A 57,671-nucleotide genomic window follows, 5' to 3' on the forward strand; every position below is an offset into this window, starting at 1 on the left:
AGCTCCATTCCAGCATCCACCATTGCACACAGCTCATTCATATACCCACGCAGTCGAAATTGAAAAAAGCCTTTTAATTGCAGCACATGTTCATGCTCCAAAAAATGCATGACTTCCTTTTGTACCCGATGAATACGCCCTCCTCCATACTCCATCTCTCCGACTTCCTGCTCCCGTATATGCTCCTTAACATAATGTATCAATCTGGCCTTGTCCATGACCCGGTCATAATAGTTATGGCCGATAATATGCCCATATATTCTCTCTTCCTCTTTGGCAGATATGTATGTGTGAATCGCACGAGCCAATGCAAAAAGCCAGGTTTCCTGTACGAGAATAGTCTGCTCCCAGCGCGGCCATCCCACACAATGAAAATGCCAGCCCGCTCCATCCCTCTCTTCCCGTATCTCGAATTGAAGTTCATTTTCTGCCTTCTCTAACTCATGATACAATGCCGAACGAAATTCCGGCAGAAGGTGTTCATCCGTGTATGGCAAAGATAATTGTACCCATCTCACACTCGCACCTGCTTTCCGGCTTTTTCCTTAACTATATGTATAAAATAGAAAAGTATTTCCATTTCTTATATTTCAAAAAAGATAATTTTTTTTAAAAAATACTATTGATAACGCTTACAAAAGCCGCTATAATAAAAACAACCCCCTTAATTGGGTTGACACCTCCTGGAATTGAATTAATCTCTCCACTCCTACCTTGGACCCGTTGACTATGTCAATGGGTCACTTTTTTATGTTGTGACCGCTATCATGTTTCATCTCCCACATATATTGGCTACAATAATACCAAAAGAAATACCATATTTACGTATAGAGGTGTTTATGACTCAATCGATCTTGCTTTATCAGCGGCTTATTTTTTATTTGTTTCTCCTTAATATTGCAGATTGGTATTTTACCTGTTATGGCATTGAACAGCGCTATATAGTGGAAGCCAATCCGGTCCTCTCCTCAATGATCACGACAGATCCTCTTCTCGTCCTGCTATGGAAATGTACGGGACCACTTCTTTTGTTCTGTCTGCTTCCTTATTGCCAAAGCAGGTTGGTACAGCATGCGCTCTTATTCACCTTATGTCTGTATATTGCTGTTAATGTTTATCATCTTCTCTTTTTTGTTCTCCATATTGCCTAGTTATGCACAAAACTGATGCTTCATCTCCCTGAATTGGTGGTAATCATCCTTACCTGATACATTCATGAATCTACAAAAGGGAGATGATCGGATGAAACGAGTATCCTTACACATACTGTCGTTTTGTATTGGTATGATGATCGTCCCGGCGGCTGCCCATGCTACGGTCTCAGACACATATACAGTGCAGGCTGGCGAGACACTGTATAGCATTGCCGTAAAGAATGGCACAACCGTTCAACAATTGCTGCATTATAATCCAGATATTTCTAGCAAAGATACGCTTCTAGTAGGCCAATTCCTCAACCTTCCCCACATGCTCAGGCAGGATATCGTTCTTAACACGATCCAGACGGCAGAAGCACTGATTGGCAAGACCTCCTTTACCGATGCATCTTTTCTCCATTATATTCTCAAGCAAAATGGCATCTATGTGAATACGACAAACACCGATACGCTTCTCATGAAGGGTGAACCTGTAGCCCAAGATGACATCCAGCAGGGCGATATTATCTTCTATCGTTCTACACCGGAGGCATCTTCTTCCCTTCACACTGTACTTTATATCGGGGACGGAAAAATTATCCACGCCAAAGAAGGCTATGTACGCATAGATACGATAGCCTTGGCGGATGAGGTATATTATGCGCCCCGACGCGTTATCCAATAAGATGAAGCAAGCGGTAGCCGAGATAATTCAATGTCTCCTTGCTTAAGAAAGAAAGTTGGCTTTCTACTCCAATATATCTCGATGTTGTAGTAGGTGAAGGAAGGGCCTGCATGCCTAAATCTTCTGCCATCTGGACAGCCCGCTTCATATGCAGCGGGTCACTCACAATCAGAAAGGTATGCAGCCCTTCTCTTTGAGCTACCTGCTTGGCATACTGTAGATTCTCCTGCGTAATACGTGATTTTTCCTCTGTTAAAATCGCTTCAGCCGGAACTCCGTGCTTTATCGCATAATCCTTAGCTACATCTGATTCTGGGCGCGCATTCGGGAGCCCAATTCCTCCGGTAAATATAATATGTTCGATCTTCCCCTGCTCATACAAAGTAATCGCATGACGAATCCGCTCACGAAAGACAGGCGAAGGACGGTCTCCCCAAACAGCAGCACCCAATACAATGGCCGCATCAGCGGGCATGGATTCGCTTTTCTTGCTGTATGTGTAAATACCAGCGGCAGTATACATGAGGAAACCAAGCAATACGAGCAGCAATGTGAGGCTTCCCTTCACAATACGCTTCCATTGCTTCATAAGGTTCCTCCCTTTCCTTCAACTAAATAGCCGCTTACTCTGCCTTTGATACATTCAAGAGGTAGCGCATCAAACTGTCTGCTATCCACCCCTATTATCCAATCGTCATCCATAACAAAGACACGGCCGGACGGCACAATCATTTCCCTCATATTGGCTTCAGGGAGCTTCTTCGCCCTTTTCAGCGTGGAGTCAACCTTATTCCAATTATTTTTATGTGTTTCAAGATATCGTTCAATATCCATACCTTTATGCTGAAAGCGACCATAGAAAGTTTCCAATGTTTTTCCATTCACATAAATTTGTCCTCTTTTCATGCGCACACGCTCTCCTCCGAACGCGATAACCCTCGATAGACTGTATCCATCCCCTCTATGATGCGGGTTTCTTACATACGTCTGATCCGGAAACGCATGATAAATAATATCTCCTCTTGAGATATCTTTGTCTCCATAATTAGTGTCAATCACAAGATCTCTAAGATAGAAGGTGCGGCATTTATGATTTTTGCATGTACGCCAATTCTCCATATCCTTCTGACCATACCGTCTAACAATCCATTGGCCTTCAGCCTCTTTCGGTGAGAGCGCGCGGATGTTCTCACGTGTATGCCAATCCTTTATCATTTCTTCGTCTTCTCCAAAGGAACACGCGACCATTCCTAATAAAAACATATAGACCATCCATAATCCAATAAGCTTTCTCACACTCTTCTCCCTTGTCCTTTATTCTCTATATGTATTAACGATAAAAAAGAGAAAAAAGTTACTACATTATTATAAAAAGAAACTACCGCACATTCAAACTGAACTGTGCGGTAGTTTCTTTATTATTTATTACTGTTCTGGATTTTTATCATCTTTCTCATCTTTTTGTTGGCCGTCACTTACACCATTATCTTGATCTACTCCATCACCGCATCCAGCCAATCCTCCGAGACTTACCATCGCGGCCATTCCACCAATCAGTATTTTTTTCTTCCATGTTGCTTTCATTAACAGCTCCTCCTCCTACAATGAAGTAACTATCCTTCTTAAGGAACTATTACCCATTGGCACCTATTCTCCAAACAAGAAGGAGCTTGAAAGACCTGAAGCTAACAAAGGTTAAAGATATAGAATTAAATTAATACATCAATACACATTATTGATATAAATCCCATGTTCTCTTATGAGTAAATCCTGATACGTTTCTCTTTCTACAACAAGTGTTGATTTTTCATCTTTAACAAAAATAATAGGAGGGCGGAGGATTCGATTATAATTGCTTGCCATTGAATAACCATAAGCACCTGTACAGAACATAGCTAATAAATCGCCAGATTGTACTTTGGGAACACATACATCTTTTATTAAGATATCACCTGATTCACAACACTTCCCTGCTATCGTAACAGTTTCTTCATCTGGACAAAGAGCCTTATTAACTATCATGGCTTCATATTTGGCTTGGTAAAGAGCAGGACGCAAATTATCTGTCATTCCACCGTCTACAGAAACATATTTACAAATTCCTGGTACTTCTTTGATGGCTCCTACTTTATATAGCGTGGTACCAGCTTCCCCTACAATACTTCTTCCCGGCTCAATCCAGATTTCCGGTACTGGATAGTTAATGGTTTGAAAGGATTCTTTTACTGTATCCATGATTGCTTGAATATACTCTTCTTCGGAAAGTGGCGTATCCTCTTGATGGTATCGTATGCCCAAACCGCCACCTACATTAAGAACTTCCGCAGTAAAAGAAAGTGATAAACGTATAGTATCAAGGAACTTAGCCATAATTACTATCACAGATTCAAACCTTTTTTTATCAAATATTTGCGAGCCAATGTGTGAATGAAGGCCCAGCAAATGAAGCGATGATAATTTTAATGCTGTATTAACCGCTTCATATGCTTGATTTGTAGCTACATCAAATCCGAACTTTGAATCCTGACGTCCGGTGGATATATACTCATGGGTGCCGGATTCGACTCCTGGAGCAATCCTTAGTAAAATTGGGACGATTTTTTGATGCTTTTTCGCCAGTCTATCTAGCATAGTTAATTCGTAAAAGTTATCTACAACAAAACATCCAATATCAGCCGTTAGCGCAAATTCAATCTCTTCTTCTGATTTATTACTTCCATGAAAGTGAATGCGGCTTGGAGGGAAACCAACGGAAAGGGCTGTATAAAGCTCACCACCAGAAACAACGTCTATATGCAGTCCTTCTTCTTGAACGATTTGGCAGATTGCCTTGATACTTAAAGCTTTGCTCGCATACGCTATCTTAAAAGGTATTGCACTTTTTTTACATGCACGTACATATCGCCGACACTTCTCACGGATCAGCCATTCATCGTACACATATAATGGTGTACCATACTGTTCTGCTAGCTGTGTGCAATCACATCCGCCAATTTCTAAGTGTCCCAAAGAATTAACACGTGCTGTTCCATGTAGATACAATACATTTCCCTCTCTTCCATTCTTCCATTATAGAAACATCGTATTGATTACAAAACTTTACTTAAAAAGTGTTGTGTTCTTTCATGTGAAGGTCGTTGAAATATTTGATCCGGTACTCCTTCTTCGATAATACTTCCATTATGCATAACAACAACGCGATCTGCCATCTCTCTAGCAAATCCTATTTCATGTGTAACTACAACCATTGTCATTCCTTCTACAGCTAAATTCTTCATAACAGATAGTACTTCTCCAACCAATTCAGGATCTAATGCTGATGTCGGTTCATCGAATAGCATAATATCCGGCTTCATAGCTAAGGATCTTGCAATCGCCACTCTTTGTTTTTGTCCTCCAGATAAATGTTCAGGATAAGCATTTTCCTTATCAGATAGTCCAACTTTCATGAGCAGCTGCCGAGCATACTCTATTACGAGTCTTGCATTAAGTTTTTTCACATGGATGGGTGCTTCAATAATGTTTTCAAGCACTGTCATGTGAGGAAATAGATTAAAATGCTGAAAGACCATGCCTACCCGTTCCCGAATGTGATTTATATTTTGGTTTTTTGGATCAATCTGCTTTCCTGCAATCATAATACTGCCATCATCAATTTTTTCAAGAAAATTCAGACATCTAAGGAGTGTACTTTTCCCTGATCCACTAGCACCTATAAGAACCACTACTTCACTTTTTGCCACTGCTATACTACAGTTCTTTAGTACATGCAGACTGCCAAAGGATTTATTTACATTCTTTGCTTCAATTATCGTTTCATTCATGAACTAACAGCCCCCTTTCCTACATCTAATCGATGTTCTACCTTATAAAGAATAAAGGTAAAGAACAATACCAATATCAAATAGTAGAGGCCCGCAATACTATAAGCTTCAAACTGTAAAAATGTTCGTGCTGCTGTAGATTGAGAAGCCAAATATAGTTCGTTGTAGCCGATCAATCCTACAAGCGAAGAATCTTTAAGGCCAATAATAAATTGATTTCCTAAAGGAGGGATAGCCCTCTTAAATGCCTGTGGCATAATAATTCTTCGCATTGCTAAAGAATACTTCATACCAAGTGAGCGCGCTGCTTCCATTTGCCCCCTATCAATCGACTGAATTGTGCCACGAAATATCTCTGCAATATATGCTCCATTATGAATAGCAAGCGCTAATGCTCCGGCCCAAAAATCACTTAGCATAATAATTTTTGTAATACCAAAATACAGAACCATTATTTGCAAAATCAGTGGAGTCCCACGAATTAAAATAATATAAACCCTTGCGATATTAACTAATATTTTTGATTGAGAAATGCGAAAAAAAGCAAACATTAATCCAATTACGATCGCGATAACCAAAGAAGTTGCTGTCATCTGAACAGTAAACCAGGCCGCCTTAAAAAAACCAAACCATGTTTCTGAAAGCAATTGTAAAAAGGACTCCATGACTCTATTCCCCTCCTTACTTGATTAGTTTGAAGCGGCTAACATATCCCGATTAAACCACTTTTTACTAATCTTTAAGTATGTTCCGTCTGCTTCCATCTCCCTGAGCGCCTTATTAACTGCTTCTAATAATTCTTTGTTTCCTTTTTGCACAGGTATTCCACACTTATCCACATACACGGGCTGGCCTACTGCTTTTACAGGAATATTGCTTTCCTGGATTGCATGTTGCCCTACACCAAGATCTGTAATAACAGCATCTACCCGTCCTTCATTTTTTAGCTCTTGTAATGCAAAAATATCGGTTTCATATTCTCTTACTTTTCCATTAGGCCCCACTAGTTCCTGAGCAAAATCTTTGTACGTAGAAGCTGTTACAACTCCAACTACTCTGCCTTGTAAATCTTCTTTTGTATTTATACCGGATGAATTTTTTTCATTTACAAATATGGCTGCTTGGGAAAGAAAATATGGCTGTGAAAAATCAACCTGCTTTGCGCGCTCTTCAGTTATAGACATTCCGCCAATGATCGCATCGTATTTTCCTGCTTTAAGTCCCTGTAAAATTGAACCCCATGTGGTCTGAACAGGCATAGGCTCAAGTCCAAGCCTTTTAGCAACCTCGTTTGCAATATCTACATCGAAACCAACCAGAGTGTTATCCTTGTCAGTATAATTATAAGGCTTTGCCATGCCACTAAGAGCAAAGGTTAATTTTCCTTCTGTGATTGTCTTGTATTTATTCGCTTGTGTTGAGTTCTCTTCCGCTTTAGAATTTACCTTTTCTGTTGAAGTAGTTGAACTACATCCAAATAAAAACATAATGAAAAGCATGCATAAGCCGATTATTATTACTTGCTTCTTTTGCATCATTAGTCCTCCTATTTTTTCAAATTCGCATACTCAAAGACCGCCAATCCAATTTTGCCTAATGCCTGTTTAGCTCGCAAAGCATCGCTTCCCTTTGATAAAACCGAAATCGTAAATGTTCTTTGTCCTATATACAAGATTCCTATATCGTGCTGTCTGTCGTCATCCCATCCTGATTTACTTGCGAATTTCCATTTTGGAATTCCCCCTATCAAATTTGTGTACTGCACGGGCAGCATGGATGGTAATCCATCACAAAATTGCTGTTTTTTTAAAATTTGAACCATCTGACCGCAAACATGGCGGGAGAGAAAGGTCCCTGTAGCAATTTTCTTTAATAAAATAGACGCATCATGAGCATTGATTACATTTTTACTCTCTATATGAGCAGGATAAATCATCATTTTACGGTGAAACTGACTTGCTTTCATCTCTAGTTCCATCAGGGTTTTTCTAATGTTTTCCAAACCGATAAGTTCAATTATTATATTGGTTGCCGTATTATCACTTTGTATAATCATTAAAGTAAGTAAATCATATATAGTCATTTGAATACCTGGAGTCAAATGTTGCAGAATACCTGTTCCTCCTACTATCTCTTCTTTTTGTACACATACATATTCATGTAAGTGAATCCTTTTTTCTTCTATAGCTGCAAAGACAGCAGCCATAATGGGTACTTTTATGAGGCTTTCAGCAAGGAAGAGTTCTCCTGCATTCCATCTCCATTGCTTATCCTCATCTAGATCCTCAATCACAATTCCCCATGTTCCCCCTGCTTCCTTTATAAGCTGTAAAATACAAGCCTCTAGTGCTTCCACATCCTTTCCCTCCTTTCTTTTCTTTACTTAAATTAACTGTCTGCGTATCACCCGTCCTGCTGTAGCACCTGTAAAACATCCATCTCTCACGGTCCATTCTCCATTAATTAAAACATGTTCAATACCAATACATTCCTGGAGCGGATCATCATAGGTCGCTTGATCCATAACAGTATTTGGATTAAATACAACAATATCCGCTTGGTATCCCTCACGGATCATTCCACGATCTTGCAGACGCAAAAGCTGTGCCGGAGCATGGGTCATTCTGCGAATAGCTTCCCAAATCGGAAAAACCTTCCTATCCCTAGCGTAATATCCCAACACCCTCGGAAAGGAACCATAAAGGCGAGGATGCGGTTTGCCTCCAAAAACTCCATCAGACCCCACCATTTGTAAAGGGTGCTGCATAGCATTGATCACATCCTCATCTTCTCCCCAATGAATAATCATCGTGACAGCCGCCTCTTCTTCAATCAATAAATCCATTGCTGCCTCATCGGGACTCTTTCCCCACAACTTCGCAATTTCCATTACACTTTTTCCCAGTATTTCTTTATTTTTTTCTGATGCTACCGAAGCGATAACGATATTTTCCCACCCATTATTTTTTACGGTGTTATCGTATTCCCCATTATTCGCCATATCCCATTTAATTTTTTCGCGTGTGGAAGAATCCTGAAGTCGCGTCAGCATATCTTCCGTACCTCCATCATGCATCCATGGAGGAAGAACTGCATGAAAAACAGTAGAAGCAGCTGTATAAGGATATTGATCAAATGTAACTTCGATTCCTTCTGCACGAGCAGCATCTAACTTTTCTAACGCTATCTCAAATTTATTGCGGTTCACATTCCCACAAACTTTGAAATGGGAGACATGAAGCCGTACTCCTGAAATTCGTGCTACATCAATTACTTCATCCAATGCTTCAAGCGAGAGATTACTTTCATTTCGAATATGTACCATAAAACAACCATCATATTTTGCTGTGCTCTTACAAATCTCACTTAATTCTTCTTTATTTGCATACACACAAGGCGGATATTGAATGCCCGAGGAAATGCCAAACGCCCCTTGTCTCATTCCTTCTTCAACAAGTTCGCCCATCAGGCGTATTTCTTCATCCCTTGCCGCATGTCCCTCAAATCCCATTACTAATGTACGAACAGCTCCATGAGGAATTAGATACGTAGCATTTCCGACAATCTTCATTTGGTCTAGATAACTTAAATATTCTTCTACGGTATTCCACGGCCAGCTCCCTATGTCACCATTTAGCCCTTTTAACTGCTTCTGCCATAATGATTTTGTTTTCTCAGAAACAGGTGCAACAGAAATACCATCTTGGCCAAATACTTCTGTTGTAATGCCTTGTAAAGCACGGATATAGTGCACTTTTGGTGTCATACACCATAAGTCGGAATGAGAATGTGGATCGATAAACCCTGGTGAGACCACTAAGCCATCAGCATTTATTTCATGCCTCCCTCTATCCTCCATTTTTTTCGCTATTTTTCTTATCTTTCCATCAGAGACTCCAATATCTATCTTTGTCCATGGACTTCCGCTGCCATCACATAACATACCGTTTCTAATCACAAAATCAAACACCGTTATTTTTCCTCTCCTTCAGCATAATAATCTTATTATTCTGTAAATTTTAGGTATTACCTGATAGTAAACCAATATTTATGCTGTATAATTGCCTAGGTCTTCCTCTGCTTATAGGCTGTTCTTCGCCTACTATTTCAGCTAAGTTTCCTTGTTCTAATTTGCTTAAAATTCTCCGTGCACTCCTCAATGTAACTCCGAATGCATACGATAAATCTAAAGCTGATATTGCACAACTTCCATAGCTTTGGCAAAAAGAGATAACTTTATTTAATGTTCCTACACTCAATCCAACCTCGTGAGCTAACTTTATTAAATCCGGATCATCTGAACGAATCGAATAACGTATTTGATAATTATTACCTATCGGTCCTGAAACATCTCCATCCTGCATCATAACGTAACAACTTCCAGCACCTTGAGACTTAGCTTTAGATAAAGCTTCTCGGGCTTTACTCTCAGCTTCGTTAGCAGATTTTCCAAATCCGATTCCAATATTCGCCTTTAAACCTAGACGATTAACAATCTCATCTAAGAATGGATATGCCCTAAAGTTATGAGTTGATTTTTCAATAACACCATGTGTAGTAACAAAAGTGATTTCATCTCTGTTTGACCAATTGAGAAGCGCTTGGATCTCTTCGCTATAGTCAATTAAAACCTGCTGCAGAGCAAGTTTTTTACGTTGGATTTCATACTCAGCAGAACTGCGTCTCATGGAAAAATCATCAACCCATATAATACCAATAGCGAGCTGGGTTTCACTTAATTGGGAACTTCTACCCTCTAATTCAACTCTTTGTAGACAATCTCTAATCGTGGATTTAGTCGGTATAATCCTATAACAAGGTACTCCTTGAGATACTAATTCATTGTACACAGATGCTACACATGTAAGTACAACGTCGACTTCTCGCTTTTTCCACAAATCATAATGAAACGCCATAATATCACTGGATGTAAGGTTGACTTGATATTCTTTGATAAATAACTGGTCAACTGATATTTCTAATTCATCAAGCCTATCTAAAATTTCTTCTTTTTTCAAAATATCAATACTGAGTCTGATGCTATGGTCTTTTCCTTTGTATCTGTTATCACGAAACATTTGAAAAAAGACACGATATAGGCTGGTCCCCGTATGAGGGAGATAAATCATAGGCTTTCTTACTTCTACTTGTTGGCGAGTTATCTCATATGGGATAGGTCCAGCAAATAGAAATACATCCGTTGTTTCGATATTTTGTTGTACAAGTTCTAATGTTTGACTTATATCTTGGTAACTGCATGCCTTTACATGTAACTCAGGAAAATTTTGAGATTCACCTATAATTTCTGAAATAAAGTCAAAAGGTGCGAGTAAAGTAACTTGAATTTTCATGTATCCTCCTTCCCGCTATAATTAACTGATTATTCATACTTTCATATTATGCTTATGAATAAATAAGGTCAATTTCCGTTAATAGACCTTATTTATTCATAATCTAATCAAAAAAAACGCTTATCTAGATCCACACAAGAAACTATGTGAATTAGATAAGCGTAGATTTGTATCATTAGTTCTGCATTACAAAATCAGTCTCCATCTTCTCGCCTTCTTCGAACACGCGCAAAATGTCATAATTCGTATTGCGCTGGGCGGGGATCTTGCCGGCTTCACGGATCAGGTCAAGAATATGGTTTGTGTTCACTTTGTACGTACAAGCTGCGGCCGAGACCACATTTTCTTCCATCATGGTCGAACCGAAGTCATTGCATCCGTACTGTAGGGAAAGCTTGCCGATATCCGGTCCCATCGTTACCCAGGAAGACTGAAAGTTCGGGATGTTATCGATCATCAAGCGGGAGATGGCAACATTTTTCAAATACTGCTCCGGCGTTTGCCGCTCGCCCTTCATGTTCGTATTATCCGGTTGGAACGTCCATGAAATAAATGCCAGGAAGCCAGGACCGCCGACAGCTTTCATCTCATCCTGCGCGTCACGTACGCGCAGCAGATGCAGGACACGTTCTTCCATCGATTCACCGAATCCGATAACCATTGTGGCGGTTGAAGACATGCCTACGCGATTCGCTGTTTTCATTACATCGATCCATTCCTGCCAAGATCCCTTCAGGCGGCTGATTTTTCTCCGTGTACGATCATCAAGAATCTCCGCCCCTGCTCCCGGCAATGAATCAAGTCCTGCTTCATGCAGAAGACGAATTGTCTCTTCTACTGATTTATTCGACACTTCAGCAATCTTAACGATTTCGGCTACAGACAACGAGTGCATCTGAATGGATGGAAAGCGCTGCTTAATTCCGCGCAGTAGATCTGTATAGTACGATAACGGCAGATTCGGATTGGTACCGCCCTGCATCAGAATCTCCGTTCCCTGCACATCAATTGTCTCCTGGATCTTTTGGTACACCTCTTCATTAGATAGAACATAGCCTTCCTTCGAGCCCGGTGCACGATAAAATGCGCAGAAGCGGCAATATGTGTCACACACGTTCGTATAATTAATGTTGCGTCCGATCACAAATGTCGTAATGGGCTCCGGATGCCACTTTTCCATTATTTTGTTTGCGTAATGGCCTAATTTCTCTATTTCATCGCTTTCATACAAACGAAGGCCATCTTCCAGTCCTAGCCGTTCACCCGCTAACGCCCGTTCTACTATTTGGTCAATCGCCACGGTATATCCCTCCAAACGTTACATTCACTCTCTCATGGTAACACAAAGCCCCCTGCTTGCCTACCATGCAGGGGGCGTACAAACGTATGGGTGATTATTCCGCAAAGCCAATTTCTTCATATACTTCCGGCTGCCAATGAATGACACAACGATCAAGCGGCAGATTAATCTCACGCATCCCGTTTGGCTTTCCATTGAAGTAAATCACTTCCGATAAGATCACACGGTTATCCTTGAGCTGCACTTCTCCCTGCATCCGCTGTACCGTTTGATCCATTCCATAAAATACAACTTCGCCTGTCCCAATTGTTTTCATTTCTTTATCCTCCCTGTAGGTACATATCTTCTCTATCTATTTGCTATTCTGGGATGCTTCGACGAAAGCCCGAATTTCTTCAGGTGAGAAGCGGGATAATACATCCTGCTTCAACTTTTGTTTTTCTTCCGCTGTTAATCCATCTGATACCATAGAACGGTACTGATTCATCTCAGAGACAGAAAAACGCTTCATCGCATAGCGTGCTGCTTCGCTGTTGTTTTCGAATTTTATACTTTTTTCTGCACTCTCGCCCTTTGCTTGGCCGCTTTCACTCTTATTTCCGGATGCTTCAGAGGAACCAGTCGCTTTTGCAATTTCAGCTTGAACAGCAGGATCTTTCGCAGCTTGCTCTACCTTAGCTTGGAAATCCTTATCTTCAATCATCTTTTTTATGGTTGGATCTTTCATGACCTCATCGGTTACTTTCTTCATCGTCTTATCCGCCGCGTAATCGAACGCGAATTTCGCGCCGACACCGAGCAGAACAAGGAGGGAGAGGCCTATGATCAGCAATTTCTTCATGTTCCATTCACCATACCTTCCTTATCGATTACATCTGTTAGCCGATTCTTCGATTCATGCCATTTACTTCATACGCCTGTGTATAATAACGAATACGCTCCATGACGCGCATCGCTTTTAGCTGCTCAATACCTGCCTTTTGTGAATAAGCCAAGTGTTCCTGTAATTCCTCATACGTATAATTCGATGTATACAGTACAGGCAAATTCTCACTGACACGGTATTGCAGGATGGCACCCAGAATTTCATCTCTGGCCCAGGGTGATAATGACTCTGCACCAATATCATCAAGAATAAGGACCGGCACCTCTTTGAGCACATTAATCTTCTCTTGTACTGTATTGTCGCCCAAAGCATCTTTAATTTCACGAAAAAAGTCAGGGGTATAGACCATCAGCGAGGCAATCCCCCGCTCCGCCAGTTTTTTGGCGGCAGCCCCCATTAAATAGCTTTTGCCAACACCAAATGGCCCGTAGAGATACAGCCCCTTTGTCCCTGGCTCCCCTGGATTCACATCCTTACAAAACTGAAGCAGACCCCGAATTGACTTAACCCGCTCCGCATCCATATCCAAGTCCGCAAACGAAGCGGATAAAATTTCTTTCGGAATGTGATGGGTACGAATCAACTTCTCCCGTTCTTTCTGCTGGCGGTCTAATACATACAGTCGACAGGGGGCATGTCGTACCTCAATGGATACTCCTGTCCAATCCATCATCGCCTGATGACCCTTCAATAAGTTCGGACAAGCATCCAAACCTGGACAGCGATTGCAGTGCTCCGCTTCCTCAATCGTTTGATTAATGCGTGATAACGAGCGGGCAATATGAGCGGTAGTAATTTCTGGATGCTGCTTACGCAGCTCGATTACCTCCGGCCTGCGGGCGATATCATCAACAATTTCATCAAATGAATATTTCCCGTTCAGCTTATATGAAGCAAGCAATTTATTCATCCGCTGCATACTCTCTCTCCCCCCTCTCTACTGCTTATTTTCTCCCATTGCTTCTAATAGCTCTTGAATTCGCCGTTTCTCCTCCTCATATTCAGGATTTGTCGACGAATCAGCTTTTCCTTGTCCACTCTTTTTCTCCTGCTGTTTGCGCTGACGTTCGAGCTGCGCAAGAATCAATGGCGGTATTTCATCTTTTCTTTTGCTTTTTACAGCAGATGTACGCTTTGAAGCGGTCTTCTTCTGCTCGCTTTCAGTCTTTTTATCAAAAAATAGCGTTTTTCCACTTTTACGTTCCAAATAAAACTGGCGTGCCTGACGCTTCGCTTCCTGAACGGTCTGGATATTATGCCGCTTCCAATGACCGGCAATTTTGTAGATAATGTCTTTAGGAAGCTGTCTGTCATATGCAAGCATCACATACTCAAGCAGCACGTTTACTACACCAGGCGGCAATTGATACTGCTCAAGCAGCTCCTCTACGATTTTCTGATCAGCAGGTGCAATCTTGCCCCCGCGCTGATAATATTCCATTAACTGCAGCGGTGAAAGGGACGCCAGCAGACGCGCATGATTTTCGGCTTCCGTGAGAAGATGCTCCTGTTCCTTCGCTTCCGTATCCGATTGGAACACAATCTCATCCCGTGCAGCAATCTTTGGTACTCGTCCATTTTCCCTGCTGTACCAATCCTTAACCCTGCGCCGCAATGCATTCAAATCCACTTCATCTTCCGGGATTACAACAGGCTCTTGCAGCAGACGTGCCATTGTTTCATTATCAAGCCCATACGTAAACGCAAGATTATCAAGTTCTGCCTGTACCGTCTTGGTCAGCACATTCTGCCGCTTCACCATTTTAGGAAGCGAAGCCACAAGAAACTCAAAATCAAGGCGCGAATCTGAATAACTCCGCACCGTCTTCTCATGCGGGTCAAACGATGGTAGAGACCCCTCTTCTTCCGTTGCCTGTAAAAACTGGTATGTCTCCGTTCCTTTCTCCACCTTCATCTCGCTTGGAGAAAGGTGATAAAACACCTCATCGAATGCTTTCGTAATCTTTGTGCGATTACCGGTTTGTATGCGTTGCTCTTCCCCTGCAAAGCGGCGTCTAAGCTTACGATAGAACTCCTTGCCAACCCGGTTGAGCAGCATGATACTCAGCGTATCATCCCGGAAGAATACATCTGGGGAATGCGGAGGCTGTAGCACATATTCCAACAAGCGCTCCTCCTCCGCATCAACCTGATACGCCTCCAATAGACCAATGGCTTCTAGCTGATGACGCGCTTTCATAATAACATCAAGCGGAGCTGCCATCGTCACCATCAATCCATAATGAAGCCCTTGAACAGGCGAAAAGTTGGCCAGCGAAAGGTTGTAAAACAGCGTCTGATAAAGTGCTATCGGCATCGTGCCGATAAGCGGTTGGTATAAGTGCAGTAAATATCCGATCTCCGCCTGGCTAATAGGCCGCTTCACACGGATAAGGTAAGGATCATTGGGTACGGTTTCTTGCCATCTCACCCGTATCACTTCCTATGCTCATCTTTCATTCATATCTATTATAGCATCGAGAATGCTACTCTTCACAATCCTGTGCTGTCTGCTCTAACGTCTCTATGCAAGCCGCAAGCTGCTCAAGCACCTCTTGCTTCTGCACAGAAGACAATGCTTGTGATTTCATAGAATGTCCCAGTCGTTCAGAGACCTGCAGCAGCTCAGCAAGCATGTCGTCTAAATCTCCCGGCAGCGCCTCATCCATCTTCGGCTGACTTAGAGCAGTCTGCGCAAGCGGCTCACCTAAGACGACCGTCTCCAAACGGTGCGGAACATAAGCGGAGCAGCCAAGGGCTGTCTCGACCGTTTCTGCAAAGCGTAGCGAAACTTCCTCTTCTCCATGCACAATGAAGATCTGCTTTGGCTTGCGGATAAATCCGGAAAGCCACTCCAGTAATCCTGCCAGATCTGCATGAGCTGAGAAACCTTCGATATTATGGATGTGGGCCGCTACATGAATATCTTCACCAAAAATCCGAACCCGCTTCGCTCCATCGACAATACGGCGACCAAGCGTTCCCTGTGCCTGATAGCCGACGAATACAATATGTGATTTGGTTCGCCATAGATGATGTTTCAGATGATGCTTGATTCTCCCGGCTTCACACATACCGCTTGAAGAGATGATGATTGAGCCGCTGACAACGCGATTAAGACGCTGTGACTCTTCGACGGATTCCACAAATTGCAGCCCTGGAAAAGACAGCGGATCTATTCCCTTACGCAAATATGCCTGGCTCTCTTCATCAAATACTTGTTGGTTGCGGCGGAATATACGCGTAGCTTCCACAGCAAGCGGGCTATCAATGAATACCGGCAGAGGTGCAATTTTTCCGTTATGCAGCATCTCTGATAGCTCATAAATAATCTCCTGCGTGCGGCCTACCGAAAAGGAAGGAATGATAATATTCCCTCCTTGCTTCTGAATTGTACGAACAATATCACCAAGCATCTCTGCTCGATCAATCCGCTCTCCGTGCATCCGATCTCCATAGGTCGATTCGACAAAAACATAATCCGCCTCTGCAACCAAAGCCGGATCTTTTACGATAGCCTGCTGCTTGCTTCCAAGATCTCCTGAGAAGACAAGCTTGCATGCTTCTTCGGTCGGAGATTTTACCCACATCTCAACAATTGCTGAGCCTAGGATATGGCCTGCATCCCGCATACGAATTTTCACACCCGGTACCACATCAACAATCTCGTCATATGGAACTCCATAAAATTGATGCAGTGTATTGCGGGCATCCTCTTCCGTATAGAGAGGCTTTATCTGCTGCCGCCCACGGCGACGACGTTTTCGATTATACCATTCAGCTTCTGTCTCTTGAATATGCCCGCTGTCCGGAAGCATAATCGAACAGAGATCAGCGGTGGAGTGCGTAGCAATGATCCGTCCTGTAAAACCTAATTTGCACAGCTTGGGCAGCAAGCCGCTATGATCAATGTGTGCATGCGTAAGCACAACCGCAGCTATTTCCGCCGGATTAAATATGAAATCTTGTTCATTCCACTCGATACGTTCATCATTACCCTGAAACATTCCACAATCGATTAGAATTTTATGCTGTTCTGTATCAAGCATATAGCAGGACCCAGTAACCGTTCTGGCGCCCCCAAGAAATTGTACCTTCATATTGTTGTGTCGCCTTCCTCTATATACTTCGGCTCTATTCTTTCTTTTTACTGTGCCGAATGAGATCTTCAAGTTCTTTTACAAATACGTTAATGTCCTTAAACTGGCGGTATACAGACGCAAAGCGAACATATGCCACCTCATCGACATCGTATAAGGCATTCATCACCAGCTCGCCTACATCCTTGCTCTGTACCTCAGCCTGACCGCTGTTGCGCAGATCACGCTCAATCTGATCAACAATGGTCTCTAACGTATCAAGAGCAACCGGCCTTTTTTCACAGGCGCGGATAATACCGCGCAGAATTTTATCACGGCTGAATTCCTCACGGGTACCGTCTTTTTTCACAACAAGCAGCGGCGTCTCCTCCACCATCTCAAATGTGGTGAATCTGCGGCCGCACTCTTCACACTCCCGGCGTCGCCGGATGGACTTGCTATCATTTACAGGACGCGAATCAAGCACCCGCGTTCCATTATGCGCACAATATGGACAACGCATCTCATCAACCCCACTCCATTGCGTACTTTTCCCTAGTTTGTCCCAGAAAAGAGCGAACGTCAAGTAGCAAAAGAAAGAGAGAAGCAGCATGCTGTTTCTTTTCTCTTCCATGCGATTTCATAAAGAAACGAGACAGCCCATTCTCAGGCTGTCTCGCTCTTCATTCGTTATGTCTAAACGGTTACACGGTTACTTCTACTTTTTTTTTCGCCTGGGCGGCAGCAGATACGTGCTTAGCAAGGTCAAGGACACGGCAGGAGTAGCCCCACTCGTTATCATACCAAGCAAGAACCTTCACTTGCTTCTCACCCATTACCATTGTAGACAGACCGTCTACGATAGAAGAATTCTCATCTCCGTTGAAGTCTGAGGAAACAAGTGGCTCGTCCGTATAGCCAAGAATACCTTTCATACTGCCTTCGCTCGCTTCACGCAGCGCGCGATTTACTTCTTCTACGGTTACGTTCTTCTTAAGATTTACAACCAGATCGACTACCGATACATTCGGCGTTGGTACGCGAAGGGAGAAGCCGTTCAGCTTGCCCTGCAGTTGTGGAAGCACGCGGGCTACCGCACGTGCAGCACCTGTTGTTGTCGGGATAATCGCTTGTGCACATGCACGCGCTCTGCGCAGATCTTTGTGCGGGTTATCCAGGTTCTTCTGATCATTTGTATAAGAATGCACGGTCGTCATCATGCCGTACTCGATACCAAATACTTCATCTAGCACTTTAGCTACTGGAGCCAAGCAATTTGTTGTGCAAGATGCATTGGAGATAATATTGTGTGCATTATAATCATACGTTTCGTCGTTAACGCCCATGACGATCGTTACGTCTTCATCTTTACCTGGAGCTGTAATCACAACTTTTTTCGCACCGGCTTTAATATGTTTACCTGCGCCTTCTTGATCGCGGAACTTGCCTGTTGCTTCGATTACGATTTCTACATCAAGTTCCTTCCAAGGAAGATTTGCCGGATCACGGTCAGACACTACCTTTGTAGCCTTGCCGTTTACGATGATCAAGTCCTCTTTTGTTTCTACTTTATCTGAAATGTTCCCATGAATTGTGTCATACTTAATGAGATGTGCAAGTGTCTCAACAGGATAGCTGGCGTTAATCGCCACCACTTCCACTTCCGGATCGTTCATTGCTTTGCGGAATACCATCCGTCCAATTCGTCCAAATCCATTAATGGCAATTCGTGTCGTCATTAATATGTTCTCCTCCCCGGATATGTTCCATACTATTACATACACTTATTATAATAAGTATGACACTTTTTTCAATAGACTAATGTGAATTTATTATTTTCAGACTATTGCTTTGTACTTCGATAAGACAAGATTAGGTGCAATAACCTTATTTTTTCTCGTTTTTTCTCTTTCATTCATTACTAATAAAAAACCCACAGTCTAGGTTATAAACTGTGGGAAAAGTGTTATACACGCTTAATGTAACGGACTGAATTCATCAGCATAGATCTTTTCATACCGCTGTTTATAATATAATGCCCGCTGAACATAGTGTCGCGTTTCACCAAATGGGATCTGTGACAAATGCTCCGACGTACCGTCCCATATCCCTTGCTGGATCCATTTCTTCACATTGCCTGGACCGGCATTATATGCTGCAATAACCGCATATGGATTGCCATGGAACATCTCAGATAGAAAAGATACATACCATGTTCCAAGAAGAATATTCGTATCCGGCTCGTCCAAGTATTCGGTAGCCATTGGTGAGAGCTTCGTTTTCTCTATGGCCCATTGTGCCGTCATCGGCATAACCTGCATCAATCCTACTGCGCCTTTTTTTGATACACGGCTTTTATCGAACTTGGATTCAATTTGAATAATCGCCATAACCAAATATGGATCTACATCATATTGCTGTGATGATTTACTGATCTGTTCTTTATAGTATACCGGATACATCGCTTTCCATGTAACGGGCGCATCCAACAACAGGAAAACCGCCAGCAAGCATAGAAAAAAAATCGTATTTCTCCGCCTGAATCGTCTCATCCCCAACTCCTTGTCGTGCAGTATCGTTTATCCGTGTGTACCGACTTATTTACTCAGCAGCTTTGCAACGAGCTCATCGACCTGCCGCTCTGTTTCCGTAAGTGTCCCGCTGTTATCGATAACGTAATCAGCTCGCAGCTTTTTCTCTTCTATTGAAAGCTGTGAAGCAATACGGCGTTCCGCTTCCTGTTGATCAAACCCGTTTCTTTGTATCAAACGCTCAAGCTGCTGTGCTTCCGTGCAGTATACAACAATGACCTGCTCTACCATATGTTCAAGCTTCGATTCATATAACAGAGGAATATCGAGTACGATCAGCGCTATGCCTTCGGCTTGCGCTTCTTCTGTAAGCTGCCGCATACTTCCGCGTATAGCAGGATGCACGATTGCGTTCAAATCAAGCCTTGCCCTCTCATCAGAAAAAACAATCGAGCCTAGCTGCACCCGATCCAGCTCCTCAGTAGGAAGCAAGATGTCTCGTCCAAATCGTTCTACAATAAGAGACCAGGCGGTATCACCTGGCCGCACAACTTCACGCGCAATAATATCAGCGTCTATGATCCGGGCATCACGTTCCGCAAGCATGCGTGATACTGTGCTCTTGCCGCAGGCGATACCGCCCGTCAGGCCAACCACCATATCTATATCAACTCGCTCTCACATCATTTTAAAAACACCGCATAAAATCAAAAGAATGCCCGGCAAATACGTCATCCGCTTGAGCCAGCCAACCTCAGAATACTTAAATCCAAGTCCAAGTCCGAAAAGAATAAACAGGCAGCTTACGCCACCGATCACCAATGCGGTCACCCAAGGTTCGTATCCAATGATGGCAGCCCCAATCCCGGCACCAAACGCATCAAGGGATAATGCAGCTCCGAGAAACATGGCCTCTACACCAGAAATGGTCCCGGAACGGTCAATATCTGCATCAGTAGGCCGCTTTAAAATCTGTATGACAAGACCAAGAGATTTAATCTCAAAAGCTACAAGCGACGTTGACTCCCTGCTCGCCCGTACCTGCTCTATCCTCTCCTCCTGACACGACTCTTTAGGACGTGCATTATACATCGCCCATAAGCCAATACCGATCAGAATCACGCCCCCTACATAATGCGTAGCGGCAGGGGATAAGAAATACGCCAGCCATTTACCGATATACATTGAAGCAAGAATCACCAGTGCCGAACACGTAGTGATGATAATAACAGACCATAAGGGAATTTTGATGCGCCGCATACCATACGTGACGCCCACACCAAATCCATCAAGACTAACTGCAAAGGCCAATGCCAGAAGCGAAAACACATGCAGCACCCTTCTTCCTCCTTCTCCACACATCGCCCTTCTCTTACTCGTACTTCGTGGGCGTTTGGTACAGTATATGAGAAGAAGAAAAAGGGGTGCGCTTTACTTGCGCGGCTGGCAGTTCGGACAGGTATGCGTACCGCGTCCGCCAACGACGGATCTCTCAATTGGAGCGCCGCATATAAAACACGCCTCTCCTGTGCGTCCATAAGCACGCAGCGTATGCTGGAAGCTTCCGGATTCGCCTTGTCCATTCACATACGATTTAATGGACGAGCCGCCCAAGGAAATGGATTGCTGCAATATATCAACAATCGCATGATAAAGCTTCTGCCATTGCTCATCCGTTAGCTCGCTCGGCGCCTTCTCCGGGTGGATTCCCGCCTGAAACAAAGCTTCGTCTACATATATATTGCCGAGTCCAACAATGATTTCCTGATTCAGTAGCAACGGCTTAATTTTGCTGCGCCGGTGCTGTAGCCGTTCCTTCAATACGCTAGGTGAGAAAGCTGCATCCAATGGCTCGGGACCAAGCTTATGCAGCGGAGGTCCCGCTAATTCTTGTCCCCGTTCAAAAAGATGCATCGTACCGAATGTACGCACATCCTTGTAACGCAACTCAGATCCGTCTGTAAAGCGGAAGATTACATGCGTATGTTTCTCCACTTCATCCTCTATGTGATATAAGCCGTATCTCCCTTCCATCCGCAGATGAGAGACAAGTACGACATCATCTAAGTAAAACAACAGAAACTTCCCACGTCGACCAATTTTTTGTATCGACTGCCCCTTCAAAAGCTCAATAAATTGCATCGTATCATCCGGGGCTTTAATTAACCGCGGCAGACTAACGATGACATCAGCAATAGTCTTGCCCGCCACCAACTGATTCAGCGTGCGCCTGACCGTCTCCACTTCCGGCAATTCCGGCATCGTAGGCTCTCTCCTTTATTACTATTACTTAGCTTCGTACCAGCTCTTACCGTAATTAACATCCACTTTAAGGGGTACATCAAGTGAAAGTGCATGTTCCATTACATCCGGTACGAGCTTGCACATTGTCTCTAGCTCATGTTCTGGTACTTCAAAAATCAATTCATCATGTACCTGTAGAAGCATCCGGCTCTCAAGCTTCTCTTCTTCTATCCGCTGTGCCATCGTCACCATTGCAAGCTTGATAATATCAGCAGCCGTTCCTTGAATGGGAGTATTCATCGCCGTACGCTCAGCAAAACTCCGCAGGTTGAAGTTGCGGCTATTAATATCGGGAAGATATCGACGACGATTCAGCATGGTCGTCACGTACCCTTTTTTCCGCGCTTCTAGCACACTTTGATCCATGTATCGCCTAACTCCTTCAAAAACAAAGAAGTAGCGTTCAATAAACTCAGCCGCCTGCTTCCGGGTTATATTCAGATTTTGTGAAAGACCGTAATCGCTAATACCATATACAATCCCGAAGTTTACCGCTTTAGCCTGACGGCGCATCAATGAGGTAACTTCATCCTCTTCTACACCAAAGACATCCATCGCTGTACGTGTATGAACATCCATGTTCTTCTGGAAGGAATCCATTAAGTTCGCATCCTGTGAAATATGGGCCAGAATACGAAGTTCAATCTGCGAGTAATCCGCTGCCATAATGAACCAATCCGGTCTAGAAGGCACGAATGCCTGGCGAATTCTGCGTCCTTCTTCTAGACGAATCGGGATATTCTGCAGATTCGGCTCTGTGCTGCTTAAGCGTCCGGTCGCTGTTACCGCCTGGTTGAATGAAGTATGAATCTTGCCTGTTTCCGTGCGAATTTCTTTTTTCAGTCCTTCAATATAGGTCGACTGAAGCTTACCCAACTGTCGGAATTCTAGAATAAGCGGGATAATCTCATGAGATTGCTCTAGCTTCTCCAATACATCAGCACTTGTCGAATAGCCTGTTTTTGTTTTTTTAATGACAGGCAACTGCAGCTTATCAAATAAAATCTCACCCAGTTGCTTCGGTGAATTAATGTTAAATTCTGTACCCGCTAAGCGATGAATCTGCTCTGTCAGCCCCTCAAGCTTCTCTGTAAGCTCTGCTCCAATCTCATCAAGGCGGCTCTTATCTACCTGCACGCCGCATGTTTCCATCTCTCCAAGCACAGTGGCAAGCGGCAATTCGAGATCATACAGAAGTTCATGAACCCCTTCTTCCTTCATTGTCGCATCCAGCTTGGCATGCAGACGGGCTAATGTGTCCGCCTTGCGCACAATATGCGGTCCAAGAATCGAGACATCCGGAATCATACGCTTTGCCCCTTTTCCGTAGACTATATCATCGGAAGCAAGGCGCATACCATACCGTTCCGCAATGTCGCATAGGCGGTGGTTTGTTTCTGAAGGATTACTAAGGTATGATGCAAGCAGCGCATCAAAAGTAATGCCCTCAAGCTGAATATTCTTCCAAGCAAGCGCCACCTGACTGCGCTTGGCATCATATACCCACTTCTGTTGTGTAGAATCCGCCATCCAGGCAGAAAGCGCCGGCCACCCTACTTGATCGAATGGCACATACAGACGCGTGGATTCATTGGCAAGCCCAATCGCATGAATGGGTGCTCCATGATAATTCTCCGCATCCACTTCCACCATGACAGCCATCGGTGATGTAAGCTTATCCGCCCATTCATCACGATTCTCTTCTGTAATGGTAACAAATACGATCTCTTCCTCCTCTAGGCCATCCAATGAACCTGCTTCCGCAGAATCTAGGCCGAGACGCTCTAGCAGGGATTTGAAGGCGAACCTCTCTAGCACGGGAATCACTTTTTCTCTTTCATACGGATGATGTACTGTATCTTCAAGCGTTACCTCTATTGGAGCGCTGCGCAGAATGGTGGCCAAATCCTTACTCATACGCGCATCATCAGCATGCGCTTCGATTTTCTCCTGCAGCTTCTTCCCCTTTACTTCAGAGACATGCTCAAGCACAGATTCAACTGAATGGAATTCATGCAGAAGCTTAAGCGCTGTCTTCTCTCCGACACCCGGAATACCTGGAATATTATCGGATGTGTCACCCATTAATCCTTTCAGGTCGATAATCTGAGCGGGAGTCAGTCCATACTTTGCTTCGATTTCTTGCGGGGAATACAGTTCAACTTCACTGATGCCTTTGCGTGTCAGTGCAACTTGCGTCTTATCTGACACCAACTGAAGCATGTCTTTATCACCGGATACAATCAGCGTGGTAAATCCGTCCGCTTCAGCATGGGCCGAAAGTGTGCCGATGATATCGTCTGCCTCGTAACCGTTCAGCTCGTAGTGTTTTACATTAAAGGAATCAAGTAATTCCTTAATAAGAGGGAACTGCGCGGACAGTTCGCCCGGCGTCTTCATCCGCTTGCCTTTGTATTCTTTGTACTCTTGTGTGCGGAACGTTACCTTTCCTGCGTCGAATGCGACCAGCAGATGGGTAGGCTTCTCTTCTTCAAGCATACGCAATAGCATTGTAGTAAATCCGTACACAGCGTTCGTATATAAACCTTCATCCGTCGTCAGAAGGGGAAGCGCATAAAAAGCGCGGTTAGCAATGCTGTTTCCGTCCAAAATCATTAACTTTTTTTCCATTTATATTCCACGCCCTATCTTTCCCGTAATATAAGCATTTACGTTTTCATCATACCATAAAATAAGGCACTGCCCCAAAGGAGACAGTGCCTTAAAACTCGACAAAATACACCATATGATGCACAGTCAAACCGTGCAGGACCTTTCTTAGTAGCTGCCTTTATATAATCGCTTAATTACTTCTGGACATTTATAAATGGAATCGCACCGCCTGTCGTGCTTGGAAGCTTACCATCCCACTTCTCAATCGCCTGCTGCTGTGCTTCAATCTCACGAAGTCTTACAAGCTCAGGTGTAACTTCCTGCTTCTGTAAACGAAGGGATTCTGCTGTAGCTTGTGCTTTAGTAATCGTCTGCTCTTTTTCGATTTTGATCCGCTCTAGATCAAGCTTGGACTTCAGCGCCTGCTGCTCCGCAATCTGCTTCTGCTCGATCGCACGGTTGAATTCATCACTGAATTTAAATTCTGTAATGTTAATTTCATCAAGCATCATACTATACGTACCTAATTTTTTATTCAAAATCTCTTTTACCTGCTGACTTACTTCCGAGCGCTTAGAGATGAGCTGTTCTGCTGTATAACGTGCTGTTACTGCTTTTAAAGACTCTCCAATAGCCGGATCGACGATTCTTGCTTTATAATCCATCCCAATATTTTGATAGAGCTTATTTACACTGGAAGGATCAATGTGAAAGTTAACCGCCATGTTCGTTGTTACGATCTGCAGATCTTTAGACGCAGCCGATGCATTGCTCTCCGCCTTCTGTACACGTACCTCTATCTGCACGATTTCCTGAATAAACGGAATCTTAAAGTGCATGCCTTCTTCTAACACTTTAGGCTTGACCGCACCGAGCTGCACAACGACGCCGCGATGACCGGATTGGACAACAGTAAATGATTCGAATGCTAAAATGACGAGAATTACGATAGGAACAATGAACTTAAGAATTTTGCCCATGTTTACGTTCGGTGTTCCCATCTTCACTACATTATCTCCCATATTTTTTCCCCCTTATCAATGTCTTTCTAAGTAATACGGAGCAGTCTATATAAAAGTTTCTTTTTTTCACTTTTGTGACGAGTAAACATTGTAAAACTCAAAATTTTTATTTACCATTAACATATTACTATACATACAGGAGAGAAATCATGAAAGATCAACCTGCCTTTTCCCCTTATCTTGCTTTGCTGATTGCGACCATCGCTGTCTCTACATCAGCCATTCTAGTCAAATTATCAGCGGCGCCTGCCGCTGTCATTGCCACCTACCGGCTACTGTTTACTGTACTGCTTATGCTTCCGTTCATTGCATGGAAGCACCTTGGCGAGCTTTCACAAATTTCTAAGCGTGATTGGATTTTCTCTTCCCTTGCTGGCGTCTTCCTGGCTTTGCATTTTCTTCTATGGTTTGAGTCGTTGAATTACACATCTGTAGCAAGTTCTGTCATTCTGGTGACTCTGCAGCCATTATTCTCCTTCATCGGTGCCTACTTGTTTTTTAAGGAACGGGTATCTCCGGCTGGAATAATAGGAGGACTGATTGCCATAGGAGGCAGCATGTTTATCGGTTGGAGTGATTTTCGGATCGGTGGAACAGCGCTGTTCGGAGATATTCTAGCTCTGCTTGGTGCAGCGGCGGTGACAGGCTACTGGCTGTTTGGGCAGAGCATACGCAAACGTCTCTCTCTTATGATATATACGTTTGTGGTCTATACAATCAGCACAGTTTTTTTGCTTATGTATGTTCTTATTCAAAAAATCCCGCTGTTTCCATATGGAGGCGAGGAGTGGATTATTTTCATCGGCCTAGCCATCTTTCCTACACTGCTCGGTCATTCGGTGTTCAATTGGACCATCAAGTGGCTTAGTGCTAATACAGTGTCCATGGCGATTCTCGGTGAGCCGATTGGTGCTGCAATTCTTGCTTATTTTATTCTGAGCGAAAAAATAACAGCCCCCCAAACACTCGGAACGGCTGTCATCTTATGCGGAATTTATTTGTTTATGCGCTTTAGCCATCCTACAAAAGCTAAGACAATCCAGGAAACAGATCACTCTGGTATCTAGGCAGCACAATGGTAAATGTCGTACCATGGCCCTCTTCACTTTCTACGTGGATCATGCCGTGGTGCGACTCAACAAGGTGCTTAACGATAGCAAGTCCTAAGCCTGTGCCTCCCGAATCCCTAGAACGGGCTTTATCTACACGATAAAAACGTTCGAAAATTCGCGGTAAGTGCTCTGCCGGAATACCAATTCCTGTATCGGCAATCACCAATTCGACGCTTTTCTCATCCTTTTCATGTAGCGTAATCGTCACTTCTCCGTTATCCGGTGTATAATTGATCGCATTGCTTACAAGATTAAGAATGATTTGCTGCACACGATCCTTATCCCCTTCCAAGACAACTTCTTTTTCAGCCGGAGGATAAATCGTAATATTCTTGGCTCGTGCTTCTTCGCGAACGATGCGCACCGTCTCTTTAATTACTTTGCTTATATTAATTTCTTCGACCTTCAGCGGCATCCGTTTCTGCTCAATTTTCGACAAATCAAGAATATCGGTAATGAGACGATTCAACCGATCACTTTCTTCATTAATAATGGTAAGGAATGAACGACTCACTTCCAAATCCTCTAGCGCACCATCAAGCAGCGTTTCTGCGAACCCTTTGATGGAGGTAATCGGTGTTTTAAGCTCGTGGGAGACGTTGGCGACGAACTCACTGCGCATCTTCTCTAAACGGCGTATGGCAGTAATATCGTGCAGCAATATAATTACACCTTTAATCTCGCCCTGTTCATTCATATAAGCACCAAGATTGGCATCAATGATATGCTCACCCGGATAGTATATGTGAATTTCGTCGCGAATCTTCTCTCCGGTTTCTAAGCAGCGGTCAATCATATGACTAATTCCCGAGTTTTTAGTGACCTCTGTATGTATATGACCGAGAAAGTCTTTTGCATCATAGCCAAGCAGCTGCTCTGCTGCCGTATTCATCATGATGAGGCGTCGCGAATCGCTGACCAGCATCATGCCGCTGAACATATTGTTCAAGATGCTTTCAAGCCGTTTCTCATTCTCTTGAATGGCAGACATTTGTTGTTCTAAGCTGACCGCCATATAATTAATCGCCTTTGCCAGCTGTCCAATTTCGCCTTTGGCATTTGTCCGAATACGATTTTTGAATTCTTTACGCGTAATGCCTCGTGCTACACGGGTAATTTCTTCGATTGGTTGCGTGATGCTGCGGGTAATACGCGTACTAATAAAACCAAAAATTAAAAGCAGCAACACAAGCACACCGGCAAGACTAACCCAAAGATTGCGCACGGTTTCCTGTATGCGTGTAATCGTAATAGAGACGCGAACAACACCAGCAACCTTCTCATATTTTTTCAGCGGAACAGCTACATAAAGCATATCAAAATTCAGCGTCGTACTATGTCGAATCGATTGCCCTATGCCGCTTTCTAGTGCTGCACGAATCTCCGGACGATTGGCGTGATTGGGAAGTGTCTTCGGATCATGATCCGTATCCGCCATTACAACACCGGCCTGATCCGTTACCGTAATGCGCGCTCCTATTTCCTGGGAAAAACGCTGCATCCGCTGCTGCAATACATCCGGCTTATTCAAAAGGTCTCCGTATAGTACATCATCAGAAATAATCTGTGCCTCTTTCATCAACCGCTCTTCCAATACATCAACATAGGTGGACTGCAGCATTTTAGCGAAGTAAAAGCCCAGCAAAAGAAGCAGCACGCCAATGATTAATACGAAAATAAAGTTGAGGCGAATGCGGAATCTTTGCATGCTAGCCCTCTAATTTGTATCCTAGTCCACGTACTGTTTTGATATACTTCGGCTGCTTGGTATCTTCTTCAATCTTTTCGCGCAGATGGCTAATATGCACATCTACAATACGGGAGTCTCCTACAAAATCATAATTCCATACCGCGTTCAACAGTTGATCACGCGTCATTACACGTCCCGGATGACTTGCCATATATTGCAGAAGTTCAAATTCCTTCGGCGTTAGTTCAAGTCGGTTTTCATTGAAAAATACTTCATATTTCTCTGGGTAAATAACAAGCTTGCCAATTGTCAGAACCTGCTCGTCCGATGTAGAATCCGCCAACTCCTGCTGACCGCTGCGGCGCAGAATCGCTTTCACTCGGGCGACTACTTCGCGCGGACTAAACGGTTTTGTCATATAATCATCGGCCCCAAGCTCTAGTCCTAGGATTTTATCGAATTCTTCGTCTTTGGCTGTCAGCATAAGAATGGGTGTATTTATTTTCTCCATCCGCAGCTTCTTGCACACTTCCATGCCATCCATACCCGGCAGCATAATATCAAGAACGATCAAATCCGGCCTCTCCTGTTCTGCTACCTTCACCGCTGTTGGACCATCAGCGGCTTTTATAACATCAAACCCCGCCTTTTTTAAATTAAACTCCAACAATGTTACAATGGACTGTTCATCATCTACTACTAGAATTTTTTTCACTCGCCACACCCTTATTTCTTAAATTTTTGCAGTTCTGCTTTCGATTGCTGAATCAGATCATCAGATTGTTTCAATAATTGATCAGCCTTCTGCTCAAATTTTTTATCTCGTAAGTCATAGAATTTGAACAATTCATCATGTGCTTCCATCTTTTTCTCTATTCCTTTGAGCAGCGTATCTTTAGCTGATTCCATTTCCTTTGGTACCGCTGAAGCAAACAAATCATCGTGCATAGATTGAAGCGTGTTACGTCCCTGGTCAACAGCATTCATAATTTTAGTGCTCTTCATGCCTTTGGAAGCTTCGTTCCTTACATCCGTTAGCACCTTACTGGAATTATCAATTCCTTGAAATGCGGCATCCGATTTTGCTAAAAATTCTTTCTTGTAATACTCTAAATCTTCCTGGCTGGCCGAGCACCCCCCGAGTAGCAGTAGTACAGCAGCAAAGATAAACGCTGCAAATGTTTTTTTGTTTAGCATACTATATCCCTCCGAAGATATCATACCCTATAGCAAAAAGCAGGCGCAAGATAGCCATGCTTTATTTCCATAAGAAAAGCCCGAACAAAAACGTTCGGGCTCTACAACGATATAGTTCTATTTGAGAACAGCCATTACGCTGCGAACAGCGTTAGCGGATTTATCCAATTGTGCTTTCTCCTCAGCAGTAAGCTCAAGCTCGTATACTTTTTCAATACCATCTTTTCCAAGCATTGTTGGTACACCAAGATAGATGTCATTGTAGCCGTACTCCCCTTCCAAATATGCGATCGAAGGAAGAATACGTTTTTGGTCTTTAAGAATTGCTTCTGCCATTTCAACCAGTGAAGCAGCCGGTGCATAGTATGCGGAACCGTTACCCAGCAGGTTTACGATTTCAGCACCACCGTTACGTGTGCGATCCACAATTTCATCCAGACGTTCTTTTGGAATCAATGTCTCAAGCGGAATACCGCCAGCATACGAGTAACGAACAAGCGGAACCATGGTATCGCCATGACCACCAAGTACAAAGCCTGTTACGTCTTTAACAGATACATTCAGCTCCATTGCTACGAATGTGCGGAAACGAGCTGTATCCAGTACGCCGGATTGTCCGATGACGCGGTGCTTCGGGAAACCTGTTGTTTTGAAGAGTGTATATGTCATCGCATCTACCGGGTTGGACAGGACAAGAATTGTGCTGTTTGGTGCGTATGTTTTAATTTGCTCACCAACAGATTTCATGATGCCAGCATTTGTGTTAACCAGATCATCACGGCTCATGCCAGGCTTGCGGGCGATACCGGCAGTTACGATTACAAGATCTGCATCTTTAATGTCCTCATAGCTTGATGTGCCGATAACGCGAGCGTCAAATCCTTGTACCGGACCTGCTTCTGCCATGTCCAAAGCTTTCCCCTTTGTAGGGCTTTCCATTTGCGGGATGTCCACAAGAATAACATCGCCCAGCTCTTTTTGTGCCAGCAGAAATGCAGTAGTAGCTCCGGTAAAGCCAGAACCGATAACAGCAACTTTTTTACGATCGAAAGACATAAGTGGTTCCCTCCAGGTTGAAATGGTTTATATACGCAGCTTTACCATGCAAAAGCATGCTAAACATATAAGGAAAGGGAAACGTATGCACAGCCTTGATAGCACCATGCATGCGTTGCCCTATAAAAAACACATTGTTGTATTACATATTCTTAATCAATGCATCGCCGAACTCAGAACACTTCAGTTCAGTCGCGCCTTCCATCAGGCGAGCAAAATCATACGTAACCTCTTTGGAGGCAATTGTTTTCTCGATGGAACCAATGAGCAGATCGGCTGCCTCTGTCCATCCAAGATGACGAAGCATCATTTCGCCAGATAGGATAACGGAAGACGGGTTCACTTTATCAAGACCTGCATATTTCGGTGCTGTACCATGTGTTGCTTCGAAGATCGCACGTCCAGTGTCATAGTTAATGTTAGCTCCTGGTGCGATACCGATACCGCCTACTTGCGCAGCCAGTGCATCGGATACATAGTCACCGTTCAGGTTCAGGGTAGCTACAACATCATATTCAGCAGGACGAGTCAGGATTTGCTGCAAGAACGCATCCGCAATGGAGTCCTTCACGATAAGCTTGCCAGCTTCCTCTGCTTCTGCCTGTGCTTTGTTAGCAGCATCCTTGCCCTGTTCTTCAACGATACGGTCATACTGCGCCCATGTGAATACTTTATCGCCGAATTCTTTCTCAGCTAGTTCATAACCCCAGCTCTTGAATGCACCTTCAGTAAACTTCATGATGTTGCCTTTGTGTACAAGTGTCACGCTTTTGCGTTTGTTGTCGAGCGCATACTGAATGGCAGCGCGAACAAGACGGCTAGTTCCTTCTTTAGAAACCGGCTTAACACCAATACCTGAGGTTTCCGGGAAGCGGATCTTGTTAACACCCATCTCATTTTTTAGGAATTCGATGACTTTTTTCACTTCATCGCTGCCTTCTTGCCACTCAATACCCGCATAAATATCTTCCGTATTTTCACGGAAAATAACCATATTTGTGTATTCAGGATGCTTTACAGGAGAAGGCACACCTTGGAAATATTGTACTGGTCTTACGCATGCGTACAGGTCAAGTTCCTGACGCAGTGCTACGTTAATGGAGCGAATACCGCCGCCAACCGGCGTAGTCAGAGGACCTTTGATTGCTACTAGGTATTCATTGACCGCTGTCAGCGTGTCTTTCGGAAGCCATTCGCCATACTTGTTGAAAGATTTCTCACCAGCATACACTTCATACCATGCGATCTTTTTCTCGCCATTGTACGCTTTTTCAACAGCCGCATCGAGAACGCGAACCGAAGCGTTCCAGATATCAGGACCTGTACCGTCCCCTTCAATGTAAGGAACGATTGGATTATTTGGAACATTGAGTGTACCCGTGCTGTCAACCGTAATCTTCTCTCCATGTGTAGGCATTTCATACTTTTCGAAAATAGACACCTTGTACCCCTCCCAAAATATGTATTACAACGTGCGGGGATATCCCCAACTGCACAATATAATTGAATATAGGAAAGGGGATACCTACTGTAACCCCTCACCTAAACTTATTTATGTGTATTAGCGCTCGTCAACTGGAACATAATGAGTATTTACCGGGCCAACATATTCGGCTCGCGGACGGATGAGACGATTGTTATCATACTGTTCAAGAATGTGAGCTGTCCATCCAGACATACGGCTAATCGCAAATATTGGCGTAAACAGATCGCGTGGAATACCCAGGCTGTGATAAACAGAAGCGGAATAGAAGTCTACATTCGGCTTCAGTCCTTTTTCTGATGTTACGATCTCATCGATTTTCACAGACATTTCATACCACTGCGGTTGACCTGTAATACCCGTTAATTTTTCGGACATTTTGCACAGGTGCTTCGCACGTGGGTCGCCATCTTTGTATACACGGTGGCCGAAGCCCATGATTTTTACTTTTTGTGCAAGCTTTTCACCAATATAGCTTTCCACGTTTGCTGGATCTTTAATCTCTTCAAGCATCGCCATTACAGCTTCATTGGCCCCGCCATGCAGCGGTCCTTTTAAGGCGCCGAGTGCAGATGTAATGCCGGAATAAATGTCAGATAGAGTGGCTACTGTAACACGAGCTGCAAATGTAGATGCATTAAGCTCATGATCAGCATGCAGCACAAGTGCCGTATCAAGTGCATCGATTGCGATTTGATCCGGTTCTTCTCCATTCAGCATATAAAGGAAATTTTGTGCTAATCCGTAGTCTTGGCGCGGAGCTATAACTTCTTTTCCTTGGCGAAGGCGATGGTAAGCCGCTACGATAGTCGCCACTTTTGCCTGCAGACGTGTAGCTTTACGCAAGTTAGCTTCTCTAGACATATCCTGCGCTTCCGGATCATATAAAGCCAGTGCAGATATTGCAGTACGCAGAACAGCCATTGGGTGATTGCCATCCGGGCTTGTCTTTAACAGCGCAATCACATCTTCAGGAATTGCAGCGTTTTCAGCTATCTCTTTCTTAAGCTGAGCCAGTTCATCGGCTTTTGGCAGGCGTCCGTGCCACAGCAGATACACCACTTCTTCAAATGAAGCGTTTTCTGCAAGCTCGTCAATGTTGATGCCCGCATATGTAAGCACTCCATCGATAATGGAACTGATGGAAGACTGAGTAGCTACAATACCTTCTAATCCTTTTGCTGACATAGTACTATCTCTCCTTTATCCCTAAAATTTATCTGTCGGACGTTCTTTCGAAGATATCCTCCGTCTTTTCAGGGAGCCATAAAGGCATAAAAAAAAGAGAGAGGATACTTCTATGGTTTCAGAAATAATTATAGAATATTTCATTTGGTTTGTGAATGTTTCTTAAAAAAAATGTGAAATATTCCACAACGTACACAAAATCTTGCTTTTTTGTCCACAATTATCATAACCTAAAATTGAAAATTACGAAAGTGCTAATCCTGTTCGATCATAACAGAGGAGGTTGAAATGAACACACTACTGCTGTATCACCGGGTATTCCAAGTACTGCGCTTTCTCCTTATCATTGGGGGTATTTATATTGCGTATAAGCTTGTGTTTTTTCTTACCCCATTATTGTATCCGTTTCTTATCGGTTTCATCATCGCGTACGTCATTAATCGTCCGGTAGATCTGCTTGAGCAGCGAGCACGCTGGCCACGTTGGCTTTCGGTAAGTCTGGTGCTCTCCATTGTCATTTTGGTACTAGTCGGCATCGTTACTGTAGTTGTAGCACAAGTGATCATTGAGATCGGTAAGTTACTTGAAATGCTGCCAATCTACATTGACCAGCTTTCCAATTACGCCAAAAATTCCCTATCAAGAAGTCTGCAATCGAGTCTGTATGACCGCTTTGTTAATTTGTACAGCTCGCTCGATGCCAGCTTCAAAGAAAAGATACAGGAAAATGTGGGAAAGGCAATGACTAGAATTGCTCAGGCAGGCACAAATATTACCAAAACCTTTCTCGGGGGAATTAGCAATCTGCTAAGCTCCATCCCGAATACCGCTACTGTATTGGTGATTTCTGTGCTATCAGCATTTTTTATTAGCAAGGACTATCATAAGATCGGAGCGAAAACCAAAAGTACGATACCGGCTGAATTCGTACAAAAGGGAGCTCGCGTAGCAGAAGATTTACGCAAGGCGCTTCTTGGCTTTATCAAAGCGCAATTCACATTAATCTCAATCACTGCTACCATTGTTATCATCGGTCTGCTTATTATGGGCGTACCGTATGCCGTATCGATCGGGCTTCTTACCGGGTTGGTGGATTTAATGCCGTATTTAGGCACAGGCGCTGTCTTCGTCCCATGGATCACTTATGCAATTTTTGCAGGTGATTTTCGCTTAGCGATTGGACTTGGCATTCTTTATGCGATTGTCATTGTCCAGCGGCAGATTATGGAGCCCAAGATCGTAGCGAACAATGTGGGCCTTGATCCACTACTTACACTCATTGCCCTATTTGTCGGCCTAAAACTGTTCGGCTTCCTCGGCCTGATTCTCGGTCCGGTTCTTCTTGTCGTCATCAATGCACTGCGCAGTGCTGGAGTGTTCCGTGATGCATGGCTGTTTATTAAAGGCACGCCGCCAGTATAGAAAGCACAAAAAAGGGGCTGTCCGAAAAGGGCAAATTCCCTCCAATTTAAAAATCAAGAACACTGATACATCAACGTTCTTGAACATAAAAAGGGGCGTCCAAAAGTCAAAAAATCGACTTTCTGGACAGCCCCTTTTTACATTTATTCGTTAGAAACGATTAAAACGGTTGAACGTAAACACATTTAGTTGTCCGGTCTGAATTCGCTTGTGCAGCCATCGTTTGAAAAATAGCTTAACAATGCTGCGAGTGTACGGAATCAATAAGAAAAAACCAAGAAAATCAGAAAAAAAGCCGGGTGTTAGGAGGAGAAGGCCACCAGCAAAGACACAGATACCATCCAGCAGTGCTTCACCGGGTATTTGACCACGATTGAGTTGCATTTGGGCTAACTGAAATATCTGCAGCCCTTGGCGCTTTGCAAGCCAGGCACCCGCTACTCCGGTAAAAACACACAGCAGCAAGGTAGGAATCCAGCCGATTCCATTTCCTGCAGCTATCAAAAGCCATATCTCCAGTATAGGAACCACGAGCAATACAACAAGTAAAATACGCATCATGTCTTCTCCTCCTTTCTCCTACCATTCATATTGTTTCATCATCTCATACAATTCAGGCATCTGCTTCTTAAGACGCACAGGCTTTAGATCCGTCGATGTCCAGACATGGTGCGTCTCACCTGAGGCTAGAAGATCGTGTTCCGGTAGCCGCAGTGCTTCATATCCAAGCTGTAGCCGAACACCTTCACAATGAATTACCTTCGTGCGAATCATGATTTCATCATCATATCGAGCTGATTTTTTATATTTGACGTTAGCCTCTGTTACGGGAAGCATAAATCCTAAGTCCTCAAACCTTCGATATGAGAATCCCATTTGCCGGATCATCTCTGTTCTGCCGACTTCAAACCAAATTAAGTAATTGGCATGATAGGCAACCTGCATCTGATCGGTTTCCTGGTAGCGAACCCGCACCGTTGTCTCAAACCATTTCCCCTGCTGCTCCATTGCTATACACCTTTACAGAATCCGAGCGAAGCCGGCATAGATGCGTCCGCTAGACGGATCAACCGTTACTTCATCCCCGTCTTCGAACAACCGGGTTGCATTCTCTACCCCGACGACAACGGGAATACCCAGGTTTAGACCAACAACTGCTGCATGGGATGTCAATCCGCCTTCCTCAACAACAAGAGCGCTCGCTTTTTCAATTAACGGCATCATCTCGCGATCCGTTCCTTTGGTAATGATGACTACATTCGAACCATCCTCAGGGAATTTTTCCGAGCCATCGCGCACCCGCAGTACTTTACCGGTTGCGGCGCTATGACCAATGCCCTGGCCTCGTGCGACTACATCGCCTACAATATGCACCTTCAAAAGGTTCGTCGTTCCCGGTTCACGCACAGGAACACCCGCTGTAATGACCACGAGATCGCCGCGCTTAACCACACCTGAATTCACAGCCGTACGTACGGAAATATCAAGCATCTCATCCGTATTATCCGTCGGTTCGCTCTGCAATGGAATCACTCCCCAGACAAGCGCAAGCTTTCTGCAAATGTGCGGATGAGGAGTTACAGCAACAATCGGCGCTTTTGGTCGGAACTTGGACACCATCCGTGCCGTATGCCCGCTCTCTGTTGCCGTTATGATCGCGCATGCATCCAGATCAAAGGCCACATTCGCAACAGCCTGACTGAGCGCATCAGGAATGACCGTTTGTTTCTTCACGGAATTTGTATGAAGAATCTCTCGATACGAAAGCGCTGTTTCCGTACGCTCAGCAATCCGCTTCATCGTTTGAACCGCTTCGATCGGATATTTACCTGCTGCCGTTTCGCCCGATAGCATAATCGCATCTGTGCCATCAAAGATCGCATTGGCAACATCGCTTGCTTCTGCTCGAGTCGGGCGCGGATTGCGCTGCATCGAATCCAGCATTTGTGTCGCCGTAATGACCGGTTTACCCGCTTCATTACAACGGCGAATTAACTCTTTTTGAACCAGCGGGACTTCCTCAGCGGGAATTTCGACACCAAGGTCACCACGTGCAACCATCAAACCGTCAGATACCGCAAGAATATCAGCGGCATTATTCACCCCTTCATGATTCTCAATCTTGGAGATGATATGAATATCAGCATGGTGCCGCTCTAAAATTTCACGAATTTCAAGTACATCTTCCGCTTTACGGACAAACGAAGCGGCAATCATGTCAATGCCCTGACGGATGCCAAATTCAATATCGCTCGCATCTTTTTCTGTGATGCCTGGCAGTCCGATCTGTACACCCGGTACATTTACGCCTTTTCTATCTTTTAATGTTCCACCGTTTCGGATATGACAATAAATCTCTGTACCTTCCACCTTCTCAACCTCAAGACCAATCAAACCGTCATCGATTAGAATGGTGCAGCCAGGTTGAACATCATTGGGCAGACCATCATACGTTACCGAAACACGCCGCTCGTCCCCTTTAATTTCCTCTGTTGTCAGCACAATTGTTTCGCCTTCTACAAGCTCTACGGATGGTTTTTCCAGCACGCCTGTGCGAATTTCCGGCCCTTTCGTATCCAGCAGAATCGCCACATTCTTACCAAGTTCTGATGCCGCTTGACGAATTGCGGTAATACGTGCACCGTGCTCTTCATGAGAGCCGTGAGAAAAGTTTAGTCGCGCCACATTCATTCCTGCTTCCATTAGCGCTTTTAACGTTTCAATCGACTCACTTGCAGGACCAATAGTACATACAATCTTCGTTTTTCGCATAGTTTGCGGACCTCCTAGATAGATTCTGTGAAAGCTGCATACCGTCCTATCGATTTATACTTCTCGTAGCGGTCGGCAATTAATTCGTCCCTTCCCATCTTGCTCAATTCACCCAGATGTGCAGCCAGTACTGTACGCAAGGAAGCTGCGGTTTGTGCAAGATGACGGTGGGCGCCGCCAATCGGCTCAGGCACAATCTCATCTACCACACCCAGTTCATGCAGATCATGAGCGGTAATCTTCATCGTCTCAGCTGCACGCTGTGCCTGACTTGCATCCTTCCATAGAAGCGCGGCTGCGCCTTCTGGGGATATAACAGAATAAAAGGCATTTTCAAGCATAAGCAGCCTATTCCCAACACCAAGAGCAAGTGCGCCGCCACTGCCGCCCTCACCAACTACAACACAAAGTATCGGTACCCCAAATGATGCCATCTCACGCAAGTTGCGGGCAATTGCTTCACTCTGCCCCCGCTCTTCTGCTGCCTTACCCGGATAAGCACCTGTTGTATTAATGAAGCAGATGATCGGGCGGTTGAATTTGTCTGCCTGCTGCATAAGACGCAGCGCTTTACGGTATCCTTCCGGATGCGGCATGCCAAAATTGCGTGCGATGTTTTCTTTCGTATCCCGACCCTTTTGATGTCCCATTACTGTGACAGGACGACCGTTAAACTTCGCAATGCCTGCTACAATAGCTGCATCATCTCCGTATAAACGGTCTCCGTGCAGCTCAATAAAGTCCGTAAATAAAGCGTTGATTAGGTCAAGCGTAGTAGGGCGCTCCGGATGCCTTGCAAGCTGCACCCGCTGCCATGGCGTCAGATTGCCGTATATGTCCTGCGCCAACGATTTTGCTCTCGCTTCTAATTTTACAATTTCATCGGTAAAATCTATATCCTTTTCTTCCGTAAATTTGCGAAGCTCCTCAATTTTTGCATTTAATTCAAGGAGGGGTTTCTCAAAAGATAATTCTCCGGCCATTACTTTTCCCTCCTAACCGTATGCATATCAAGAATTTTAGCGATTGTATCACGCATCTCTTTACGAGGGATTACTTTATCAAGCTGGCCTTTGTTTAAAAGAAACTCAGCCGTCTGAAAGTCCTCCGGCAGTTCCTGACGAATGGTCTGTTCAATAATGCGGCGGCCCGCAAAGCCGATCAAAGCACCCGGCTCCGCAAAGTTATAGTCACCAAGCGATGCAAAGCTTGCCGAGACACCGCCTGTGGTCGGGTGGGTCATAACAGAAATGTAGAGCCCGCCTGCTGTATTCAGCTTAGCAAGCGCTGCGCTTGTTTTCGCCATCTGCATCAGACTAAGAACTCCTTCCTGCATGCGTGCTCCACCGGAAGCGGAGAAAAGCAGAAACGGATAGTTTTTCTCAATCGCCTGCTCGATCGCTCGGGTAATTTTCTCTCCTACGACAGAGCCCATGCTTCCCATACGAAAGCGGGAATCCATAACAGCGATGACGACCGGATAGCCTTTTATTGTACCTTCGCCTGTAACGATCGCCTCCGACAGCCCTGATTTCTCTTTGTCTTTTTCTAGCTTAGGCATATAATCCGGAAAATTCAGCGGATCAGCCGATAGCAACTCATTGTCATATTCAAAGAAATGACTATCATCTAACAGCATGGCAATGCGCTCGAAGGCCGTCATCGGGAAATGATGACCGCACCCTTGGCACACCTTTAGATTTTTTTCGAGTTCTTTTGCGTATGCAATCGTGCCGCATGTGGGGCATTTCGTCATCAGCCCTTCCGGCACTTCTTTTACCGTTGCCTTCTCATCCTGAACTTGTCCTTGTTCAGTTCGCACGGTCGCATAACGGCGTTTTTTATAAAAAATGTCTTTTAACAACACAATACACCTCTCTTAAGGCTACAGCTTCAATGCAGAATCGTACTGAGTACTTCTTGTACTTCATTTACTTCTCCTGCGGGAACAAGAATTTCGTACTGCTTGGAGATACCGGCTTGACGAACTTTTACAAGGAATCCTTCCCCTGTAAGCTTATCTTGAATTCGTTCTGCAATTTTGGCGCTTGGGGCGATATAGATGACCGTCCACATCCCGGCTCATCCTCCTTACAAATGTATGTTGTCTACCACCATTCTACCCCTTTTTTGCAAAAACTTCCGCTTCTCTCTAACATATCGGGATCGCTACAATATGCTGTTCTCCAAATGGCTTCGCATACGGCTCACTGCTTCCTCTTCATCTCCCGCCCGAATGGCTTCAAGAATGGCCCGGTGCTCTCTAAACCCTTCTTCAGCCCGCCCCGTGCGGGCGAGTGACTCTTCCCGCACAGATTGACTGTATTCGATGAGAGGAACCCACATCCGGTGCAGAACTGAATTACGGCTTGAGCGACAAATGGCCCGGTGGAAAAGATAATCCTCTTCCGTAGGTACTTCACCTTCCCGAATGCGCTCCTCTCCCTGGAGAATGATGCGCTCCATCTCGGCAAAGTGTCTTTGATTAGCTCGCTGACACGCTAGGCGCACTGCATCGATTTCGAGTATTTTTCTCATCTCGATCAAGTCGCCTCTGGTTTTGAAATCCTTTAGAATGTACGCTCCAACTAGATTAATAAGTTGGTTATGCCGATAATGCTGGAGGAATGTACCTTCTCCCCTGCGCGTCGTAATTAACCCGAGAAGTTCTAATGCCCGAAGCGCTTCCCGTACGGAGGATCGCCCTACTTGAAGTCGCTCAGACAACTCGCGCTCGGATGGAAGCTTATCTCCCGGTTTTAGTCCGTCTTCTTTAATGATTCGATTAATCTCCAGCAGAATTTCCTGATAGACCTTACGCTGTTCAGGCAAATTTGACACGTCCCTCACCTTGCTTGCTCTTTTATATTTTTCCGCGCCAAAAAAAGGAGGAATACTTCCTCCTTTTTACCATATTGAAAACTGTCACCTATACTTGTATGGCAGCTAGCATGTCTTCTTTCATCTGCTCAATATCGATCTCCCGGCGTGCTACGCCTGTTTCCATAGCGGCTTTAGCTACTGATGCTGCCACATGCGGCGCTACTCTCCGATCAAAGGGAGAAGGAATAATATAGTCAGAAGATAGCTCTGCATCGCTAACCAGTTCAGCGATCGCATTTACAGCAGCCAGCTTCATGGATTCATTAATATCGGTTGCCATGACTTCAAGCGCACCTCGGAAAATTCCAGGGAAGGCCAGTACGTTATTGACCTGATTTGGAAAATCAGAGCGGCCTGTTCCAATGACAGCTGCCCCCGCCTCTTTGGCGACTTCAGGCATAATCTCTGGAATCGGATTGGCCATCGCAAAAATAATCGGATGTTCGTTCATCGAGCGTACCATCTCCGGTGTCAGAGAACCCGCCACCGATACACCGATAAATACGTCAGCTCCATTAAGTACATCCGCCAGCGTACCCTCTATCCGGTGCTGATTGGTAATCCGCGCGATCTCATCCTTAATCGGATTCATGCCAAACGGACGTCCTTCGTAAATGGCTCCTTTGGAATCGCACATGATAACTTCCTTTACACCCATAAAAAGCAGTAGCTTGATGATAGCAATCCCCGCAGCACCTGCACCATTGGCAACAACAGAAATCTCTTCCATCCTCTTGCCAGTAATCTTGAGCGCATTCAAAAGCCCTGCGGCAGTCACAATAGCAGTACCGTGCTGATCATCATGAAATACAGGAATGGATAATTCCTTTTTCAAGCGTTCTTCAATTTCAAAGCAATTCGGAGCAGCAATATCCTCTAAATTGATGCCTCCAAACGTTGGCTCCAAGTATTTGACTGTCTTAATAATCTCCTCTGGATCCTGCGTGTTCAAGCATATCGGAAATGCGTCTACACCTGCAAACGACTTGAAAAGTACGGCTTTTCCTTCCATGACCGGAAGCGCACCTTCAGGACCGATATTGCCAAGTCCTAATACAGCCGAGCCATCGGAAACTACCGCAACCATGTTGCCTTTAGCTGTATACTCATATACTTTGTTCCGATCATCAAAGATGTCTTTACATGGCTCAGCTACTCCCGGTGAATAGGCAAGGCTTAAATCATTGGCATCTTCTAATGCTACCTTGGACTCTACTTGAATTTTCCCTCGGCTTTCCCTGTGAAGCTTCAATGCTTGTTCACGTATATTTGACACTCTTCACACAACTCCTTCTCTCTTTCGACCCCGAATATCGAAGTGGTCTGACCACTTCATTTATTATTACCCCATTATATCAAAAGCGGCCAATCTGTAAACCAGATAAAGGCCGCTTTTGGACGTTTTTTCGTATGAAATTACCGTTTTTTGATAATAACCAAACCTTCTCCCACAATTTTCTCAATATTTCTAACTATTTCACTTTCTGCTCGTACATTGTACTCTTCCGCAAGCTGAACTGATTGTCGTGTGGCAGCATAATAGAGGATCACCGGGCTTTCCCCCGGCTTTTCTCGAAGCGTTCGCTGCAAATGCTGAAGGCGTGCAGCATCCGCCTCAAGGCCGGCTTCTATTTTGATGAATACGATCGGCGAGGGCTTAGGCTCATCCAATACCCCTTCAAGTTCAGCAAGCTCTTTTATCTGATCGGCGATACACTTCACCTCTTCGCCTTTTCGATCTGCCTTGCCTTCCACAGCAAGCAGTCCACCTTTCACCAACACATCGGCAGCATGGTGATACACACCTGGGAATACGACCACTTCAATACGTGATGTCCGGTCCTCAAGCTGCACAAAAGCCATTGGCTGGCCGTTGCGGGTTGTAATGGTACGAACTCCGACCACCATACCGGCAAGATGAATAGCCTGACGATTTTTCATCTGTCCAAGCTGGCTTAAGGGCAGAAACGAAAAGCGTTCGCACACCGCACGGTACGCATCAAGTGGATGGCCTGATAAATACAATCCGAGCAATTCTTTCTCCTGCAGCAGCTTTTCTTTCTGTTGAAAATCAGGACATTCCACTAGAAGAGGCGGTGCTTCATCCGCCATAGTCTTCTCGTCCATAAGAAAATCCATCTGATCGACTTCCTCACGGCGGCGCATTCGCTGAGCCCAATCCAATGCCGCATCCATTCCTTCTAGCAAGGCGGCCCGATTATGAGAAAAAACATCCATCGCACCGCTTTTAATGAGTGCCTCAAGCACGCGACGATTGCAGATGCGCGGGTCAATACGACGACAGAAATCAGCCAGGCTATCAAACGGGCGCTTCTCTCTCTCTTCCAATATACGACGAATCGCCTGTACACCAACGTTTTTAATAGCGGCAAGGCCGAATCGAATGCTTCCATCCTCCACTGTAAAATCCACCGCGCTTCGGTTTACATCAGGACCAAGCACAGGAATGGAACGGCGCTTGCACTCTTCCACATATTCCGCTACTTTTTCCGCATTTCCTTGCGCCATCGTTAATAGTGCAGCCAAAAACGCAACCGGGTGATTGGCTTTCAAATATGCCATATAATACGTAATCATCGCATAGGCAGCACTATGGCTGCGATTATACCCATAATCAGCAAAGCGCACAATCATATCATAGAGCTGATTCGCCAGCTTATTCTCATACCCCTGCGCGGTGGCACCTGCGACAAACTTTTCGCGCTGTTCCTGCAACAACTCCCGTTTTTTCTTCGATACAGCACGACGCAGAATATCAGCTTCTCCGAGTGTAAATCCCGCGACGCTAGAAGCGATCTGCATAATCTGCTCCTGATATAAAATAAAGCCATATGTCTCATGTAAAATCGGCTCCAGCACAGGATGAAGATACGTAACCTCCTTCTTCCCGTGCTTGGCTTTCGCAAAGTCTGGAATAAACTCCATCGGGCCAGGTCGAAACAGTGCCAGTACGGCTACAATATCCTCAAATGTCGAAGGTTTTACCTCTCGAAGTACATGGCGCATGCCTGGCGACTCCAACTGAAATACCCCTGCTGTATCCGCTTCAGAGAGCATGCGGTATGTACGCTCATCATCAAGCGGTAGGCTTGATAAATCAATATCGATCTTTTCCTGCTCTCGTACGGCACGAATCGCCTGCTCTAGCAATGTCAAGTTTTTCAGTCCGAGAAAATCCATCTTAAGCAGACCGACCTCCTCTAGCGCTTCCATCGCATATTGCGTTAGCGCATGGCCGTCGTGTCCTTGCTGCAGTGGTACGTATTCGGTGAGCGAATCACGGGAGATCACGACGCCAGCTGCGTGAGTGGAAGCATGGCGCGGCAGACCTTCTACAGCCTGGGCAAGCTGCATCAGCTTCTCTGCCTGTGGATTCTCTTCGATTATCTGGCGCAGTGCTTTGCTTTTCTGCAGCGCCCGCTCTAGCGTAATACCAAGTTCTGAGGGAATTAACTTCGCGATACGATCAACCGACGCAAGCGGAATGTTCAGCGCTCGCCCCACGTCTCTGATAGCTGCACGCGCGGCCATCGTTCCGAAGGTAATAATTTGGGCTACATGATCTCTGCCGTATTTGTTCACCACATACTCAATGACTTCATCGCGGCGCTCATAGCTAAAATCCACATCAATATCCGGCATACTGATTCGCTCCGGGTTTAAAAAGCGTTCAAATAGAAGTTTATGTGCTACCGGATCAATATCCGTAATCTGAAGCACATAAGCAACCAGACTCCCCGCAGCCGAGCCGCGACCAGGGCCTACCGCAATATCCTGCTCACGTGCGTAGCGAATGAAGTCCCATACAATTAAGAAGTAATCTGCAAACCCCATTCGAGAAATAACACCAAGCTCATAAGCAAGGCGCTCTCGTACCACTGTCTCCACCTCGGTGCCGTACCTACGCAAAAGCCCCTCTTCGCATACTTGGCGCAAATACTCATTAGCCTCTCGCCCTTGCGGCAGTGGAAAGACAGGCAAAATCGATTGGCCTAGCATTAGCTCTACATTGCACCTCTCTGCAATACGAACCGTATTCTCAATTGCCTCCGGCAGAAAAATAAACAGCTCGCTCATCTCATCTGCATTCTTCAAATAGTATTCACGCGTCGTATATACCGGACGCTCCGCATCTTCCATCGTCTTTCCTTCTCCGATACAGCGAAGAACATCGAGTACCGGCGCATCCGTTTCATACAAATACCGAACATTATTCGTAGCTACCAACCCGATTCCTGTCATGCGGCTTATATCAGTCATCCGCTGGTTTACTATCTTCTGTTCTTCTAGTAAATGATCCTGAATCTCCAGAAAAAAATTCGTCTCCCCAAATAGTATGCTATATTCTCGTGCAGTCTCTATCGCCTTTTCCATCTGTCCATCGGCAAGCAGCCTGCCTACTTCTCCGTCTCCTGCTCCACTTAACGCAATAATTCCTTCTGTATTGTCGCGCAATTCTTCTTTAGCCAGAAGCGGACGATGCCTGCCTGTAAGATGTGCTTGGGACAAGAGGCGCATCATGTTGCGATATCCCTTCTCATTCTCTGCAAGCAGCACGAGGGTTGAGCCCTTCTCCTCCCGATCCCATTCCCTGTCTGCAGGCTTGGCGGCCACCTGCAGCTGACAGCCTAGAATGGGCCGAATTCCTTCTTCACGACAGGCCTTATAGAAAGGTACAATTCCATACATTGCTGAAGTATCCGTAAGCGCAAGCGCATTCATTCCCAGTTCCTTGGCTCGTTGCACGAGCGGACGAATACGCGCCGTACTCTCCAAAAGGCTGTATTCGCTATGCACATGCAAATGCACAAAAGATCCCGTCTCCATCATCTTCCTCCTGTTCGTATCCTTCCTTTTATTATAACCTGTAGCGCAACATAGAAACAAACGTTCTCTTTTCATATTTTTCTCTTGTCCTTCATATATGTGGACATAAGGTACTTTGAGGAGAGGACGGTGTGCATATGAGTAAAATGTTGATCGGCTACCTGGCAAGCAAAATGTCACTATATTTCTTCATCGCATTCGGAATCGTACTGGGTGGTTCTCTACTGGGCGGCTTGGCAGCCTTTCTTACCAGACAACCGCCTTTTCATACAATGGAAGAACTGGCTCTTAAACTTAAAATTTGGGGCATGGTAGGCGCTCTCGGCGGTACATTCGATTCATTTATGCAAATCGAACGCATTTTTGCAGAAGGGAATATGTCTCCGGTTATTAAGCAAATTATATTTATCGTAAGCGCATTTATTGGTGCCGATACCGGCACACGGCTTATTCGTTGGCTCGTAAATGGGGAAGCATCATGAGAGTGCCTTCTGGCGCCTACTGGCGGCGCTCGATCCGTTTCATTCTTTTATTTGTACTAGGTCTCCTGCTCGGCATGTGCGTTCTTTTATTGCTTGTAGGAGACGAAGTGGACAGGCTGCATGTGAAGATTCGTAAATTAGAGCAGCAAAATGTCGAATATGCAGAAGAAATTCTCGAATACAAAAAACTGGAGCATAATTTGATTCAAAAAGATAAAAAGGTGGTAAAAGATATTGAACTCCATCTTTCGGCAGACGACGAATTTGTGGAAGCTGAACTCAAAAAAAAACTTAGTAAGGACTTATACTTTCTTAGAGGAAAGCCGTTGGATTATGTAGCTGGCTTCCATGAAGGTATTATGGTGATGGTGGCTGAGCGCAAATATACGCTCGACAATCGGATTTATTCGCTCCATCTCTCCACTCTTGTCATCTCACCATCGCTACATCTGCATATCAAAGTACAGGAACAAAGGCCATAGCGTTCTTTTGCTCGCAAATAAAAACAGTTTTTAGTAAAATAATAAGAAAAAGGAGGAATTCGTATGGTCATTAGTCGAAGAGAAATGGCACGTGCCAAAGTCGAAAAATTGAAAAATGGGTTCTCCGCTTTTTCTGAAACACAGGAAGTTACCGATCTAATGGAACGCTACATCAAAGAAGAAAATCTTGATGTCCATGTTGATAAAACCTCATTAGGCTGTTGGTTTATCCCCGCTACTGGCGAGAAGACGCAGCAGGAAATGTAATATACACATAAGCGATGGTATACTCTTTATAGAAGCGGAGTACCATCGCTTTTTCTATGAAAAAAACAGAGGGTGATTGTACTTTTTGAAAAACGATGCGAAAATAGAAACGATATCGCATCGAAGGGAGTTCCTGCATTGACGGCTATTCTCACAGTTATCCTTATCCTTTCTGCTACAGTAGCGCTCTATTACGCCATTACCTGGCGCAGCCAGCCCGGTGTGAAGGCGCGCATTTATCAGTCGCGCATGAATGTCGCTATGGGTATATTTCTGCTTGGCGTCGGATTTAATCAATTGACATTCGACAGGGTTGATACGATTCGTATCATCATCGGTATTGTCTTTCTCCTAATCGGGGGCGTAAATCTGATCATGGGCATTCGCAACTTACGCTACTTCATGAGAATACAAAAGGATCAAGGCGAAAAAAAATAAAGCGGAGCATGTCCGCTTTATTTTTTTAGAACCACGTTCCTTTTCCACTATCTTTCGATAACCTGCGTTGTCATCATCGCCTTTGATACAAGCGTTCCTTGATGGTATACTTCTACTTCCACTTTTCCGAACTTCCGGCTTGCTTCAAGCACACGCGGATGAATCTCAATCGTACTCTCAATCTGTACGGGTTTAAGGAAGTACACGGTAATGTTCTCTGGAACCATGTCACCTTTCTTATACTGTCTAAGCGCATGGCTGCCTGACTCGGATACAAGCGTTGTCAGTACCCCGCTCGAAATATTCCCAAGGTGATTGGTCATCTGCGGAGTTACTTCACCCCGGAAATAAATACCGTTTTCACCTTTAACCTCACGAAAACGATTCATAATCTGATTCGCAAACGTCTCACCCATCTGCGGCTGCTTCTGAATATACTGCAGGGCTTTAAGAACATCCTGGCGTGTAATCACACCTAACAGACGGCGATGATTATCAACAACCGGCAGCATCTCAATGCCTTCCCATACCATCATGTGTGCTGCGGAAGCGACCGAGACGCGAGCCATAACGGTAATTGGATTTTTCGTCATAACCTTCTCAATCGGCATGTCTTGCTCATGTCCGACAATATCCTTCGTTGTTACAACCCCAAGTACCTTCATGCTCTCATCCACTACGGGAAAACGCCCGTGTCCAATCGTCTCGACAAACCGGTGCCAATCCCCAATAGTATGATTGCTGTTTAGATAGTACGCATCCTTTAACGGGATCAAAATATCTTCAACCATCATAATTTCTTTCTTAATTAACCGGTCATCAATTGCACGGTTAATCAGCGTAGCTACCGTAAATGAATCATAACTGCTGGAGATGATCGGCATCTGCAGCTCATCAGCCAGCTTCTTCACTTCCTCGCTCGTATCAAATCCGCCGGTAATAAGTACTGCTGCCCCATGCTGCAGGGAAAGCTTATGGGCTTGATAGCGGTTGCCTACAATCAATAAGCTGCCCGCTTCCACATACCGCATCATCGCTTCAAGCTTCATCGCGCCAATAACGAATTTATTCAATGTTTTGTGCAAGCCTTCCCGACCGCCAAGCACATGTCCATCTACGATGTTAACAACTTCAGCAAACGTCAGTCTCTCAATGTTTTGCTTTTTCTTCTTTTCAATACGCACAGTGCCAACCCGCTCGATGGTACTCACCATCCCCTGGGCTTCAGCGTCTTTGATTGCGCGATATGCCGTACCTTCGCTCACTTCAAGTTCCTTCGCTACTTGGCGAACTGAAATCTTGCTTCCAACTTCTAATTCCTCAATATGTTGTAGAATCTGCTCATGTTTTGTAGCCATAGCTTCACCTTCTCCGAAAAAATTGGAGGTTAGAGCCGCCTGCTCTCTATCTCTTCCATGTCTTGTCCTTGTTCTTTATTATGCCACCTTTACACCAATTTCACTTCATAAAAGCGGCCTGTATTATTCTGTATTAGTTTCATTATACTTTGTTATTATAACAATCACAAACAGAAAATAAGCCACCATAACTCGGCGGCTTATCCTGTACTTATTCAAAATCTGCTCGTGTTCTCTCCCTTTGTCTCTCGCGTTCCTCAATCTGAGGCGGCGCCGTGTCCCCTTCCTCTCTTGCACCGATAATCTGGTACAGAAGAGCACCGATAATCAGCAGAGCAAAAGCAAGCCAAACCGCGCTAAATACGAACGCATCGGTGTGAGCAGAAAGAATAGGAAGACGCGGCAACCCATAGAGAACAAGCAAAAAAGCAAAAATAAGATAACTAATGTTACGGAACGGACGCCTCATATGCATTCACCTCGTCATACTGAAATAAATAAGCTTGTACAGTATATGCAAGAGGGGACACGCTCAGACTCACTACTATCTTACTCCTCAAATCGAGCGCGCATCTGTGCCGGATGGGCAGCAACGCAGCGGAAAATCTTCATACCCCGATCCACAAACTTCGCTTCATATTCGGTCATGACATTTCCTTCGACAGCATCGCTGTTATGAAGATCAAATGTAATCTCCTTAAGCAAAAACAACTCATGTGCAAATTCATTTAGACTAAATTCAAATAAACCTTCGTTATCGGTTTTTAGCTGAATCACACCACTCGGCTTTAGCAGTTTCCGGTATTTCTCTAAGAATTCACGGTACGTCAACCGGCGCTTAAAATGCCGCTTCTTCGGCCATGGATCACTGAAATTAAGATAGAACTTGTCCACTTCTTCCGGTGCAAAGTACTTCTCGATATCCTGAATGTTTATCCAAAGAAATGCGATATTACTAAGCCCTTTTGCTTCTGCTTTATGCACCGCTTTAATCAATACTTCCTCATACAGCTCAACACCGAAATAGTTGATGTCTGGATTTTGCTCGGCAAGCGTCGTGATAAAGTTGCCCTTTCCTGTACCAAGCTCAACATGAATCGGATTGTTATTTCCAAAGAATGTGTGCCATTTTCCTCTGTATTCCTCACCGTCTAACGGAATAAGCTTTGGATATGTCTCCATAGCCTCCCGCACACCCGGTTTTTTACGTAAGCGCATGTTATCGATCACCTGTTTATTTCAAGATTTTTCACACTGATATTAATCTTACGCGCTGGGATTCGAAGATGCAACCGCAAAAAAAGAGAGCAGCCTGATCGGCTGCTCCAACACAAGAGGTATATAAAAAGGGGGTTTTTCATCACATCTTTAAGATACTCTATCAATATTACACAGGTATTACAAAACTATTACTAAACTATTATATTTCAAACTCATCACCCACATTCATCACCCGACCTGCAAGGCCCTTTCTTTCTAATTCCTGCACGAATGCGCTTGCATCCTGTTCAATAGCAGGGAATGTATTATAATGCACAGGTACCGTAAGCTTCGCGCCAACCCATTCAGACGCCTGCAGCGCATCCTCCGGTCCCATCGTATAGTTATCGCCAATCGGCACAAACGCTACATCGATGCGGTTGCGCTCTCCGATCATTTTTAGATCGCTAAATAGGCCGGTATCTCCGAGATGATAAAGTGTCTTGTCCTCTATTGTCACAAGGAAGCCACCCGGCATCCCCGCATATACAATCTTCTGCTCCTCATCAAGTACGATACTTGAGCTGTGAAATGCCTGGGTCATTTTCACTTTTCCAAAATCAAATGTATACGCTCCGCCTAAATTCATCGCATGCGCCTTAACTCCCTGCCATCCCATATATGTCGCCAACTCATGCGTGGCGATTATGGTCGCATCATTTTGCTTGGCAATGGCAAGCGCATCGCCAATGTGATCTCCATGACCGTGCGTTAAGAGAACGTATTGAACCTTAATATCTTCCGGCTTTGCTTTTGCTAAGCTGTTTCCCGTTAGAAACGGATCAATAATCAGCGATGTACCTTGGTTTGAAACTTGCACACAAGAATGTCCATGATACGTAATTTTCATACTTCATCCTCCATTCATTGCTTCATTGCTTCATCCTCTTCTATTGTATCAGCCTACTAAGACGTAAACAAATAGATAACGGGAAGACTCACGCTCTCAAACATTTACTCATAAGATAAAGGGATGATACACGCATACAGGAAGGAGGGGGCGAGCGATGACACAACATTATACGCGGATTCAACGCACAGCCGATACAGCTTTTTCTTCCGGAATCGATTTACAGCTCCCAGCTTCCTTTGCCAAAGCTTACGGGATTTCCGGCACACGCTCACTTGAACTCGTCTATGGCCTGCAGAAAGCTGTGGTAGACTTCGAGGTCGCTGCTACCAGTTCAGCGATACGTATCCGGGATTCCCTGGCACGCAGGCTTCATCTGCTCGATGATGATCTGACGTACGGTTTTCATTTTCACCCCGAGACCCGAACATTGTTAGTCGGCCCACTAGTCGGCGCTCTCATTTATCGAATGTCTCCTACAGAAGAAGGACCGTTCGGCAGCATTACCAATTTCTGCAGAGAGCTGACGGAAGCTTGCCGAAAACGGGGCGGGCTCGGCTTTATCTTCACGCTTGAACAAGTGTCCCAGGAAAATGACACCGTGGAGGGCTGGACTTACCGCAACCAGCAGTGGATCAGACGATATTTCCCCCTTCCCAAATGCATCTATAATCGAATTGGATCACGCCGAATTGAAGAAAAAGCCGACACACAGGAGAGGATTTCAATACTAAAAGAAAAAGGCGCGCTGTTCTTCAATGAGCAATTCCTCGACAAATGGCAGATTTACCAGCGGTTGTCTCTTCTTCCGGAGGCAGCATCCTTTTCTCCTTATACCGAACTTTATAAGGGTGCTGCATCCTTGACTGACATCTTACAGCATTATCCTTATCTGTATTTGAAGCCGTCTAGCGGAAGCCTCGGTCGCGGCATCATCCGCATTGTACGCACGAAAGACGGCTATGTCTGTCAATATGATTCATTGAACGGTACGGTTACGCGCCGCTATGCTACGTTCGGTCCAATGCATCAGATGCTGCGCTCCCGCATCGGAAAACAGCCTTATTTAATGCAGCAGGGTCTGCATCTTGTCAAGCTTCGCGGGGGAATTGTCGATTTTCGGGCACTTGTGCAAAAAAACAAACAGGGGGAATGGAGCATCACTTCTATCGTAGGGCGCAGCGCACCGACCAGCAGCAGCATTGTTTCTAATGTAGCGCGCGGCGGCACCATGCTGTCTCTACAACGGACACTAACGGCAGTAGGGTTTCCGCCGATTGCCTGCAAGACAATCGCCGCTTCCGTCCGAGAGCATGCGCTTCTGATTGCCCGTCTCTTTGAACAATCGATAGAAGGCCATTATGCTGAACTTGGGATTGACCTTGGCATCGACAAAAACGGAAAAGTATGGCTCCTTGAGATTAACTCCAAGCCCTCTAAAACAAACAATGCATTGGCGAATGCCAGCAAAGGGCCGCGTCCTTCTGTCATTCGACTGGTTGACTACTGTTTTTGGCGCAGCGGCTATCAAGCTGCCGCCGTGCAAAAAACTCCGAAAATCAAGCGTCGTACAAGAAGGAGGTCATCACCATGAAAAAAAGGGGATCGGGCTATTTAGCCATCTTGGCCACTCCGAGCGCGAAATATAAACCCTTTCCGGAAAAATCTTTTTATGCGTTTATGACTCAAGCGGGGAGACGTATCGGGCTGCCCGTCTATGTTATTTTACCTACACATATTAATTTTGCGACCAAAACCGTCGTCGCATATCGGTATACCCCCGAAAAAACATGGGTACGAGTTCGCATGCCATTTCCGGCAATGGTATATGATCGGCTATCCAATCGCGCAAAATACGCCAAACAAATAAAAGGCCTAAAAGAAGAACCTTCCATTACATTTCTCGGACATGTGTTGGGCGATAAGCTCAAAAACCATAATCATTTGATTCAACACCCCGAGATTGCCGCCCATATGCCGCCTACAGAACTGATTACATCCATGCAGGTTGTAAAGACCCTGCTCGATCAATATGACTCCGTAATTGTAAAGCCGATGCGCAATTCACTTGGAATCGGAGTCATGAAGATTACCTCCAACGATCGACTGCATCGTGTAGAAGGACGGGATTTCAAAAACAAAATCTTTCACCGGGTTTTCCCTAACCGCAATGCCCTTCTCTTATGGCTTCGCAATCAATTTACCGCAAAAATGATTGCCCAGCCTTATCTTACACTTCATACTCCTGAAGGTGTTCCTTTTGATATACGGGTGCTCGTACAAAAAAACGGAAAAGGCGAATGGAAGGAAACCGGTCGGGCCATTCGGGCGGGCGTGCCTGAAGGACTTACATCCAACCTATGCGGAGGCGGAAAAGCACATGAATGCGATGCGTTCCTGCGCCAGCATTTTAGTGAGGAACAGCTTGTCGTTATCTACCAAGACATGGATACGATCATTAAGGAGCTTCCAGCTTTTCTTGAACACAGACACGGACGCCTCGTTGAACTTGGAATTGACATTGGAATTGATCGTGAGGGAAAGGTGTGGCTCATTGAGGTGAATTCCAAGCCAGGGCGCGCATCATTCCGTCGAATTGAAGGCGGCAAATATTATCGTGATGTACGGCTCAATCCTCTTCGCTATGCACACTATCTGGCAAAACATATAGGAGATGGACGGCAAGGGTCGGTGACAATATGAGCAAACTTGCGACCGGATGGGTGTCGATCCATCCATTGCAGCATACATGGCGGCTCCATCTCTCTGGAAAAAACACACCACGTGCGCTGCGAACCCGAAAGAAATTAGCCCTGCAATTCGGAACCTGGAAGAAAACGCTGCTTGTCACACATAAGCGGCCTGAGCCTAATGTTATTAGAGCGAAAGTACGCATTCGCAGGCAAAAGAACCGCTTATCGATCGGTCCTTTCATCGGTATCCTTACCGTAGCAGGCGGTGGACTCTTCCGGGGAGTACAGAGCAATTTCATTGATATTATTGAAGCGGGCCGGAAATGGGGCGCATTTGTCTATGTTGTACCCATTGAGAATATCAACTGGCAATCACGTACCGTACAGGGCTATCTCTTCCACAAAAAAGAAAAGAGATGGATTAAGGAACATCTCCCTCTGCCGCATGTTCTATACAATCGCATTCCCAATCGAGCCTACGAGGAAAAGGAGCATGTGAAGGCGGCTCTTGAGCAGCTAAGCGAGCTACGTGACATACGATTATACAATCCACAATTCTTCAACAAACAAAAGCTGTATGCCACACTGCAAAAAGACGCCGACGTAGCGCCGTATCTTCCACAGACCATAACGCTCACAGCAAAAAACGCGCTCTACGAGATGTTGGCAGCCTATCCATTCGTATATGTTAAGCCGGTTCAAGGCATGGCAGGCCAAGGCATTTATCGCATTCAAAAAAGAGCCGAGGGCGGATTTCTTTTAAAATATCAACAGCAGCAAAAGACGATAAGCAAGTCATTTTCTTCAAAAGAAGATATCTGGAAATATATCTCTCCCCGTCTCACACAGCCCTACATCGTACAGCAGGGAATCGATCTGGCGACCTTTGAGAACAAGCTTTTTGATATTCGCCTTCTGGCACAAAAAAACGGGCATGGCGTATGGGACGTAACCGGAATAGGAATCCGGCTAGCCGGTTCCGGTAAAATCACAACACATGTACCATGGGGCGGCTCCGTTCAAGCACCGGAAGACATCCTAATGACCGCATTTCCCCATATCTCACATGAGTTTATGCTTGCATCCGTACGTCACATGGCTCTCAGCATTGCCCGATCCCTAGAAAAAGAATGGCCTACGCTTGGAGAGGTATCGATGGATATCGGAATCGATAAACATGCTAAGATCTGGTTTATCGAGGCCAATGCCAAACCAGGCAAATTCGACGAGCCTCATATCCGCAGGCTGTCCCTTCAACGCATTGTAGAATACGCTCAGCACCAAGCAAATTTTAGCGAGCTCGGAGAGAAGCGGTATGCACGTCCATGAACTTTCTCCAACTATCTTTGGACGTACGCGCGACAAATTCATTCGTTTTGCTCATCATCATGGCAGCCGCCGCATTACAGGGCAGGCAATCCGTTGGCTGCGCGAAGTACCTGAAGATATGTTTATGCAGCAAGGAAATATTATCCTTGCTGCTATTCAAAATAAAAAACTGCTCGGACTTCTCGCCGTCTGCGAGTACGGTATAACAGAATCCTTTCTCATTGTTCACAAAGATGCACGACGTAATGGAGTCGGCAGCTTGTTAACGGCAGAAGGGATCAAGAGAATGGGCAAACTATATGTACGTGTAGCGGCCGACAATGAACCCAGCCTGAAGACTTGTTTTGCCGTTGGCATGGTGGCCTTCGCCTGTTTTCGCGGCGTTACCGATAAACCGACACTCTGGCTTGCAGCGGGAGATTGGAGCAGAGAAGATGTGGGGAGCATATGACTATAGATCAACCGCTTATCGGTGTACTTACACACCGCAACAAGGACTTTATTGCCGGGAAAAATTATCTTACCCGCCTGGCCATCGTTGCCGCAGCCTATCACTGTCAGCTTGTTGCCTACTCTCCGATAGATATAGATGAATCACTCGGTATCGTCAGAGGTTTTTCCTATAACATAAAAGAAAAAATATGGAGAAGAACAAAAACACGCTTACCCGATATCGTATACGATCGCTTTAGCAATATGACACCGGATATATTTAAAAAATATGCCGCGTACCGCAGCGCAAGCCGTCTTACTTACTTAAACAATCGGTTTGCACATAAATGGAATGCGCACCGTTTCTTCCATCGAAATCCAGAGCTTGTACCCTATCTGCCCGATACAGCTCTTATGCAATCAGGTGCGTTGCAACGAATGACTCGCAAACATCCCACTCTCTACATGAAACCTGTCAACGGCTCCGGCGGAAAAGGAATTATGCGTATTCGCCGTACCGGAAACACATTTGAGATGATCGGTCGAGACCGCAGCGGATGCATTATCCGCAATAAGATCGGGAGTCTATCCGCAGCGGAACGCTTCCTAACTTTATGGTGCCAAAAACAAGGGCGTACATTCATCATTCAGCAGGGACTTGATCTTACCCTCCTCCCTGGAAGTATTTGCGACAGCCGGATTCTCGTACAAAAGGATGAAGAAGAGAAGTGGAATGTGACAGGAATGGTTGGCAAGAAATCACCAGAGGCCTTTGTCACATCCAATCTGCAAAGCGGAGGACATGCGATTCCGCTTGAAGAATTACTGGCCTGTCACTTTTCTGCCCATAATACGGAAGAAATTATGAAAGAGATCAAGAATGTTAGTCTTTTGCTGCCCCGGTATATCGAATCAAAGTTCGGTCACTTCATAGAATTTGGTATTGATATTGGGATTGATACAAAAGGCCGTATTTGGATTATTGAGGTGAATACCAAGCCAAACCGGGAACTATTCCGACTCTCTGGTCAAGAGAAGGTATATCTCAGCGCAATCGAAATGCCTATACGTGTTGCCGCCTCTCGTTTGAATGCGATAAAAAAATGATAAGATACTCCTGCATAAATAGCCTTTGTTCTCTGCTTAAGAGAACAAAGGCTTTATATCTTTTGTCACTGATATACATAATGCGGATGGCTTTCCATTTATCACATAATGTTTGGTCTCTATATTTACGTTACCGTATAGACAGCACCAAAAAACAGGCCAAATCCGGACTTCATACGAAACCGGAACGGGGGAACCAGGCATTCTAGGGGTGAAATCACGCACAACGCGTGGTCGGGGAACCTTTCAACCGAACCCGTCAGCTAACCTCGTCGGCTAGAAGAGAGGGAGAAACGAGATGAAAAAAAGAAATAAAGCGTTTACAACCGGAGTGCTTGCAGCAAGCATGTTATTGGGCGGATTGGCTTTTGAACCGGGACAAGCTGAAGCAGCCACTGCGAGCGCGCAGTTTGGACAAACCATCAGCGTAGCAACTGCTGATCGTGTCATCGACAATATTATCAGCACCGGAAAAAGCCTAGAAGGTGTGGCACAATACAGCCATAACTATGTTCCGGGAAAATATATGGATTGCTCACAATTTATGTACTATATCTTCCAAAAGAACAGCATTGATATTCACACGCGTGATGATGATCGCCAAGTAAACCTTGGAAGCTATGTTCCAAAAAGCCAAATCAAAAAAGGGGATCTTATCTTCTATAGCACAAAGGCAGACAAATGGGATATTACACATGTAAGCATGTACATCGGAGACGGTAAAGTTCTTCATATGGCCAATACAAAATCTGATGTCACAATCAGCAATTTGAATAGCTCTTGGCATCAAGATAACTATGTAACGGCACGCCGTATCATTAAATAAGCATCATAAAATAAAAGCGAGGCTGACCCATAAAAAATGGGAAGGCCCCGCTTTATTCAGGTTGCATGTGCATACCGTTGAAAATATCCAATGATGTCTTCTATATTCTCTGTAAGCGTCCAGCCTTTTTGTATCAGGATGTTTCTATGTTCACGATGAAAGGGCTCCGCTTCATCACGAATCGTTCGCTGCCAATCGGATAGCTTTTTGCGTTCTTCTGTAGAAAGACGCTCTTCAATTGCACTGCAAATAAACGAACGACAAATGCTTGTTTTATATTGCGGTGCAAGTCCGCATCCTTTTCCATCGACAAAAAACTGACAAACCGCATATGCCAGACGCTCATCCACCGCTCTATACATTGTGCGCGGAGACTGTCTTAATTGGTCATACCGCTGCGCAGGAGATTTACTCTCCCCTTCTGCTTGCTTATAGAACAGCGGATGGATTGTAGCACCTGCGACGATCTCATACGCGTGTACCACATTCATTGGGTTTTCGTATATTTGTTTCAGGAAAAAATCAGTGGCATCTGCCGCAATCATCTTATAGATCTCAAATAAGGTAAATACAGGCTCATATGCACAGCAGCCAATATGGAGCAGCTCCGGTGAACGCCGCTGAAAATGCGGCTCCGGACAAGCCCGACATACACCCGAAAGCAGTTGCTTGCTTTTCTCATCCCACCATAAAGTATTCTCTTCCATATTCTCATCCTTACTTACTATACTTTCCTAACGGTGTCTTCTTTCTCTTATACTTTAT

General features: G+C 44.8%; 59 protein-coding genes and 1 riboswitch (1 of these 60 cut by a window edge). Of the genes, 14 read left to right on the top strand and 45 right to left on the bottom strand.

Features of this window, described 5'->3' with window-relative positions; genetic code table 11:
* Window positions 1-518, bottom strand: the 5' portion of a protein-coding gene (gene ytxC / locus AB3351_RS11770; protein WP_371147342.1) for a sporulation protein YtxC. Its footprint begins 370 nt before the window's first position; only the first 518 of its 888 coding nucleotides appear in the window; the start codon lies at window positions 516-518; its stop codon lies off the left edge, out of view.
* Between the two features lie 321 nt (window positions 519-839).
* On the opposite strand from ytxC, the gene AB3351_RS11775 reads away from it, so the two are divergent.
* The gene (locus AB3351_RS11775; protein WP_371147343.1) at window positions 840-1,151 is read left to right on the top strand and encodes a DUF5658 family protein; all 312 of its coding nucleotides are present in this window, start codon (window positions 840-842) and stop codon (window positions 1,149-1,151) included.
* A gap of 91 nt (window positions 1,152-1,242) precedes the next feature.
* Window positions 1,243-1,821 carry a C40 family peptidase gene (locus AB3351_RS11780; protein ID WP_371147344.1) on the top strand — a complete coding sequence of 193 codons (579 nt, stop codon included), beginning with the start codon at window positions 1,243-1,245 and terminating at the stop codon, window positions 1,819-1,821.
* On the opposite strand, the gene AB3351_RS11785 is transcribed toward AB3351_RS11780, so the two are convergent.
* The 24 genes from AB3351_RS11785 to AB3351_RS11900 all read right to left on the bottom strand — a co-directional run bounded on the left by AB3351_RS11785 (window position 1,811) and on the right by AB3351_RS11900 (window position 25,731).
* Entirely contained in the window at window positions 1,811-2,410 is a 600-nt protein-coding gene (locus AB3351_RS11785) for a YdcF family protein (RefSeq protein ID WP_371147345.1), read from the bottom strand. The genes AB3351_RS11780 and AB3351_RS11785 overlap by 11 nt on opposite strands.
* Window positions 2,407-3,117, bottom strand: a complete 711-nt coding sequence (lepB, locus tag AB3351_RS11790; RefSeq protein WP_371147346.1) for a signal peptidase I — start codon at window positions 3,115-3,117, stop codon at window positions 2,407-2,409. The genes AB3351_RS11785 and lepB overlap by 4 nt, the downstream gene beginning before the upstream one ends.
* Window positions 3,118-3,246: 129 nt before the next feature.
* Window positions 3,247-3,405: a hypothetical protein gene (locus tag AB3351_RS11795; RefSeq protein WP_371147347.1), complete on the bottom strand. Its 159-nt coding sequence runs from the start codon at window positions 3,403-3,405 to the stop codon at window positions 3,247-3,249.
* Window positions 3,406-3,543: 138 nt separating this feature from the next.
* Window positions 3,544-4,863 carry a diaminopimelate decarboxylase gene (lysA, locus tag AB3351_RS11800; RefSeq protein WP_371147348.1) on the bottom strand — a complete coding sequence of 440 codons (1,320 nt, stop codon included), beginning with the start codon at window positions 4,861-4,863 and terminating at the stop codon, window positions 3,544-3,546.
* Between the two features lie 47 nt (window positions 4,864-4,910).
* Complete coding sequence (locus AB3351_RS11805) at window positions 4,911-5,645, bottom strand: amino acid ABC transporter ATP-binding protein (RefSeq protein WP_371147349.1); 735 nt, start codon at window positions 5,643-5,645, stop codon at window positions 4,911-4,913.
* Window positions 5,642-6,310, bottom strand: coding sequence for an amino acid ABC transporter permease (locus AB3351_RS11810; protein WP_371147350.1), 669 nt, complete (start codon window positions 6,308-6,310; stop codon window positions 5,642-5,644). Before AB3351_RS11810 ends, AB3351_RS11805 begins: the two co-directional genes overlap by 4 nt.
* Before the next feature lie 24 nt (window positions 6,311-6,334).
* Window positions 6,335-7,180, bottom strand: coding sequence for an ABC transporter substrate-binding protein (locus tag AB3351_RS11815; RefSeq protein WP_373270233.1), 846 nt, complete (start codon window positions 7,178-7,180; stop codon window positions 6,335-6,337).
* Between the two features lie 11 nt (window positions 7,181-7,191).
* Window positions 7,192-8,001, bottom strand: coding sequence for a serine hydrolase (locus AB3351_RS11820; RefSeq protein ID WP_371147352.1), 810 nt, complete (start codon window positions 7,999-8,001; stop codon window positions 7,192-7,194).
* A 27-nt stretch (window positions 8,002-8,028) separates the two neighbouring features.
* Window positions 8,029-9,615 (bottom strand): N-acyl-D-amino-acid deacylase family protein, encoded by a 1,587-nt coding sequence (locus AB3351_RS11825; RefSeq protein ID WP_371147353.1) that lies wholly within the window; start codon window positions 9,613-9,615, stop codon window positions 8,029-8,031.
* 49 nt (window positions 9,616-9,664) lie between these two features.
* Window positions 9,665-10,996 (bottom strand): helix-turn-helix domain-containing protein, encoded by a 1,332-nt coding sequence (locus AB3351_RS11830; RefSeq protein ID WP_371147354.1) that lies wholly within the window; start codon window positions 10,994-10,996, stop codon window positions 9,665-9,667.
* Between the two features lie 175 nt (window positions 10,997-11,171).
* Entirely contained in the window at window positions 11,172-12,296 is a 1,125-nt protein-coding gene (mqnC, locus tag AB3351_RS11835) for a cyclic dehypoxanthinyl futalosine synthase (RefSeq protein WP_371147355.1), read from the bottom strand.
* Between the two features lie 94 nt (window positions 12,297-12,390).
* Window positions 12,391-12,612: a hypothetical protein gene (locus AB3351_RS11840; RefSeq protein ID WP_371147356.1), complete on the bottom strand. Its 222-nt coding sequence runs from the start codon at window positions 12,610-12,612 to the stop codon at window positions 12,391-12,393.
* Window positions 12,613-12,648: 36 nt separating this feature from the next.
* Window positions 12,649-13,137, bottom strand: a complete 489-nt coding sequence (locus AB3351_RS11845) for a hypothetical protein (protein WP_371147357.1) — start codon at window positions 13,135-13,137, stop codon at window positions 12,649-12,651.
* Between the two features lie 37 nt (window positions 13,138-13,174).
* Window positions 13,175-14,101 (bottom strand): primosomal protein DnaI, encoded by a 927-nt coding sequence (gene dnaI / locus AB3351_RS11850; protein WP_371147358.1) that lies wholly within the window; start codon window positions 14,099-14,101, stop codon window positions 13,175-13,177.
* A gap of 18 nt (window positions 14,102-14,119) precedes the next feature.
* Entirely contained in the window at window positions 14,120-15,613 is a 1,494-nt protein-coding gene (locus AB3351_RS11855; RefSeq protein WP_371147359.1) for a replication initiation and membrane attachment family protein, read from the bottom strand.
* 55 nt (window positions 15,614-15,668) lie between these two features.
* Entirely contained in the window at window positions 15,669-17,282 is a 1,614-nt protein-coding gene (locus AB3351_RS11860; RefSeq protein WP_371147360.1) for an MBL fold metallo-hydrolase RNA specificity domain-containing protein, read from the bottom strand.
* A gap of 34 nt (window positions 17,283-17,316) precedes the next feature.
* Window positions 17,317-17,784 carry a transcriptional regulator NrdR gene (nrdR, locus tag AB3351_RS11865; RefSeq protein WP_371147361.1) on the bottom strand — a complete coding sequence of 156 codons (468 nt, stop codon included), beginning with the start codon at window positions 17,782-17,784 and terminating at the stop codon, window positions 17,317-17,319.
* Between the two features lie 181 nt (window positions 17,785-17,965).
* Complete coding sequence (locus AB3351_RS11870) at window positions 17,966-19,000, bottom strand: glyceraldehyde-3-phosphate dehydrogenase (protein WP_371147362.1); 1,035 nt, start codon at window positions 18,998-19,000, stop codon at window positions 17,966-17,968.
* Window positions 19,001-19,237: 237 nt separating this feature from the next.
* Window positions 19,238-19,813, bottom strand: a complete 576-nt coding sequence (locus AB3351_RS11875; protein WP_371147363.1) for a lytic transglycosylase domain-containing protein — start codon at window positions 19,811-19,813, stop codon at window positions 19,238-19,240.
* Window positions 19,814-19,858: 45 nt separating this feature from the next.
* Complete coding sequence (gene coaE / locus AB3351_RS11880; RefSeq protein WP_371147364.1) at window positions 19,859-20,452, bottom strand: dephospho-CoA kinase; 594 nt, start codon at window positions 20,450-20,452, stop codon at window positions 19,859-19,861.
* A gap of 18 nt (window positions 20,453-20,470) precedes the next feature.
* Window positions 20,471-21,130, bottom strand: coding sequence for a sporulation membrane protein YtaF (ytaF, locus tag AB3351_RS11885; protein WP_371147365.1), 660 nt, complete (start codon window positions 21,128-21,130; stop codon window positions 20,471-20,473).
* A 93-nt stretch (window positions 21,131-21,223) separates the two neighbouring features.
* Window positions 21,224-22,054: a DNA-formamidopyrimidine glycosylase gene (gene mutM / locus AB3351_RS11890; protein ID WP_371147366.1), complete on the bottom strand. Its 831-nt coding sequence runs from the start codon at window positions 22,052-22,054 to the stop codon at window positions 21,224-21,226.
* Between the two features lie 24 nt (window positions 22,055-22,078).
* Complete coding sequence (gene polA / locus AB3351_RS11895) at window positions 22,079-24,727, bottom strand: DNA polymerase I (RefSeq protein ID WP_371147367.1); 2,649 nt, start codon at window positions 24,725-24,727, stop codon at window positions 22,079-22,081.
* A 176-nt stretch (window positions 24,728-24,903) separates the two neighbouring features.
* Window positions 24,904-25,731, bottom strand: a complete 828-nt coding sequence (locus AB3351_RS11900; protein WP_371147368.1) for a prohibitin family protein — start codon at window positions 25,729-25,731, stop codon at window positions 24,904-24,906.
* Window positions 25,732-25,880: 149 nt separating this feature from the next.
* Here AB3351_RS11900 and AB3351_RS11905 point away from each other — a divergent pair, with 149 nt between their 5' ends.
* Complete coding sequence (locus AB3351_RS11905) at window positions 25,881-26,798, top strand: DMT family transporter (protein WP_371147369.1); 918 nt, start codon at window positions 25,881-25,883, stop codon at window positions 26,796-26,798.
* On the opposite strand, the gene pnpS is transcribed toward AB3351_RS11905, so the two are convergent.
* The 6 genes from pnpS to citZ form a co-directional block, all read right to left on the bottom strand.
* Complete coding sequence (pnpS, locus tag AB3351_RS11910; RefSeq protein WP_371147370.1) at window positions 26,761-28,551, bottom strand: two-component system histidine kinase PnpS; 1,791 nt, start codon at window positions 28,549-28,551, stop codon at window positions 26,761-26,763. The genes AB3351_RS11905 and pnpS overlap by 38 nt on opposite strands.
* A 1-nt stretch (window position 28,552) precedes the next feature.
* Window positions 28,553-29,248, bottom strand: coding sequence for a winged helix-turn-helix domain-containing protein (locus tag AB3351_RS11915; protein WP_371147371.1), 696 nt, complete (start codon window positions 29,246-29,248; stop codon window positions 28,553-28,555).
* Between the two features lie 11 nt (window positions 29,249-29,259).
* Window positions 29,260-29,730: a hypothetical protein gene (locus AB3351_RS11920; protein ID WP_371147372.1), complete on the bottom strand. Its 471-nt coding sequence runs from the start codon at window positions 29,728-29,730 to the stop codon at window positions 29,260-29,262.
* 117 nt (window positions 29,731-29,847) lie between these two features.
* A complete protein-coding gene (gene mdh, locus AB3351_RS11925) occupies window positions 29,848-30,786 on the bottom strand; it encodes a malate dehydrogenase (RefSeq protein ID WP_371147373.1) in 939 nt (312 codons plus the stop codon).
* A gap of 142 nt (window positions 30,787-30,928) precedes the next feature.
* Window positions 30,929-32,203 carry an NADP-dependent isocitrate dehydrogenase gene (icd, locus tag AB3351_RS11930; protein ID WP_371147470.1) on the bottom strand — a complete coding sequence of 425 codons (1,275 nt, stop codon included), beginning with the start codon at window positions 32,201-32,203 and terminating at the stop codon, window positions 30,929-30,931.
* Between the two features lie 144 nt (window positions 32,204-32,347).
* Window positions 32,348-33,457, bottom strand: coding sequence for a citrate synthase (citZ, locus tag AB3351_RS11935; RefSeq protein ID WP_371147374.1), 1,110 nt, complete (start codon window positions 33,455-33,457; stop codon window positions 32,348-32,350).
* A 288-nt stretch (window positions 33,458-33,745) separates the two neighbouring features.
* On the opposite strand from citZ, the gene ytvI reads away from it, so the two are divergent.
* A complete protein-coding gene (gene ytvI / locus AB3351_RS11940) occupies window positions 33,746-34,879 on the top strand; it encodes a sporulation integral membrane protein YtvI (RefSeq protein ID WP_371147375.1) in 1,134 nt (377 codons plus the stop codon).
* A gap of 150 nt (window positions 34,880-35,029) precedes the next feature.
* Here ytvI and AB3351_RS11945 read toward each other — a convergent pair whose 3' ends face one another.
* From AB3351_RS11945 to AB3351_RS11985, 9 genes are all read right to left on the bottom strand, one after another.
* Window positions 35,030-35,440 (bottom strand): FxsA family protein, encoded by a 411-nt coding sequence (locus AB3351_RS11945; protein WP_371147376.1) that lies wholly within the window; start codon window positions 35,438-35,440, stop codon window positions 35,030-35,032.
* A gap of 18 nt (window positions 35,441-35,458) precedes the next feature.
* Complete coding sequence (locus AB3351_RS11950; protein ID WP_371147377.1) at window positions 35,459-35,887, bottom strand: acyl-CoA thioesterase; 429 nt, start codon at window positions 35,885-35,887, stop codon at window positions 35,459-35,461.
* A 12-nt stretch (window positions 35,888-35,899) separates the two neighbouring features.
* The gene (gene pyk / locus AB3351_RS11955; RefSeq protein WP_371147378.1) at window positions 35,900-37,651 is read right to left on the bottom strand and encodes a pyruvate kinase; all 1,752 of its coding nucleotides are present in this window, start codon (window positions 37,649-37,651) and stop codon (window positions 35,900-35,902) included.
* A gap of 14 nt (window positions 37,652-37,665) precedes the next feature.
* Window positions 37,666-38,634 carry an acetyl-CoA carboxylase carboxyl transferase subunit alpha gene (gene accA, locus AB3351_RS11960; RefSeq protein WP_371147379.1) on the bottom strand — a complete coding sequence of 323 codons (969 nt, stop codon included), beginning with the start codon at window positions 38,632-38,634 and terminating at the stop codon, window positions 37,666-37,668.
* Window positions 38,634-39,515: an acetyl-CoA carboxylase, carboxyltransferase subunit beta gene (accD, locus tag AB3351_RS11965; RefSeq protein WP_371147380.1), complete on the bottom strand. Its 882-nt coding sequence runs from the start codon at window positions 39,513-39,515 to the stop codon at window positions 38,634-38,636. Before accD ends, accA begins: the two co-directional genes overlap by 1 nt.
* Before the next feature lie 29 nt (window positions 39,516-39,544).
* Window positions 39,545-39,727 carry a glutamate decarboxylase gene (locus AB3351_RS11970; protein ID WP_371147381.1) on the bottom strand — a complete coding sequence of 61 codons (183 nt, stop codon included), beginning with the start codon at window positions 39,725-39,727 and terminating at the stop codon, window positions 39,545-39,547.
* A gap of 93 nt (window positions 39,728-39,820) precedes the next feature.
* On the bottom strand, window positions 39,821-40,492 hold the full coding sequence (locus tag AB3351_RS11975; RefSeq protein ID WP_371147382.1) for a FadR/GntR family transcriptional regulator: 672 nt from the start codon (window positions 40,490-40,492) through the stop codon (window positions 39,821-39,823).
* An 88-nt stretch (window positions 40,493-40,580) separates the two neighbouring features.
* Window positions 40,581-41,810, bottom strand: a complete 1,230-nt coding sequence (locus AB3351_RS11980) for an NAD(P)-dependent malic enzyme (RefSeq protein ID WP_371147383.1) — start codon at window positions 41,808-41,810, stop codon at window positions 40,581-40,583.
* A gap of 140 nt (window positions 41,811-41,950) precedes the next feature.
* A complete protein-coding gene (locus AB3351_RS11985; RefSeq protein WP_458306039.1) occupies window positions 41,951-45,385 on the bottom strand; it encodes a DNA polymerase III subunit alpha in 3,435 nt (1,144 codons plus the stop codon).
* Between the two features lie 134 nt (window positions 45,386-45,519).
* On the opposite strand from AB3351_RS11985, the gene AB3351_RS11990 reads away from it, so the two are divergent.
* The 4 genes from AB3351_RS11990 (at window position 45,520) to AB3351_RS12005 (ending at window position 47,051) form a co-directional block, all read left to right on the top strand.
* Window positions 45,520-45,864 carry a YtrH family sporulation protein gene (locus AB3351_RS11990; protein WP_371147384.1) on the top strand — a complete coding sequence of 115 codons (345 nt, stop codon included), beginning with the start codon at window positions 45,520-45,522 and terminating at the stop codon, window positions 45,862-45,864.
* Window positions 45,861-46,346 carry a hypothetical protein gene (locus AB3351_RS11995; RefSeq protein WP_371147385.1) on the top strand — a complete coding sequence of 162 codons (486 nt, stop codon included), beginning with the start codon at window positions 45,861-45,863 and terminating at the stop codon, window positions 46,344-46,346. Before AB3351_RS11990 ends, AB3351_RS11995 begins: the two co-directional genes overlap by 4 nt.
* 63 nt (window positions 46,347-46,409) lie before the next feature.
* Window positions 46,410-46,613 carry a hypothetical protein gene (locus AB3351_RS12000; RefSeq protein WP_371147386.1) on the top strand — a complete coding sequence of 68 codons (204 nt, stop codon included), beginning with the start codon at window positions 46,410-46,412 and terminating at the stop codon, window positions 46,611-46,613.
* 138 nt (window positions 46,614-46,751) lie between these two features.
* A complete protein-coding gene (locus AB3351_RS12005; RefSeq protein WP_371147387.1) occupies window positions 46,752-47,051 on the top strand; it encodes a YtpI family protein in 300 nt (99 codons plus the stop codon).
* A 47-nt stretch (window positions 47,052-47,098) separates the two neighbouring features.
* Here AB3351_RS12005 and AB3351_RS12010 read toward each other — a convergent pair whose 3' ends face one another.
* The 4 genes from AB3351_RS12010 to AB3351_RS12025 form a co-directional block, all read right to left on the bottom strand.
* Window positions 47,099-48,409 (bottom strand): DRTGG domain-containing protein, encoded by a 1,311-nt coding sequence (locus tag AB3351_RS12010; protein WP_371147388.1) that lies wholly within the window; start codon window positions 48,407-48,409, stop codon window positions 47,099-47,101.
* 211 nt (window positions 48,410-48,620) lie between these two features.
* Window positions 48,621-48,878 carry a hypothetical protein gene (locus tag AB3351_RS12015; RefSeq protein WP_371147389.1) on the bottom strand — a complete coding sequence of 86 codons (258 nt, stop codon included), beginning with the start codon at window positions 48,876-48,878 and terminating at the stop codon, window positions 48,621-48,623.
* 80 nt (window positions 48,879-48,958) lie between these two features.
* Window positions 48,959-49,627: a tRNA (guanosine(46)-N7)-methyltransferase TrmB gene (gene trmB, locus AB3351_RS12020; protein WP_371147390.1), complete on the bottom strand. Its 669-nt coding sequence runs from the start codon at window positions 49,625-49,627 to the stop codon at window positions 48,959-48,961.
* Between the two features lie 202 nt (window positions 49,628-49,829).
* A complete protein-coding gene (locus AB3351_RS12025; RefSeq protein ID WP_371147391.1) occupies window positions 49,830-50,519 on the bottom strand; it encodes a metal-dependent hydrolase in 690 nt (229 codons plus the stop codon).
* A gap of 157 nt (window positions 50,520-50,676) precedes the next feature.
* Here AB3351_RS12025 and AB3351_RS12030 point away from each other — a divergent pair, with 157 nt between their 5' ends.
* The 6 genes from AB3351_RS12030 to AB3351_RS12055 all read left to right on the top strand — a co-directional run bounded on the left by AB3351_RS12030 (window position 50,677) and on the right by AB3351_RS12055 (window position 56,906).
* Window positions 50,677-52,113, top strand: coding sequence for a YheC/YheD family endospore coat-associated protein (locus AB3351_RS12030; RefSeq protein WP_371147392.1), 1,437 nt, complete (start codon window positions 50,677-50,679; stop codon window positions 52,111-52,113).
* A complete protein-coding gene (locus AB3351_RS12035) occupies window positions 52,110-53,222 on the top strand; it encodes a YheC/YheD family endospore coat-associated protein (protein WP_371147393.1) in 1,113 nt (370 codons plus the stop codon). Before AB3351_RS12030 ends, AB3351_RS12035 begins: the two co-directional genes overlap by 4 nt.
* The gene (locus AB3351_RS12040; RefSeq protein WP_371147394.1) at window positions 53,219-54,541 is read left to right on the top strand and encodes a YheC/YheD family endospore coat-associated protein; all 1,323 of its coding nucleotides are present in this window, start codon (window positions 53,219-53,221) and stop codon (window positions 54,539-54,541) included. Before AB3351_RS12035 ends, AB3351_RS12040 begins: the two co-directional genes overlap by 4 nt.
* Entirely contained in the window at window positions 54,528-54,992 is a 465-nt protein-coding gene (locus AB3351_RS12045) for a GNAT family N-acetyltransferase (RefSeq protein WP_371147395.1), read from the top strand. Before AB3351_RS12040 ends, AB3351_RS12045 begins: the two co-directional genes overlap by 14 nt.
* A complete protein-coding gene (locus tag AB3351_RS12050; RefSeq protein WP_371147396.1) occupies window positions 54,989-56,080 on the top strand; it encodes a YheC/YheD family endospore coat-associated protein in 1,092 nt (363 codons plus the stop codon). Before AB3351_RS12045 ends, AB3351_RS12050 begins: the two co-directional genes overlap by 4 nt.
* A gap of 147 nt (window positions 56,081-56,227) precedes the next feature.
* Window positions 56,228-56,372, top strand: a riboswitch (cyclic di-AMP (ydaO/yuaA leader).
* Between the two features lie 6 nt (window positions 56,373-56,378).
* Window positions 56,379-56,906, top strand: a complete 528-nt coding sequence (locus tag AB3351_RS12055; protein ID WP_371147397.1) for a C40 family peptidase — start codon at window positions 56,379-56,381, stop codon at window positions 56,904-56,906.
* A 56-nt stretch (window positions 56,907-56,962) separates the two neighbouring features.
* On the opposite strand, the gene AB3351_RS12060 is transcribed toward AB3351_RS12055, so the two are convergent.
* Window positions 56,963-57,613: a hypothetical protein gene (locus AB3351_RS12060; protein ID WP_371147398.1), complete on the bottom strand. Its 651-nt coding sequence runs from the start codon at window positions 57,611-57,613 to the stop codon at window positions 56,963-56,965.
* Between the last annotated feature and the right edge of the window lie 58 nt (window positions 57,614-57,671).

The sequence above is a fragment of the Aneurinibacillus sp. REN35 genome, from assembly GCF_041379945.2.
Classification (GTDB): Bacteria; Bacillota; Bacilli; order Aneurinibacillales; family Aneurinibacillaceae; genus Aneurinibacillus.

Coding starts and splice junctions, on each gene's coding strand:
- AB3351_RS11995 (WP_371147385.1), top strand. CDS start 45,861: ATGAGAGTGCCTTCTGGCGCCTACTGGCGGCGCTCGATCCGTTTCATT.
- AB3351_RS11990 (WP_371147384.1), top strand. CDS start 45,520: ATGAGTAAAATGTTGATCGGCTACCTGGCAAGCAAAATGTCACTATAT.
- AB3351_RS11870 (WP_371147362.1), bottom strand. CDS start 19,000: ATGACGACACGAATTGCCATTAATGGATTTGGACGAATTGGACGGATG.
- AB3351_RS11810 (WP_371147350.1), bottom strand. CDS start 6,310: ATGGAGTCCTTTTTACAATTGCTTTCAGAAACATGGTTTGGTTTTTTT.
- AB3351_RS12055 (WP_371147397.1), top strand. CDS start 56,379: ATGAAAAAAAGAAATAAAGCGTTTACAACCGGAGTGCTTGCAGCAAGC.
- accA (WP_371147379.1), bottom strand. CDS start 38,634: ATGGCCGGAGAATTATCTTTTGAGAAACCCCTCCTTGAATTAAATGCA.
- AB3351_RS11840 (WP_371147356.1), bottom strand. CDS start 12,612: ATGAAAACAATTGGGACAGGCGAAGTTGTATTTTATGGAATGGATCAA.
- AB3351_RS11950 (WP_371147377.1), bottom strand. CDS start 35,887: ATGGAGCAGCAGGGGAAATGGTTTGAGACAACGGTGCGGGTTCGCTAC.
- AB3351_RS12045 (WP_371147395.1), top strand. CDS start 54,528: ATGCACGTCCATGAACTTTCTCCAACTATCTTTGGACGTACGCGCGAC.
- trmB (WP_371147390.1), bottom strand. CDS start 49,627: ATGCGCTTACGTAAAAAACCGGGTGTGCGGGAGGCTATGGAGACATAT.
- AB3351_RS11775 (WP_371147343.1), top strand. CDS start 840: ATGACTCAATCGATCTTGCTTTATCAGCGGCTTATTTTTTATTTGTTT.
- AB3351_RS11845 (WP_371147357.1), bottom strand. CDS start 13,137: ATGAAGAAATTGCTGATCATAGGCCTCTCCCTCCTTGTTCTGCTCGGT.
- AB3351_RS11985 (WP_458306039.1), bottom strand. CDS start 45,385: ATGATGGAGACGGGATCTTTTGTGCATTTGCATGTGCATAGCGAATAC.
- nrdR (WP_371147361.1), bottom strand. CDS start 17,784: ATGCGTTGTCCATATTGTGCGCATAATGGAACGCGGGTGCTTGATTCG.
- AB3351_RS11785 (WP_371147345.1), bottom strand. CDS start 2,410: ATGAAGCAATGGAAGCGTATTGTGAAGGGAAGCCTCACATTGCTGCTC.
- mdh (WP_371147373.1), bottom strand. CDS start 30,786: ATGTCTTTCGATCGTAAAAAAGTTGCTGTTATCGGTTCTGGCTTTACC.
- AB3351_RS11920 (WP_371147372.1), bottom strand. CDS start 29,730: ATGCTAAACAAAAAAACATTTGCAGCGTTTATCTTTGCTGCTGTACTA.
- polA (WP_371147367.1), bottom strand. CDS start 24,727: ATGGAAAAAAAGTTAATGATTTTGGACGGAAACAGCATTGCTAACCGC.
- AB3351_RS12015 (WP_371147389.1), bottom strand. CDS start 48,878: ATGAGGCGTCCGTTCCGTAACATTAGTTATCTTATTTTTGCTTTTTTG.
- AB3351_RS11860 (WP_371147360.1), bottom strand. CDS start 17,282: ATGAAGGTACAATTTCTTGGGGGCGCCAGAACGGTTACTGGGTCCTGC.
- mutM (WP_371147366.1), bottom strand. CDS start 22,054: ATGCCGGAATTGCCGGAAGTGGAGACGGTCAGGCGCACGCTGAATCAG.
- citZ (WP_371147374.1), bottom strand. CDS start 33,457: ATGTCAGCAAAAGGATTAGAAGGTATTGTAGCTACTCAGTCTTCCATC.
- AB3351_RS12040 (WP_371147394.1), top strand. CDS start 53,219: ATGAGCAAACTTGCGACCGGATGGGTGTCGATCCATCCATTGCAGCAT.
- icd (WP_371147470.1), bottom strand. CDS start 32,203: ATGCCTACACATGGAGAGAAGATTACGGTTGACAGCACGGGTACACTC.
- AB3351_RS11830 (WP_371147354.1), bottom strand. CDS start 10,996: ATGAAAATTCAAGTTACTTTACTCGCACCTTTTGACTTTATTTCAGAA.
- pnpS (WP_371147370.1), bottom strand. CDS start 28,551: ATGCAAAGATTCCGCATTCGCCTCAACTTTATTTTCGTATTAATCATT.
- AB3351_RS12010 (WP_371147388.1), bottom strand. CDS start 48,409: ATGGCTACAAAACATGAGCAGATTCTACAACATATTGAGGAATTAGAA.
- AB3351_RS11905 (WP_371147369.1), top strand. CDS start 25,881: ATGAAAGATCAACCTGCCTTTTCCCCTTATCTTGCTTTGCTGATTGCG.
- AB3351_RS11815 (WP_373270233.1), bottom strand. CDS start 7,180: ATGCAAAAGAAGCAAGTAATAATAATCGGCTTATGCATGCTTTTCATT.
- AB3351_RS11970 (WP_371147381.1), bottom strand. CDS start 39,727: ATGTGGACGGTCATCTATATCGCCCCAAGCGCCAAAATTGCAGAACGA.
- AB3351_RS11795 (WP_371147347.1), bottom strand. CDS start 3,405: ATGAAAGCAACATGGAAGAAAAAAATACTGATTGGTGGAATGGCCGCG.
- AB3351_RS12035 (WP_371147393.1), top strand. CDS start 52,110: ATGAAAAAAAGGGGATCGGGCTATTTAGCCATCTTGGCCACTCCGAGC.
- AB3351_RS11805 (WP_371147349.1), bottom strand. CDS start 5,645: ATGAATGAAACGATAATTGAAGCAAAGAATGTAAATAAATCCTTTGGC.
- AB3351_RS11875 (WP_371147363.1), bottom strand. CDS start 19,813: ATGAGACGATTCAGGCGGAGAAATACGATTTTTTTTCTATGCTTGCTG.
- AB3351_RS12050 (WP_371147396.1), top strand. CDS start 54,989: ATGACTATAGATCAACCGCTTATCGGTGTACTTACACACCGCAACAAG.
- AB3351_RS12025 (WP_371147391.1), bottom strand. CDS start 50,519: ATGAAAATTACGTATCATGGACATTCTTGTGTGCAAGTTTCAAACCAA.
- ytvI (WP_371147375.1), top strand. CDS start 33,746: ATGAACACACTACTGCTGTATCACCGGGTATTCCAAGTACTGCGCTTT.
- AB3351_RS12000 (WP_371147386.1), top strand. CDS start 46,410: ATGGTCATTAGTCGAAGAGAAATGGCACGTGCCAAAGTCGAAAAATTG.
- AB3351_RS12060 (WP_371147398.1), bottom strand. CDS start 57,613: ATGGAAGAGAATACTTTATGGTGGGATGAGAAAAGCAAGCAACTGCTT.
- AB3351_RS11780 (WP_371147344.1), top strand. CDS start 1,243: ATGAAACGAGTATCCTTACACATACTGTCGTTTTGTATTGGTATGATG.
- AB3351_RS11945 (WP_371147376.1), bottom strand. CDS start 35,440: ATGATGCGTATTTTACTTGTTGTATTGCTCGTGGTTCCTATACTGGAG.
- AB3351_RS11900 (WP_371147368.1), bottom strand. CDS start 25,731: ATGGGAGATAATGTAGTGAAGATGGGAACACCGAACGTAAACATGGGC.
- dnaI (WP_371147358.1), bottom strand. CDS start 14,101: ATGCAGCGGATGAATAAATTGCTTGCTTCATATAAGCTGAACGGGAAA.
- pyk (WP_371147378.1), bottom strand. CDS start 37,651: ATGCGAAAAACGAAGATTGTATGTACTATTGGTCCTGCAAGTGAGTCG.
- coaE (WP_371147364.1), bottom strand. CDS start 20,452: ATGGTGGTTGGCCTGACGGGCGGTATCGCCTGCGGCAAGAGCACAGTA.
- AB3351_RS12030 (WP_371147392.1), top strand. CDS start 50,677: ATGACACAACATTATACGCGGATTCAACGCACAGCCGATACAGCTTTT.